Genomic DNA, 57,033 nt, shown 5'->3' on the forward strand with positions numbered 1-57,033 from the left:
CGAGACTCCTAGCTTGCGGGCTGGTGTTGGCCGGCATGCTGGTAATGAAGCTTTGACCCGAAGACTGAACAAGGAGTCCTGTCCATGACTGTTGCCCTGTGGTGCATCCTGATCGCGCTGCTCTTGCCGCCACTGTGCGCGTTGATCGCCAAGGCCGGTAGTGGCCGCTTCCGACTGCGCGACAACCACGACCCGCGTGCGTTCCTGGATACCCTGTCCGGGCTGCCGCGGCGCGCGCATGCTGCCCAGCAGAACAGTTACGAGGCCTTCCCGGCATTTGCCGCGGCGGTGCTGGTGGCGGATATCGTCGGCAATGCCGAGCAGGTGACCCAGGATGTGCTGGGGGTGATGTACATCACCAGCCGGCTGCTTTACATCATCTGTTACCTGGCCGACTGGGCCATGCTGCGATCGCTGGTGTGGTTTGCCGGGATGGCGATGATCGTGGCTTTCTTCGTGGTTTCAATCTGATACCGCGTCGCCTTCTTCGCGGGCAAGCCCGCGAAGAATCCACCGTCGATCAAGGTACTTTCGGCACCTCGGGCAGCGGCTTGCCCTTGGGCCACAGCATCCAGATCTGCCCCTGCTGCTTCATGTTCCCGGCCAGTTCTCCAGCTTCCGGCCCAGTGCCCCAGAACAGGTCCGCGCGCACCTCGCCAGTAATTGCCCCGCCGGTATCCTGGGCCCCCACCGGGCGTACCACCGGCGTACCGTCCGGGCGAGTGGTGGACAACCACAGCAAGCTGCCCAGCGGAATCACCTTGCGGTCGATGGCCACGCTGTAGCCAGCGGTCAGCGGTACGTTCAGCGAACCGCGTGGCCCTTCGTTGCTGTCCGGGCGGGTGCTGAAGAACACGTAGCTGGGGTTGCTGGCGAGCAGTTCCGGCACCCGTTGTGGGTTGGCCTGGGCCCAGGCATGAATGGCGCCCATGCTCACTTCTTCCTTCTTCAACTGGCCCTGTTCCACCAGCCAGCGCCCGATCGGCCGGTAGGGGTGGCCGTTCTGGTCGGCGTAACCCAGGCGCAGCTGGCGCCCGTCTTCCAGTTGTACCCGGCCGGAACCCTGAATCTGCAGAAACTGCAGGTCCATCGGGTCGGTCAGCCAGGCCAGCACCGGTGCCTTGACGCCGTCACGGTTGATCACCTCGGCGGTGTCGTATGGCTTGAGCACCCGGCCATCAAGGCGACCGCGCAGACGCTTGCCCTTGAGTTCGGGGTACACGCTGGCCAGGTCGACCACGATCATGTCGTCGGGGATGCCATAGACCGCCACGTGGTTGGTTGCCGACTGGCTCAGGCTGCCAGGGTAGACCGGTTCGTAGTAACCGGTGATCAGGCCGTTGGCGTTATTCTCGGCCGAGCGCAGGCCGTATACCTGCAGGTTCTGTTGCAGGAAGGCACGCACCTGCAAGGCATTGTCGGGCACGCTGGCGGCTGCTTCGCAGGTGCTGGCCCAGACGGTGTCGCGCTTTAGCTTTTCACAGCCGTTGCGCCAGGCCTGGAAGCCCGCCACCAGGTCGCTGTCGCTGACGGTGGGCAGGTCCTGCCAAGTGGCATTGGCGTAGGTGGCGATGGCATGGGGCTCGGGTTTGGTGCTTTCGCCACCGTTGCAGCCGGCCAGCAGGGCCAGCGCCGGAAGTGTCCAGGCCAGATGGCGCAGGGCAGATTTCATGAGTACGTTCCTGTCATGGGTGAACACGGATATTCGCCCCTGTTTTTTATGTGGCTATTGGTCTTTGGCCGCTGGGCGGCGATACTGGCCGCCCATTTGCGTAGGCCGAAGTGACCGTGATGTTGAAGCGATTGACCATTGTTCTGCTGGCAGCACTGGCTCTGGGTGGTTGTGACCGGGTTGACCCGAACTCCCCGCTGGGCAAGCGCAAGGTGATCTTCAAGGACATGCTCAAGACCAGCGAAGACCTGGGCGGCATGTTGCGTGGGCGGTTGCCGTTCGACGGGGTGAAGTTTGCCGACGGTGCGCTGAAGCTGGACAACCTTTCGCACCAGCCCTGGCAGCACTTCCCACAGGCTCGTGATGGTGGCGACAGTAGTGCGCGTGCCGAGGTATGGGAGCGGCAGACGCGCTTTCATGACCTGGCCCGCCAGCTGGAAGGCGTCACTGGCGAACTGGTCGATGTCACCCGCGGTCAGCCGCTGGACGCTGCGCAGTTGAAGGCACCGATGGACAAGGTCGAAGCGGCTTGCAAGGCCTGTCATACGGAATTCCGCAATCATTGATGGACTGCATTGCCCTGTGTAGGAGCGGCCTTGTGTCGCGATAGGGCTGCGCAGCGGCCCCAGGATTTCAGCTGATGCACAAATGGCCGGGGCCGCTTTGCGGCCCATCGCGACACAAGGCCGCTCCTACAATGATCGCGTTTGCCCGGTCGGAGCCTCAGCGATCCAGATCCTCCACCGCTTCCTGCAGTTCCTTGCGCGACTCGGCCAGCTTGTCCTTGCGCTTGTTGATCTTCTCCGAATCGCCTTTCTTCTCGGCTTTCTTCAAGTCCTTTTCCCGCTGCGCCACTTCGTGACGGGCGTCGAGCACCTTCTGCTCACGTTCCTTGCGCAGGCCGGCGTCGGTGCAGTTATCGACCCCTCGCAGTGCCTCTTCAAGCCCTGCGGCCTGTTCGTTGTTGCCGTGGTCACGGGCAATCTTCAACTGGTTCTCGATGGCGCTACGCTTGGCGGCGCAACCGGTCAGGCCGGCATCCGGCTGGGCGGCTTGTGCGGCACCAGCGGCCAGGCCCAGTGTCGCGATCAGGAAAAGGGTCGAAATACGTTTCATGAAAAGCCTCCTTGAGGGGGCGGGGCAGCAAAAGTTGGGGGAAATCCTGCCTTGGTTTTGCCCATTTAGAAACCCTTGTTGGGGTTTTCCGGCTTAATCTCGGGATTTTCCTACAGGTAAATTGGTAAATAATCATTGCTCGATGCTTTGCCTGTCGATCCGGAATCCATCGATCCCTGCCGTGGCCAGTTGCGTTGCAATGGCTTGAACCTCGGTGGTTGCAAAAAATCCAGCAAGCTGTTGCCCGCGCTTTTCGCCGATACCGGGCATGGCTTGCCATTCAAGATTCGTGCGGGCAGCCAGCTCCAGCCAGTCGCCTGTTACCTGCATGCCGGTGGGTGTAGGCGCGCCGAGTCCGCGCAGCCATTGCGCAAAGGGCCGTGAGCGGGCTTGGTCGAAACTGCCCAGCAACTGCGAAGCCGTTGTGTCACTGATACCCGCTACCTGGGCCAGGCGCTCGGCATCCAGATGCAGCCAGTCGGTCATCGAGGTCACCAGCCCGGCAGCCACCAGTCGGCGCCAGGTACCAGGGCCGGTGCGCGGCAGGGCCAGCCCCTGCTTGCCGCTGAGCCAGGTGAGACGAGCAATGAACTGCTCTTCGCAGCCTTCGCTGATCTGCCAGCAGCTGTGGGCATGATGCTGGCCGGGCGCTGGTGCGATCACCGGTTGGCGCTCGGCGGCGCGGTGCACCACTTGCTCCAGGCGTGGGATGGTCAGCCCGGCAAGGCTGACGGCCACCTGGTCACCGGGGCGGATGTCGAGCTTGAGCCAACGTGCCAGCGATCCCAGGCTCACCTGGGTGATTCGCCGGTCATCCAGGGTAACCGGCAGTACATGCAAGACTGGCGTAACCCTGCCGGTACGGCCGACGCGGAAGCGTACTTCGCGCACTTCGGCCAAGGCCTGCGTGTACGGGTGCTTCCACGCCGCGATCCAGTAGGGCGCCTTGGCCTGCCAGCGCTCGGACGGAGGCCGGACGCCTTGGCGCAACACCACGCCATCGGTGGCGAAAGGCAGGGGTGAGCGGTACCAGTACTCACGCCAGTGCGCTGCATCGTCCGCTGTTTCTATGGCGACGCTGTAATCCTGGCTGTGCGCAAAACCCAGATCCGCAAGCTGCGCGAGGCGCTCGGCCTGCTGGTCTGGGCCCTGCGGCCAGTCCCATACGAACAGGCCGATGCGCTCACCTTGCTCACGACCCAGCTGCTTGCGAGCCAGCAGCCCGGCTACTGTCCCTCGGGCGTTGGCGCTGCCTGCCCGGGCTTGCACATGCGCGTCCAGGCGCAGGTACAGTTCGCCCTGCAGTTGCAGGTCAATGGCCTGGGGCAGCTGCCGGTTGAGTTCGACGAGCAGGGGGATGTGGCGGCTCCAGTCGTGCCCCTGCACGCCGTCCCCCCGGCTGATCAACTGCACCAGCCGGCCCTGTCGGTAGATTAGGGAGACTGCTACGCCATCGACCTTTGGTTGCACCCAGACATCTGCCTTGCCGGCCAGCCAGCGTTCTACAGCCTGACGGTCGGCCAGCTTGTCGACGCCGGTGTGCGGCACCGGATGCGGAATTGGCCCGCCAGCGCTGGCCAGCGGGGACGGGGTAGTCGTGATGCCAAAGCATTGCTGCAGGTGCGCCAGGTGCTGGCGGCTCTGGTCGTACAGTTCATCGGCCACCAGTGCGATGCCCTTACGATGATAATGGTCGTCCCAGCGGGCAAGCGTGGCGCGCAGTCGGCTCACTTCAGCCTCGACTTGTTGCGGGTTCCAGGTGGGGCATGTGGCGGCACGGGCCAGGGGAGCATTCAACGTCAACAGTAGGGCGAAAAGCAGCATGAGCGGCATGGCCAGCATCCTTGCATGGCGGGTGTGAGCCCTCAGCCTAGGCAGGTAGCGTGCGGGTCGCCATGCAGCGTTTGTCAGCCCATATGTCACAAAAAAGCCCCTGCCGATTGCTCGGCAGGGGCTTTCGCCTGGCGTTGTAGGAAACTTACAGGCCGGCAGCGTCACGCAGCGACTGGGCGCGGTCGGTACGCTCCCAGGTGAAGGTGGTGAAGGTGTCGTCGCCGACCGTCTTCTGCTGCGGGGTACGGCCGAAGTGGCCGTAGGCAGCGGTTTCCTGGTACATCGGGTGCAGCAGGTCGAGCATGGTGGTGATGGCGTAAGGACGCAGGTCGAAGCACTCGCGCACCAGCTGGATGATCTTGTCGTCGGAGACCTTGCCGGTACCGAAGGTGTTGATCGAGATGGAGGTCGGCTGGGCCACGCCGATGGCGTACGACACCTGGATCTCGCAACGCTCGGCCAGGCCGGCGGCGACGATGTTCTTGGCCACGTAGCGGCCGGCGTAGGCGGCGGAACGGTCGACCTTGGATGGGTCCTTGCCGGAGAACGCGCCACCCCCATGGCGGGCCATGCCGCCGTAGGAGTCGACGATGATCTTGCGCCCGGTCAGGCCGCAGTCACCCACCGGGCCACCGATGATGAAGTTGCCGGTCGGGTTGATGTGGTACTGGGTGCCCTTGTGCAGCAGTTCGGCAGGCAGGGTGTGCTTGACGATCAGCTCCATCACGGCTTCCTGCAGGTCTTTCTGCGAAACCTCAGGGTTGTGCTGGGTCGACAGCACCACGGCGTCGATGCCGACCACCTTGCCATTTTCGTAACGGCAGGTGACCTGCGACTTGGCGTCCGGACGCAGCCATGGCAGCAGTTTCGATTTGCGCGCCTCGGCCTGGCGCTCGACCAGACGGTGCGAGAAGCAGATCGGTGCCGGCATCAGCACATCGGTTTCGTTGCTGGCGTAGCCGAACATCAGGCCCTGGTCACCGGCGCCCTGGTCTTCCGGGCGGGAACGGTCGACGCCCTGGGCGATGTCCACCGACTGTTTGCCGATGATGTTCATCACGGCGCAGGTGGCGCCGTCGAAACCGACGTCGGAGCTGTTGTAGCCGATGTCGATGATGACCTTGCGCACCAGCTCTTCCAGGTCGACCCAGGCGGAGGTGGTGACTTCGCCGGCGATGATGGCGACGCCGGTCTTGACCAGGGTTTCGCAGGCTACGCGGGCGTATTTGTCCTGGGCGATGATGGCATCAAGGACGGCGTCCGAAATCTGGTCGGCGATCTTGTCCGGATGCCCTTCGGACACGGACTCGGAGGTGAAAAGGGAGTATTCGCTCATCTCGAAGGTTCCTGAAATTTACCGATGGTGTATGTCGCCAGCCGTCCGCTGGAAATGGCGGACCTGGATCTGGAAACCGTTACGCAAGCCCACGTACAGGCTGTCCCCGGGGGCCAGCCCGGCGTCGTTGGCCCAACGGGCCAGGTCGTCCTGTTCGAAGCCAAGCCACAGGTCGCCGCAGGCTTCGCGCGCCCACCCCTGGTCATGGCTGCACAGTTCGGTTACCAGCAGGCTGCCGCCTGCCTTCACCCGTTTGGCCAGCTGGCGCAAGGCCAGGGCCGGGTCGCTGAAATGGTGCAGCACCATGTTCAGCACAACGCAGTCGGCGGCCACATCCGTTGCACCCAGTGCATCGGCCAACTGCAGGTTCACGTTGTCGAGCCCTTCGCGCTGGCACACCTGGCGCGCCAGTTCGAGCATGGTCGGGCTGTTGTCCAGGGCGGTGACCTGGGCGAAGCGCCGGGCCAGGTCGGGCAGGAAGCCACCGTCACCGGGGCCGACCTCCAGGGCGCTGGCGGCCGGGTCGAAATTCAGTTTGTCGAGCAGCGCCAGCAGGCTTTCGCGGTACTGCGGCAGGCCGGCGATCAGGTCTTGCTGGGCGCGGAACTTCTCTTCCACGCGCAGGAAGAAGTCCTGGCTGGTGGCTGCGCGGCGTTGCTGCACCTGGGCAATGCGCGCCTGCACGTCAGGCGGAAGAGTCAGGTCGTCCACCTCTTCGAGCAGCGCCGCGTGCAGCCGACCGCCCAGGCGCAAGCTGTCGGGCAGGGCGCGGCGGTAGAAGATGGCATTGCCCTCGCGGCGGGTCGCCACCAGCTCGGCCTGGGCCAGCACTTTAAGGTGATGGCTCATGCCCGACTGGCCCACGTCGAAGATCTGCGCCAGCTCCAGCACGCCGAACGAGTCGTTGGCCAGGGCGCGCAATACGTTCAGGCGCAGCTCGTCGCCACTGGCTTTGCACAGGGCAGCCAATGCTTCGCGTTGCTCGGGGATCGATTGCGCACGGAGGTTCATGGTGCGGCAGTCTAGACAGGCATCGTTGCCCTAGCAAGGGCAATATCAAAAAGTTTTGATATTGAGTGATGAGTGGGGTGGTTCTCCCGGTTTTACCCCGAATTGAATGCCAATCGCAGGAAAATCCCCCGACTGCGACCATACGTCATTGCCCCAAGCCCCCCCAGTGGGCGAAAATGGCCGCCTTTTTTCGTGACACCACCTATTCAAGCCCCCAGGAGATCAGCGATGCCCAGCCGTCGTGAACGTGCCAACGCCATTCGTGCCCTCAGCATGGATGCCGTGCAAAAGGCCAACAGCGGCCACCCAGGTGCCCCCATGGGCATGGCGGATATCGCCGAAGTGCTTTGGCGCGACTATCTGAAGCACAACCCGAGCAACCCGAGTTTCGCCGACCGTGACCGCTTCGTACTGTCCAACGGCCACGGTTCGATGCTGATCTACTCGCTGCTGCACCTGACCGGCTACGACGTCACCATCGATGACATCAAAGGCTTCCGCCAGCTGCACAGCCGCACCCCGGGCCACCCGGAATACGGCTACACCCCAGGCGTCGAGACCACCACCGGCCCGCTCGGCCAGGGTATCGCCAACGCCGTGGGCTTCGCCCTGGCCGAAAAAGTGCTCGCTGCCCAGTTCAACCGTGATGGCCATAACATCGTCGACCACCACACCTACGTGTTCCTCGGCGACGGCTGCATGATGGAGGGCATCTCCCATGAAGTCGCCTCGCTGGCCGGCACCCTGGGCCTGAACAAGCTGATCGCCTTCTACGACGACAACGGCATTTCCATCGACGGCGAAGTGCACGGCTGGTTCACCGACAACACCCCGGCGCGCTTCGAAGCGTACAACTGGCAGGTGATCCGCAACGTCGACGGCCATGACGCCGACGAGATCAAGACCGCCATCGAGACCGCTCGCAAGAGCGATCGCCCGACCCTGATCTGCTGCAAGACCATCATTGGTTTCGGCTCGCCGAACAAGCAGGGCAAGGAAGACTGCCACGGCGCACCGCTGGGCAACGACGAAATCGCCCTGGCTCGCAAGGAACTGAACTGGAACCACGGCCCGTTCGAAATCCCGGCCGACATCTATGCCGAGTGGGACGCCAAGGCTGCCGGTGCCAAGGTTGAAGCCGACTGGAACCAGCGCTTCGACGCCTACGCCAAGGCCTACCCGGAGCTGGCTGCCGAGTTCAAGCGCCGTGACAGCGGCGAGCTGCCGGCCGACTTCAGCGAGAAGGCCCAGGCCTACATCAACGAAGTGGCCGCCAAGGGCGAAACCATCGCCAGCCGCAAGGCCAGCCAGAACGCCCTGAACGCCTTCGGCCCGCTGCTGCCAGAGTTCCTCGGCGGTTCGGCCGACCTGGCCGGTTCCAACCTGACCCTGTGGAAGGGCTGCAAGGGTGTCGAAGCCAACGACGCCAGCGGCAACTACGTGTTCTACGGCGTGCGCGAGTTCGGCATGACCGCCATCATGAACGGCGTTGCCCTGCACGGTGGCCTGGTGCCTTACGGCGCGACCTTCCTGATGTTCATGGAATACGCCCGTAACGCCGTGCGCATGTCGGCACTGATGAAGCAGCGCGTGATCCACGTCTACACCCACGACTCCATTGGCCTGGGCGAAGACGGCCCGACTCACCAGCCGATCGAGCAGCTGACCAGCCTGCGCAGCACGCCGAACCTGGACACCTGGCGCCCAGCCGACGCGGTGGAATCTGCCGTGTCCTGGAAAAGCGCCCTGGAGCGCAAGGACGGCCCTTCGGCGCTGATCTTCTCGCGCCAGAACCTGCAGCACCAGGACCGCGATGCCCAGCAGATCGCCGACATCAGCCGCGGTGGCTACGTGCTCAAGGACTGCGCCGGCGAGCCTGAGCTGATCCTGATCGCCACCGGTTCCGAAGTGGGCCTGGCTGTTCAGGCGCACGCCAAGCTGACCGAGCAAGGCCGCAAGGTGCGCGTGGTTTCCATGCCGTGCACCAGCGTGTTCGATGCCCAGGACGCTGCCTACAAGCAGTCCGTGCTGCCGCTGGAAGTGGGTGCGCGTATCGCCATCGAGGCCGCTCACGCCGACTTCTGGTACAAGTACGTCGGCCTGGAAGGTCGTATCATCGGCATGACCACCTACGGTGAGTCGGCGCCGGCTTCGGCACTGTTCGAAGAGTTCGGCTTCACCCTGGAGAACATCCTCGGTACTGCCGAAGAGCTGCTGGAAGACTGATACAAGGAAGGCGAGGGCCTTTGGCCCTCGTTCGCGGCACAAGGCCGCTCCTACAGGGTATTGCGCACGCCGTCCCCTGTAGGAGCGGCCTTGTGCCGCGAATGGGCTGCGCAGCGGCCCCGTTCAACTGCCGGAGTTCAAGAGCTACCTATGCCCCACCTGCGTCCCTACAAAGTTGCACTCAACGGTTATGGCCGTATCGGCCGCTGTGTCCTGCGCGCGCTGTTCGAGCGGGGGGCAAAGGCCGGTTTCGAGATCGTCGCGCTGAACGACCTGGCCGACCAGGCCAGCCTTGAATACCTGACACGCTTCGACTCCACCCACGGGCGCTTCCCCGGTGAGGTGAAGGTCGATGGGGACTGTCTGCATATCAATGGCGACTGCGTGAAGGTGATGCGCAGTGCCACCCCCGAGGGCATCGACTGGGCCGCCCTGGACATCGACCTGGTACTGGAGTGCTCCGGCGCCTACCACACCCGCGCCGATGGCCAGCGCTTCCTCGACGCCGGCGCGCCTCGGGTGCTGTTCTCGCAGCCGATGGCCAGCGAGGCCGATGTCGATGCCACGGTGGTCTACGGCGTCAACCAGGCCTGCCTGACCGGCAGCGAGCGCCTGGTGTCCAACGCCTCTTGCACCACCAACTGCGGCGTGCCGCTGCTGCGTGTGCTGGACCAGGCATTCGGTATCGAGTACGTGCAGATCACCACCATCCACTCGGCGATGAACGACCAGCCGGTGATCGACGCCTACCACCACGAAGACCTGCGCCGCACGCGCTCGGCCTTCCAGTCGGTGATCCCGGTGTCCACTGGTCTGGCGCGAGGCATCGAACGCCTGCTTCCGGAACTTGCCGGGCGAATCCAGGCCAAAGCGGTACGCGTACCGACCGTCAACGTCTCGTGCCTGGATATCACCCTGCAGACCGCCCGCGATACCAGCGCGGCCGAAGTCAACCGGGTGCTGCGCGAGGCGGCGCTGGAAGGCCCGCTGAAAGGCTTGCTGGCCTACACCGAGTTGCCCCACGCCAGCTGTGATTTCAACCATGACCCGCATTCGGCGATCGTCGATGCCAGCCAGACCCGTGTTTCCGGCCCTCGCCTGGTGAACCTGCTGGCCTGGTTCGACAACGAATGGGGGTTCGCCAACCGTATGCTCGACGTTGCCGAACACTATCTGCACGTCGTCCACCCAACCCGCAACAAACAGCCCTGAAGGACTGCATTCATGACCGTGTTGAAGATGACCGACCTCGACCTGCAAGGTAAGCGCGTACTGATCCGCGAAGACCTCAACGTGCCTGTGAAGGACGGTGTGGTAGCCAGCGACGCGCGTATCCTGGCAGCGCTGCCGACCATCAAGCTGGCCCTGGAGAAGGGTGCGGCGGTAATGGTCTGCTCGCACCTGGGCCGCCCGACCGAGGGTGAATTCTCCGCCGAGAACAGCCTCAAGCCGGTCGCCGACTACCTGAGCAAGGCCTTGGGCCGCGACGTGCCGCTGGTTGCCGACTACCTGGACAGTGTCGAGGTCAAGGCTGGTGACCTGGTGCTGTTCGAGAACGTGCGCTTCAACAAGGGCGAGAAGAAGAACGCCGACGAGCTGGCGCAGAAATACGCCGCCCTGTGCGACGTGTTCGTCATGGACGCTTTCGGTACTGCCCACCGTGCCGAAGGTTCGACCCATGGTGTTGCCAAGTTTGCCAAGGTCGCTGCTGCTGGCCCTCTGCTGGCAGCCGAGCTGGATGCCCTGGGCAAAGCCTTGAAGGCCCCGGCCAAGCCGATGGCGGCCATCGTTGCCGGTTCCAAGGTCTCCACCAAGCTGGATGTGCTGAACAGCCTGAGCTCGGTGTGCGACCAGCTGATCGTCGGTGGCGGCATCGCCAACACCTTCCTGGCCGCAGCCGGCCACCCGGTAGGCAAGTCGCTGTACGAGCCTGACCTGGTCGATACCGCCAAGGCCATCGCTGCCAAGGTCAGCGTTCCTCTGCCGGTCGATGTCGTGGTTGCCAAGGAATTCGCCGAGAGCGCCGAAGCCACCGTCAAGGCCATTGCCGACGTTGCCGCTGACGACATGATCCTGGACATCGGCCCGCAAACCGCAGCCCACTTCGCCGAGCTGCTGAAGTCGTCGAAGACCATCCTGTGGAACGGCCCGGTCGGCGTGTTCGAATTCGACCAGTTCGGCAACGGCACCAAGGTGCTGGCCAAGGCCATCGCCGACAGCGCTGCGTTCTCCATCGCCGGTGGCGGTGACACCCTGGCTGCCATCGACAAATATGGCGTTGGCGCCGATATCTCCTACATTTCTACCGGTGGTGGCGCCTTCCTCGAGTTCGTCGAGGGCAAGGTACTGCCGGCCGTGGCGATCCTGGAAGAGCGGGCCAAGGCCTGATGACGTCGGCGCTTGGCAAAGGGAGCGGCCTGATGGTCAAGCAATTGCCTGTGATGATGCTGGCTGGCCTGCTGAGCGCATGCGCCGGCAGCCCGTCCTCGGATACCGACCCGGCGCAGCCGCCCAAGGGCGGTTGCTACCAGTCCGAGTGGCAGGCCGAGACCGTGCCGGTAATCAGCAAGCGCGTGGGCCCGGAAGGCCTGGAAAAGTACGACGAAGACCACCAGCGCAAGGCGCCTGGTTGCCCTTGAACCCGGCATTTCGTCGGGTCGGGCAACCAAGCGGCCGCTGCATGGTCATCTAGAGGATATGTAATGAAAGCGCTTTTGGCCGTGACGGCCCTGGCGACACTGGCAGGATGCTCGCTGCTGAAGCCGGCGCAACCCGCTCCGGCAGACGACTGGACCCGCTGGGTCTGCGACACTCAGGCTGAAGTGCTGTGGCGCTTCGCCGATGTGCAGCGCGATCAGGTCGATGTGCGCCTTGGTGGCGGCGACCAGGTCTACCGGCTCAAGGCCGAGCCGGGTGCCTCGGGTGCGCTGTACAGCGATGGCATGCTGGCCTTCCATACCAAGGGCGAAGAAGGCCTGGTGTACTGGGTGGCAACCAACGATCTGATTGGGCGGGGCTGCAAGGCACCGTGACTGGCCGGGCCGCGAGGGTGGCCCACACTACTTGAACAGCAACCGCCCCTGCGGCAGGCTTGCACGAAACAAACGACGCTTGTCGGGAGAGAGATACACAATGGCACTCATTAGCATGCGCCAGATGCTGGACCACGCCGCCGAGTTCGGTTACGGCGTACCAGCTTTCAACGTCAACAACCTCGAGCAGATGCGCGCCATCATGGAAGCGGCCGACAAGACCGACTCCCCGGTGATCGTCCAGGCTTCGGCCGGTGCCCGCAAATATGCCGGTGCCCCGTTCCTGCGTCACCTGATCCTGGCGGCCATCGAAGAATTCCCGCATATCCCGGTGTGCATGCACCAGGACCACGGCACCAGCCCTGACGTCTGCCAGCGCTCGATCCAGCTGGGCTTCAGCTCGGTGATGATGGACGGCTCGCTGGGTGAAGATGGCAAGACCCCGACCGACTACGAGTACAACGTTCGCGTTACCCAGCAGACTGTTGCCATGGCGCACGCCTGCGGTGTTTCGGTAGAAGGCGAGCTGGGCTGCCTGGGTTCGCTGGAAACCGGCATGGCTGGTGAAGAAGACGGCATCGGCGCCGAAGGCGTGCTGGACCACAGCCAGATGCTGACCGACCCGGAAGAGGCTGCCGACTTCGTCAAGAAGACCCAGGTCGACGCCCTGGCCATCGCCATCGGTACCAGCCACGGTGCCTACAAGTTCACCAAGCCACCAACCGGTGACGTGCTGGCCATCGACCGCATCAAGGAAATCCACAAGCGCATCCCCAACACCCACCTGGTGATGCACGGTTCGTCCTCGGTGCCGCAAGAGTGGCTGGCGATCATCAACCAGTACGGCGGCGACATCAAGGAAACCTACGGTGTACCGGTCGAGGAAATCGTCGAAGGTATCAAGTACGGCGTGCGCAAGGTCAACATCGACACCGACCTGCGTCTGGCTTCCACTGGTGCCATGCGCCGCCTGATGGCGCAGAACCCGAGCGAGTTCGACCCGCGCAAGTTCTTCGGTGAAACCATCAAGGCCATGCGTGACGTGTGTATCGCTCGTTACGAAGCCTTCGGCACCGCTGGCAATGCCTCGAAGATCAAGCCGATCTCCCTGGAAGGCATGTACCAGCGCTACCTGAAAGGTGAGCTGGCCGCCAAGGTCAACTGATCTTCTGGTATTAATGAAAAAGCCCGCAGCGATGCGGGTTTTTTCATTTTTGGGTGTTAGAACCTTGCGCGGGCATGCCCGCGAAAAGGCCGGCACATATTCCCGGCAAAGCGACCGTTAGTCGGCTACCGTATAGTTGAGGCACTGATAGCGTTCTGATTGCATTGCGTGTTATCCGCTCAGGTCTAGAGTACTAGTGGATCCAACCGTATCTTGAAGTCGGTCACATAATAGAGAAGCAGCATGGATGGCGCTCAACCTCACCCTCAGCCACTGGATGGCAACTCGGTTCTTCTGGTGGTAGACGATTACCCCGAAAACCTCATCAGCATGCGGGCATTGCTGGCCCGTCAGGATTGGCAGGTGTTGACGGCAAACTCGGGGATGGAAGCCCTGGGTGCTTTGCTTGAACACGATGTCGACCTGGTGCTGCTGGATGTACAGATGCCGGAGATGGACGGCTTCGAAGTCGCCCGACTGATGCGCGGCAGCCAGCGCACTCGGCTGACCCCGATCATTTTCCTCACCGCCAATGAACAGTCCGAAGCGGCCGTGCTCAAGGGTTACGCCAGTGGCGCCGTGGACTACATGTTCAAACCGTTCGACCCGCAAATTCTCAAGCCCAAGGTCCAGGCCCTGCTCGACCAGCAGCGCAATCGGCGCATGCTGCAGCGCCTGACCCGTGAGCTGGAAACGGCCAGGGCTTTCAACGCGTCGATCCTGGAGAACGCTGCCGAGGGCATTCTGGTGGTGGATGCCCAAGGCATCATCAGCTTTGCCAACCCGGCCATTTCCCGTTTGTTGTCAGCGCCAGTCCAGCAGTTGCAGGGCGCCCATCTGCTCGATTTGGTGCAACTGGCCAGTGCCTGCTTGTGGAACGAGTCGGAGTTCTACCAGGCTTACTTAGGGGGGCGCATCTTCCGTGTTCACGATGCCCAGCTGCGCACCCTTGGCGGGGAGCTGGTGCCGGTGGCGTTGTCCTGTGCTCCACTGCCGGCCGAGCAAAAGGCCATGGTGGTCACCGTGCTGGACATGTCAGTGGTGCGCAACCTGCACCAGCAGCTGGAGTACCAGGCCGTCACCGACCCGCTTACCGGCCTGCTCAACCGCCGCGGGTTCTACCAGGCCGCCGAAGGTGCGCTGCTGCGCAACGAGCGCTCGGACAAGGCACAGGCGCTGATGTACATGGACCTGGATGGCTTCAAACGCATAAACGACTCGCTCGGCCACGACGCGGGCGACCGGGTGCTGCACTGGGTGGCCGAACAGCTCAAGGATTGCCTGGGCAGTGAAGCGCTGCTGGCGCGCATGGGCGGGGACGAGTTCACTGCACTGTTCGACAGCCTGCCTTACCCGGAGCAGGCTGGGCGCTATGCCGAGCGGTTGCTGGAACGCATTTCCATCAGCCACCAGGTGGAAGGGCTGGATGTGAGCCTTGGGGTGAGCATTGGCATCGCCACTTATCCGGATTGCGGGGCCAATGTCGAAGGCCTGCTGCGCGCGGCCGATGCGGCGATGTACGCAGCGAAGCAGGCCGGGCGCCAGCAATATCGCTTCTACGATCAGGAACTCAATGGCAGGGCACGTTCGCGGCTGATGCTCGAGGACAGCGTACGCACGGCCGTGGAGCAGCAAGACTTCACTCTGGTTTATCAACCGCAGGTCGGCTTCATCGATGGCCGCCTGCGTGGCTTCGAGGCCTTGTTGCGCTGGCAGCATCCCAGTGTCGGCGACGTACCGCCGGGGCTGTTCATCCCGTTGCTGGAAGAGGCGCGCTTGATCAACCGCCTGGCCAGCTGGATCTACCGCCAGGGCGCGGCCCAGCGCCAGGCCTGGTGCCAGCGTTTCTCGGCGGACCTGGTGCTGGGTATCAGCCTGAGCCGCGCGCAGTTCGCCATGCCCAGCCTGGTAGACGAACTGCACCGGGTCATCCAGCTTTACCAGTTGGACCCGGCGCAGCTGGAGGTGGAAGTGGCGGAAACCTCGCTGATGTACAACATCGATGCGGCGGTGAAACAGATACACCGCTTGCGTGAGCTGGGTGTGCGGGTGGCGCTGGATGACTTTGGTGCCGGCGACTGTTCGTTGCGCATGTTGCGCGACCTGCCGATCGATACCCTCAAGCTCGACCGCCACCTGGTGGCGCGCTTGCCCGACTCGGTGGTGGATGCCGCGCTGGTGCGCAGCGTCATCGGCCTGTGCCTCGACTACAGCATCACGGTGATCGCCGAGGGGGTGGAAACCCCGGCTCAGGCAGCCTGGCTCAAAGCCAATGGCTGTGAGTACGTGCAGGGGTTCCTGGTGGCTTACCCGATGACCGCCACGGATGCCAGCAGCTTCCCGGCGATTTTCTCCTGGCCGGGGCCATGATTGGCTAGAATCGGCATTCGTTACACCGAATGCAGCGCCATGACCGTATTACGATATTTGCAAGCTTATCCGCCGCACCTGCAGCAGCAAGTGCGGCAGATGATCGACAGCGACCGCCTGGGCGAGTACCTGCAGCGCCGCTACCCCGACCGCCATGACGTGCAGAACGACAAGGCGTTGTACGGCTATGCCCAGGATTTGCGCCAGCAATACCTGCGCAGCGCGCCGAACCTGGACAAGGTGCTGTTCGACAATCGTCTCGACCTGACCCATCGGGCCCTGGGCCTGAATACGGCGATATCAAGGGTGCAGGGCGGCAAGCTCAAGGCGAAGAAGGAAATCCGCATTGCCTCGCTGTTCAAGGAGGCCGCGCCGCAGTTCTTGCGCATGATCGTGGTGCACGAACTGGCACACCTGCGCGAGCGCGACCACAACAAGGCGTTCTACCAGCTCTGCCAGCACATGGAGCCGGACTACCACCAACTGGAATTCGACCTGCGCGTCTACCTGACCTATCGGGAGCTGCCGGGCAACTGTTAAGGACCACGCAGCATGGAAGTGAGCAAGACCAAGAGCAGCTTCTACCGGCGCCTGTACGTAGCCTGGCTGATCGACAGCCAGACCGCGACCAGCGTTCCGGCCCTGATGGAAGCGACCGGCATGCCCCGGCGCACCGCCCAGGACACCATTGCGGCACTAGCCGACCTGGATATCGTCTGCGAGTTCGAACAGCAGGAAGGCGCGCGCAACCACGCCGGGCATTACCGCATTCATGACTGGGGGGCGATCGACAAGCAGTGGATCATCCAGCATCTGCGGCAGGTTCGCGAAGTGCTGGGGTATCCCTGATCCACTGCGGGCTGCTTTGCAGCCCGGCGATCTCATCCCTTGCGCATCCCGATATGCGGAATGTCGTCCTCAAGATATTCCTCGCCCACCACAGCGAACCCATGCCGGGCATAGAACGCCTGCAAATGCGCCTGCGCCGACAGATAAACCGGCACCCCCGGCCAGCAATGCTCCGCTGCCTTCAACCCCTTGAGCAGCAAGGTATGCCCCAGCTTCAGCTTGCGCGCCGCGGGTGCAGTCACCACCCGCCCGATCACCACATCCCCACCCTGGGATTGCGGGTCGAGCAGGCGCAGGTAGGCCACCAGCTTGTCATCCTGCCAGCCCATCAGGTGCAGGGTATCGCCGGTCAGGTCTTGGCCATCGACTTCCTGGTAGGCGCAGCGTTGCTCGACCACGAACACTTCCGTGCGTAACTGCAGAATGGCGTAGAGCTGGTCCTTGCTGAGATCGGTGTGGTGCTTGCAAAGCCAGTCGATGGACATTGGTGCGAACTCCTTGAGTGGACCGTCGATCATCGCATGATGCACGTGCCACGGCCAAAATAGAGGCTAAATGACACTATTGGCCGCTGCCCTCGGCGACGCCTTTGTGTAATCTCATTGGCAGTGTGTGCCCTCCATTGCGAAAGGACGTGAGCATGCGGCCACTGCTTTGTGTTCTGGGATTGTTGGCAATGATGCTTGCAACACCCGCCCTGGGTCACGAAAAGCTGCGGCTGGTGGCCGACAATTGGCCGCCGTTCACCGATGCCAGCATGCCGGGCGGTGGCCTGGCGACCAGCATCGTCACCACGGCGCTGGCCCGGGCCGGCTACACCAGTGGGGTCGAAGAGGCTCCTTGGGCGCGGGCTCTGCTGGGGGTGAGCGAGGGGCGTTACGACGTACTGATCAACGCCTGGTACAACGACTCGCGCGCCAGCATCGGGCAGTTTTCCGAAGCCTACCTGGTCAACCGCATTCGCCTGTTGCAACGCAAGGGCGAGGCGTTTCGTTACAAGCGCCAGTCAGATTTGTACCCCTACAGCATCGCTGTGGTGCGTGATTACGCCTATTCTCCCGCGTTCGACCGCGACACTCGCCTGCACAAGGTGGCGGTGCGCAACTTTCCCTCTGCGGTACGCATGCTGGCGGCAGGGCGGGTGGACCTGGCGGTGGAAGACGAGTACGTGGCCCGTTACAACTTGCAGCGCGAGCTGCCGGAGGTACGCGATGGGGTGATGCTGGTGGAGCCGCCGTTGGGAGAGAACACCCTGCATATCCTGGTCAGCCTGAAAAACCCGGAGCATGCGCGGATCGTCGAGCGGTTCGAGCAGGCGATTGCGGCGATGAAGGCGGATGGCAGCTATGCGCGGCTCATGCGCCAGCATGGCTTTTGATCTATATCGCCTGTGCCGGCCTCTTCGCGGGTAAACCCGCTCCCACAGGTATTACACAGGACTTGAAACTTGTGGGGTTCCTGTGGGAGCGGGTTCACCCGCGAAGAGGCCGGCACAGACGATATTACAACTCAGGCCGGTGCACCTTCCTTGATCAAATGCGCTGCCAAGGTCCGCAGCGGCCCCAACTGCCGGCAGATCAACGCCAACTGCGTCTGTACCAGCCGCTGGTGCTCGTCCAGCTCTTCCGGCATCTGCTCCAGGGCATTGGCCAGCGCCTCTTCGGCATCACTGTGAATCGCCACTGGTAGCCGCGCGGCCAGGCCGTTGGCAATCTCGTCCAGGCTGCTGGCCAGGCTTTGCCCGGCACCTTCGATCAATTGCTCCTGCACCTCCGCCGGCAAGGCGGTGTCGCGGTGCGCGCCCAGCCCCGAGAGGTAGCTGAGCAAGGTATGCGACAGCACCAGGAAGCGGAAGCCGACGTCGGCCTCCTTCCGGAAATGCCCCGGCTCCATCAGCATGTTGGCCAAGGTGGTGGACAGCGCCGCGTCGGCGTTGTGGGCGTTGCGCCGGGCCAGGCGGTAGGCCAAATCATCGCGCTTGCCGTGGGCATACTGCTGCATGATCTGCCGCAGGTACACGCTGGCGCAGGCCAGCGTATTGGCCAGCGCCTTGTTCAGCCGTCGCCCCTGCCAGTCGGGAAGGAACAGGAACACCGCAAGGATGGCGATCAGGCTACCGACCAGGGTATCGAACAGACGCGGCAGGAACAGGCCATAGCCATCGCCGATCTGGTTGAAGCAGAACAGCACCATCAGGGTGATCGCGGCTGTTGCCAAGGTGTAACGGGTGGTGCGGTTGACGAAGAACACCACCCCGGCGACCACGGCGAACAACGACTGGATGACCGGGTTGGGGAACAGGTCGAACAATGCCCAGCCTACTGTCAGGCCGACGGCGGTGCCGGCTATCCGCTGCACCAGCTTGCGTCGGGTCGCACCGTAGTTGGGCTGGCACACGAACAGCGTGGTTAGGATGATCCAGTAGCCCTGAGTGGGGTGGATCAGGTGCACCATGCCATAGCCGATCGACAACGCCAGGGGTAGGCGCAGGGCATGGCGGAACAGCAGCGAGGTCGGCGTCAGTTGGGTGCGCAGTCGGGTCCACACATCCTTCAGCGAGCGTGGCGAGCGGTCGAGCAGGCTGCTATCGCTGGTGTCGGCCAGGCTGTCCGGGTTGCTGGCGGCGCTGAGCAGGCGGTCGAGCGTCGCCAGGTTGGCCGCCAGTGCCCGCAGCGAGCGAAGCAGGCCACGCCAGGCCGGGTTGTTCTGCGTGCGCAGGTGTTCCAGCGAGGCGTTGAGGTCTTCGAGGGCTTCGGGATAACCGCTGGCCAGCACGAACGGCTGGCGCAGGCGGATCGATCGGGCCAGCTCCTGGCAGGACGAGCCCTGTTTGCGTAGCAGGCGCTGGCAGCGGAACATCACGTCGCTGTGGAAAAAAGCCTCGGTCAGGGCGTTGTAGGGATAGTGCGAAGCACTGACCCGTTCATGGATGTCCTGGGCCAGGAAGTACAGCTTGAGGTAGCGGCTGACCTTGGAGTTCGGCTGGCTGTTGCCCACCCGGTGCAGGATGATTTCCTTGGCCGCGTTGAGCGCCGCCACCACCTTGCCGTTCTGCTGGGCCAGCTCCAGGCGCCGGGCTTCGACGTCTAGGGTGCGGACGGGTTCGAACAGGCTGGCCTTGAGCTTGAGGTAGCTGCCCAGCTCGAAAAACAGCTTGGCCAGGCTCTGCTGCACCGGCTGGTTGGAAAACAGCGCCTGCCACAGCACCGACAGCAGCCCATACCAGGCTGCGCCCGCCACCAGCAGTAGCGGTTCGTGCCAGAAATCGGTGACTTGGCCGCCGCGCTGGTCCACGCCGATCATGGTGTACACCGCAGTGATCAGGGTCGCTGAAGCGATGGCACCATAGCGTTCGCCCAAGGCACCGAGCATCGTCAGGCCAAAGGCCGCCAAGGCCAGGGCAATGACGAATACCCACGGGTAGGGGAACAGCAGTTCGACCGCCAGTGCGGCGATGGCAAAACACACCAGGGTGACGGCCAGGGCGCTGAGGCGGCCCTGCCAGCTGTCATCGGTTTCGGCCAGGGCGCTGGCGATGATGCCGAGGAACAGCGGAATCAGCAGGGCCATTTCGTTCTGGTACCAGCACAGGGCCAGGCTGCCGGTGAGGGCGATGGTGACCCGGATGCTGTAGCTGAACTTGTCTTGACCCCACAGGCGACGCAGTGACTGACGGAACGAGCTCGATGACATGATGGCCTGCTAGGCAGTGATCAGAGAAATACCGTTCGAGGCCGTGTCATTGGGGCCGCTGTGCGGCCCATTCGCGGCACAAGGCCGCTCCTACAGTCGATCGCGTCCCCTGTAGGAGCGGCCTTGTGCCGCGAATGGGCTGCATGGCAGCCCCATGCGAATTTCGGCACTCCCAGCACGGGCCAGCAAGAAGCATTCCGTGCTGCTGAATGGATTCTACTCTACACGAACTGCGCCGCGGCGTTGGCGGAGGCCCAGGCCCACTGGAAATTGAAACCGCCCAAATGGCCAGTCACATCCAGCACTTCACCAATGAAATACAACCCAGGGCTTTTCAGCGATTCCATGGTCTTGGACGACACCTCTCGGGTATCCACGCCGCCCAGGGTCACTTCGGCAGTGCGATAGCCCTCGGTGCCGGCCGGTACCACCTGCCAGTTCGCCAGCTTCTCGGCGATCTGTGCCAGTTCCGCCGGTGTGTACTGCTTCATGGGCCGGGACTCGAACCACTGCTCGGCCAGCAGGTTGGCCAGCTTGCGGGTAAATACCTCGCCCAGCACGGTTTTCAGCTCGGTGTTGGCGCGTTCGGCCTGCATCTGTTGCAGCCAGGTCAGTGCATCACGGTCGGGCAGCAGGTTGATCTCGACTGTGTCGCCTGCTTCCCAGAACGAGGAAATCTGCAAAATCGCCGGGCCGCTGAGGCCGCGGTGGGTAAACAGCAGGTTCTCGCGGAAGCTGGTGCCGTTGCAGCTGGCGGTGCAATCCAGCGATGTGCCGGACAACTCGGTGCACAGTGCCTTCAGTTGGGGCTCGGTGATGGTGAACGGCACCAGCCCGGCGCGGGTCGGCAGCAGGGTGTGGCCGAACTGGCGGGCCACCTGGTAGCCGAAGCCGGTGGCACCCAGGGTCGGGATCGACAGGCCGCCGGTGGCGATCACCAGCGACTGGCAGGCGAACTGGCCGCCGCTGGTCTGCAGCAGGTAGCCCCCTTCGGTCTTCTCGATCTGCTCGATGCTGGTGTGCATGCGGATCTCGGCGCCGGCCTCATCGCATTCGGCCAGCAGCATGTCGAGGATGTCACTGGCCTTGTTGTCGCAAAACAGCTGGCCGAGTTTCTTCTCGTGGTAGGCCACGCCGTGCTTGCACACCAGCTCGATGAAGTCCCACTGGGTGTAGCGAGCCAGGGCCGACTTGCAGAAATGCGCATTCTGCGAGAGGAAGTTGCCCGGCTCGGTATACATGTTGGTGAAGTTGCAGCGGCCGCCGCCGGACATGAGGATTTTCTTGCCCGGTTTGTTGGCGTGGTCGAGCACCAGTACCCGGCGGCCACGGCGGGCGCTGAGCTGTGCGCACATCAGGCCGGCGGCGCCGGCGCCGAGGATGATCACGTCGGTGGAGTGCACGGTGTTACCTCTTCAGGATTGCTGGGGGCTGCTTTGCAGCCCTCTCGCGACACAAGGCCGCTCCTACAGGAGTTTGCGATCCCCTGTAGGAGCGGCCTTGTGTCGCGAAAGGGCCGCAAAGCGGCCCCAAAATTAGGTCAGACGATGCGGACTTTCAGGGAGCGCCCCTTGATCTTGCCGCTGTTCAAGCGCTGCATGGCCTGCTTGGCCAGCGGTCGCTCCACGGCCACGAACGCCTGGAAATCGAAGATCGCAATCTTGCCCACCTGCTTGCCGGGGATACCGGCATCACCGGTCAACGCCCCGAGGATGTCACCCGGGCGCAGCTTGTCCTTGCGCCCGGCAGCGATGCACAGGGTGCTCATAAGCGGCAGCAGCGGTTCGCCACCCTTGTGCTTCAGGCTGTCCAGCTGGTCCCAGCGCAGCGGGCTCTTCTGCAGGTCTTCGATGGCCTGGGCGCGGTGGCCTTCGGCCGGTGCCACCAGGCTGACCGCAATGCCTTTCTCGCCAGCACGGCCGGTGCGGCCGACACGGTGCACATGGATTTCCGCATCACGCGCCAGTTCGACGTTGATGACCATGTCCAGGCCATCGATGTCCAGGCCGCGGGCGGCCACATCGGTAGCCACCAGCACCGAGCTGCTGCGGTTGGCGAACATGGTCAGCACCTGGTCGCGGTCGCGCTGCTCCAGGTCGCCATGCAGGGCCTGGGCAACGATGCCCTTGGCGGTCAGGTGGGCGACCACATCCTCGCACTGCTGCTTGGTGAAGCAGAACGCCACGCAGGACTGCGGGCGGTAGTGGCCGAGCACGCGGGTGACCGCCTCGAGGCGCTGTTGCGGGTCGATCTCGATGAAGCGCTGCTCGATCTGATTGTCGGCATGCAGGCTCTCGACCTTGACCTGTTGCGGGTTGCGCATGAAGTCGGCGGCCAGTTGCTTGATGCCGGCCGGGTAGGTGGCCGAGAACAGCAGGGTCTGGCGGCGCGACGGGGTCTTGCCGATGATGCTGGCGATGGCATCGAAGAAGCCCATGTCGAGCATGCGGTCGGCCTCGTCCAGCACCAGGGTGTTCAGCCCGTCGAGCACCAGGGTGCCTTTGTCCAGGTGCTGCTGGATGCGCCCTGGGGTGCCGACGATGATGTGTGCGCCGTGCTCCAGCGAAGCGATCTGCGGGCCCAGCGAAACGCCGCCGCACAGGGTCAGGATCTTGATGTTGTCCTCGGCGCGGGCCAGGCGGCGCAGCTCCTTGGCCACTTGGTCGGCGAGTTCGCGGGTAGGGCACAGCACCAGCGCCTGGCAACCGAAGTAGCGCGGGTTGATCGGGTTGAGCAGGCCGATGCCGAAGGCGGCGGTCTTGCCGCTGCCGGTCTTGGCCTGGGCGATCAGGTCCTGCCCCTTGAGGATGACCGGCAGGCTCTGGGCCTGGATCGGTGTCATCGAGGCATAGCCGAGGGCGTCCAGGTTGGCCAGCATGGCAGTGGACAGCGGCAAGGTGGCAAAGGCGGTGGATTCGGTGGTCACGAGGCGGGCCTGCGGTGCGAAGCGAAAAATGCCGCATAGTCTACCAGCCTCATGGCCATTCACCCTACGACTCCATGTGTTGTTCCGGACGACGGGCACGCCTTCCGTCCGTCGGCGACAGCTGCAGGAATATTGCCGCCGCCAGCATGGCCATCACGCCGATGGTAACGAAGGTCAGCTGGAATGCACCCAAGGTGGTTTCCACACCGTCGGCGTTTCCGGCTGCGGTAAAGCCGCCGAGCAATGCCCCTGCACATGCCACGCCCAGGCTCAGGGCCAGCTGCGCGACCACCGACAACAGGCTGTTGCCGCTGCTGGCGCTGGCGTCGTCGAGGTCGATCAGGGTTACCGTGTTCATCGCGGTGAACTGCATCGAGTTGACCGCGCCGAGCAGGCCCAGCTGAATCAGCAGCACGGCATAGGGCGTCTGTTCGTCGACCAGCCCGAGGCTGGCCAGCAGCAGGCCCAGCAGCAGGGTGTTGCCGGTGAGGATGATGCGGTAGCCAAAGCGTTCGATCAGTGGCCGGGCGATGGACTTGGCCAGCATCGCCGCAGCCGCCAGCGGGATCATGCTCATGCCGGCCTGGGCCGGCGAGTAGCCCAGCGCCACTTGCAGCAGCAACGGCACCAGGAACGGCAGGGCGCCGCTGCCCAGGCGGGCGAACAGGTTACCGAGAATACCGATGGCAAAGGTGCGCACGCGGAACAGGCTGGGTGAGAACAACGGCTCCGGGTCGCGCCCGGCGCGCAGCCAGTAGGCCGCCAGGCAGGCCATGCCGGCGAACAGCAGCAACATCACCCGCAGGTGCGGCAGGTGCAGTTCGCCCAGGCCTTCCATGGCGATGGTGATCAATACCATCGCTGCGCCAAACAGCAGGAACCCAGGGCCGTCGAACGTGGTGCGCTCGGCGCCGCGCAGGTCGGGGATGAACTTCCACACGGCATAGCAGCCGATCAGGCCGACCGGCAGGTTGAGCAGGAAGATCCAGTGCCAGCTCAGTATTTCCACCAACCAGCCGCCAACCGTCGGGCCCAGTAGCGGCCCGAGCAGGCCGGGGATGGTGATGAAGCTCATGATGCGCACCAGCTCGGTGCGCGGGTAGGCACGTAGGACTACCAAGCGCCCGACCGGCAGCATCAGCGCACCGCCCAGCCCTTGCACGACACGGGCAAAGATCAGGAAACCGAGGCTGTTGGCGGCGGCGCACAGCAGCGAGCCGAAGCTGAACAGCAGGATGGCGCTGAAGAAGATGCGCTTGGTGCCGAAGCGGTCGGCGATCCAGCCTGAGGCGGGGATCAGCAGGGCCACGGTGAGCATGTAGGCGATGATCACGCCCTGCATGCGCAGCGGGTCTTCGGCCAGCGACCGGGCCATGGCTGGCAGTGCGGTGTTGAGGATGGTGCCGTCCAGGGACTGCATGAAAAAGGCGATGGCCACCACCCAAGGGATCCAGCGGGCGGTGACAGGGTCCAGCGGGGTGCGTTCGGGCATGACTTCCTCGTTTGTCAGTGCCGGCCCTTTCGCGGGCACGCCCGCTCCCACAGGTATCGCACCGCATCCGATGATGGTGCAATACCTGTGGGAGCGGGCATGCCCGCGAAGAGGCCGGTAATGCCTATCACAGTGTCAGGGTCAGGCCTTTGACCAGTGCCCCCGGCAAATGACTCGACCCGGTACTGCGCTGTCCATAGGTACTGGTCGACAGGATCATCTCGCGCTCGCTTGTCAGGTCCTCCAGCTGGCTGCCGAGCAAGCTGTACAGGCTGTCATCGAAGCGCATGGTGCTCACCGGGCCCTGGATCTGCCCGTTCTCCACCCAGAAGGTGGCGAAGCGGGTCAGCCCGGTCATGCGTGCCGCCGGCAGGTCGGAATAGTTCAGGTACCACAGGTTGCTGATGTACAGCCCGGTACCGAGCCGCTCCAGAATCTGCTCGCTCGGCAGGCTACCTGTTGCCAGGCTCAGCGCACACGGTGACTCGTAACTATCGGCGCCATTGGCCAACAGCTCGAACTCGGCCGCACTGCGCGCACTGATCAATCGCTGCCGGGCCTCGCCTTGCTGGATCAACGGCACATCCAGGCGCGGCGAGCCTTCATCGGAAAACGCAGGGCTCAGCGAACCGCTGACCTGCTCGGTGAAACTCACCAGTGGGCTCAGCCGCGCATCGCCGTTGTACAGGCGCTGCAGGGCACTGTTGCCAGTGGCCAGGGCCTGTGCGGAAAAACCGTCCCAGCACAGCATGCCGGCTATTTCGTCCATGGCCGCCGGGGCCAGGTAGGCGCGGTAGCTGCCAGGCTTCAGCGTGACGGCAGGGCGGCCAAGGAAACCCAGCTGTTCCCGCGCCTGGCGCAGGCGTGCGGTGAAGTCGTCGGCGCTCCACACTTGCCCGGCATAATTGGCCTTCACCGCCTCGCCGTTTTCGTGGAACAGGCTCCAGTCGAAGTTGAAGCTGTTGGCCTGGTGCCAGCCGAAGGCCCCGAACGAGCTGGCGAAGCCCCGGCAGATGGGGCCGGCGGCGTAGATGCCGACAAGGTCAAGGTCGCCGGCTTCGCGCTCGAGCAAGGTCAGCACATCGCTCAGTTCGGGCAGCGGCTGCTCCTGCTGGCTGTGGCTGTGCCAGGCGCTTTCGTCCAGGCGCAGGTACGGATCGACCGCCAGCAGTGGCAAGGTCTGGCGCAGTTGCTCCAGGGCCGTGAACAGACGCTGGCTATCCAGTTGCGTGTCACCACTCAAGGTCACCTGTTGCTCTGCCTGGCGGCCATCGCGGATCAGCCGCAGTTGCGCGCCGGCCTGGTTCACGGTGCCGGCCTGGCGCACCTTGGCATGGTTGAAACGCACGAATTGCGATTGTTCGGCGCTGTAGCCGAGGGTGAACTGTTCGTCCGTCTGCAGGGCTTTGCGCACATCCCCGACCAGGGTTTCGAAAGCGTGTTTCATCAGGCGTCTCCTCCGAATACGTCGATCTGGCGGAACACGCAGGCCGGCGAGGCATGCCCCACCCGTACCACCTGGTTGGGTTCGCCCTTGCCGCAGTTGGGCGTGCCCAGCACCTGGAAGGTACTGCTGTCGCCGACCGCCGCCAGGTTGCGCCAGAACTGCGCAGAGATGCCACGGTAATTGGGGTTCTTGACGATGCCCTTGAGCTCGCCGTTTTCGATCAGTTGGCCCCATTCACAGCCGAACTGGAACTTGTTTCGAGCATCATCAATGGACCAGGAACGGTTGGTGCGCATCAGGATGCCGTGCTCGATGCCTTTCACCAGCTGATCCAGGCTCTGGTCGCCCGGCTCGATGTTGAGGTTGGCCATGCGGTCGATCGGCGCACGGTTCCAGCCGCAGGCGCGGCTGTTAGCCACGCCGTCGAGGCCGGAGCGGAACTGCGACAGCGCACCACCCAGCGGGCGCAGCAGCAGGCCATCGCGGATCAGGAACTGCTTGCTGGCCTGGGTGCCGTCATCATCGAAGCTGTAGCTGGCCAGCTCTTCGCCGATGGTCGGGTCGAAGGTCACGTTGAGCAGCGCGGAGCCGTACTGCAGGTGGCCGAAGTCATCGGCTTTGACGAAGCTGGTACCTGCGTAGTTGCGTTCGTCGCCGAGAATGCGGTCCATCTCCAGCGGGTGGCCGATGGATTCGTGGATCTGCAGCATCATCTGGTCCGGCATCAACAGCAGGTCGCGCGGGCCGCTGGGGGTGTTCGGCGCCAGCAGCAGTTGCAGCGCCTCGTCGGCCACCCGGCGGGCAGCACCGACCAGGCCGCAGCGCTCGATGACCTCGAAGCCGCCCTGCTGGCCGAAGTTGTCGCGGCCCAGGCTGCGGCTCTGGCTGTCCTGGCCGTCGCTGGCGGTCACCCCCAGGCCCGGGAACAGGAAGCGCTGGGCGTGGCGTAGCTCGGCGCCGGCCGAGTTCAGGTAGGTCTGCTCGACCAGGCTCAGGCCCAGGCTGGCCTGCCAGTCCACCAGGCGGCTGTCCTTGGGCACGCTGGCCGATTCGGCAGCGAGCAGGCCAAGGCAGTCGGCAAGGTTGGGCACGGGTTGGTCGAAGTTGGGCGAAATGTGGTCGTGGCGTGCGCTGGTCACCGGTTGCTCGCGCAGGTCCAGCAGGTTGTATCGGGCGATCTGCCTAGCCAGCGCCTCGGCCTGCTCCAGGGCGCGCTGCAGGCCGGCCTGGGACAGGTCAGCGGTGGCGGCATAGGCTTCCACGCCATTCACCCGCACGGTGAGCATGGCGCCCTCGTCCTGGCTGAAGAAGGGTGGTTCCGCGACGTTGCGGCGAACCGACAGCGCCTGGTGCGACTGTTTCACATGGCGCAGGGAAAACAGCTCGGCCGTACTGCGCAGCGTGGCAAAGCGCTGGCGCAGCAGGGCGCTGGTATCGAACATGTGGAAGCCTCCGTGTACACGGTGGCTCCCCCTTAGAACCACTCGTCCTGCATGGCGAGGCAAGTGTCGTCGCGCGCCTCGAGCAATGCCAGCTCATTATGGCAGCCAGGTACCTCCCAGGTCAGGAAATAACGCGCTGCCTGCAGCTTGCCGAGGTAGAAGTCGCGGTCGGTGGGTTTGCCCTTGAGCAGGCCGAGTTCGGCATGGATCGCCTGTTCCAGCCAGCGCCAGCCAATCACGCAGTGGCCGAAGGCCTTGAGGTAGAGAGCCGAGTTGGCCAGGGCGCCGGCGACTTTGCCCTCGGCCAGGTCACCCAGCAACGCCAGCGTCACACCTTGCAGGCGGTTGACCAGTTGCTCCAGCGGCTGGCGCAGTGGGTCGAGGTTCGCATGGTGGCTGGCGCGCTCACCGGTGGCAGCGATCGACCGGATCAACTGCTTGAGGCCGGCGCCATTGTTCTGCGCCAGCTTGCGGCCCAGCAGGTCGAGCGACTGGATGCCCTCGGTGCCTTCATGGATCGGATTCAGGCGGTTGTCGCGGTAGTACTGTTCAACCGGGTACTCGCGGGTGTAGCCGTGGCCCCCGAGGATCTGGATCGCCAGTTCATTGGCCTTGAGGCAGAACGTCGAGGGCCAGGATTTGACGATCGGGGTCAGCAGGTCGAGCAGCTCCTGCGCCTGCTTGCGGGCGCTGTCGTCGCTGGCAGTCTGGGTGTCGTCGAACAGGCGCGCGGCATACAGACCCAGGTCGAAGGCGCCCTCCACGTAGGCCTTCTGTGCCAGCAGCATGCGTTTCACATCGCTGTGTTCGATGATCGGCACTGCGGGGCTGTGCGGGTCTTTGTTGTCCGGCAACCGACCCTGCGGGCGCTGACGGGCGTATTCCAGCGAATACAGGTAGCCGGCGTAACCGAGCATCACTGCGCCCATGCCGACACCGATGCGTGCCTCGTTCATCATCTGGAACATGCAGGCCAGGCCCTGGTGCGGCTGGCCGACCAGGTAGCCGACGCAGTGGCCGTTGTCGCCGAAGTTCAGCGCGGTGGAGGTAGTACCGCGCCAGCCCATCTTGTGGAACAGCCCTGCCAGCAGCACATCGTTGCGCGGGCCACGGCTGCCATCTTCGTTGACCAGGTACTTGGGTACGATGAACAGCGAGATGCCCTTCACGCCGGGCGGAGCATCCGGAAGCTTGGCCAGAACCATATGCACGATGTTCTCCGACAGCTCGTGATCTCCGCCGGAAATGAAAATCTTGTTGCCCTTGAGCCGGTAGCTGCCGTCACCGGCAGGCTCGGCGCGGGTACGAATATCGGCCAGTGAAGAGCCCGCATGGGGTTCGGTCAGGGCCATGGTGCCGAAGTAGCGGCCTTCGATCATCGGCTGCAGGAACAGGCGCTTCTGTTCATCGCTACCGAAGCTCTCGATCAGGTTGGCCGCGCCCATGGTCAGGAACGGGTAGGCCGTGGTGCCGGCGTTGGCCGCCTGGAAGTGGGCGAAGCAGGCCTGCGAAACCAGGCTCGGCAGCTGCATGCCGCCGGCTTCGAAGTCACGGTTGGCGTTGAGGAAGCCGGCTTTGAGAAAGGCGTCGACGGCGGGTTTCACTTCGGGGATCAGTTCGGCGCGGCCATCCACGTAGCGCGGCTCGTTTTCGTCGGCCTTGCGGTTGTGCGGGGCGAAAAATTTCTCTGCGATGGTGCGGGCAGTTGAAAGCGCCGCATCGAAGGTTTCGCGGCTGTGCTCGGCGAAGCGCGGGCGTTGGGTCAGGGCCTCGGCGTCGAGGACTTCGTAGAGTTCGAAGGCGAGGTTGCGGGGGTTGAGCAGGGTCTCGGGCATGGTCGCGGTCCTGAGGCGGGATGCTGCGAGTGTAGGAGGGTGGTGGGGTGGGGGACAGGTTAATAGGTTTGGGTGATATGGGTTGAGAACTCCGGGATGCCTGGTGGTTGGTCGAACAGATCACGCGGGGTGGGGGCAGTTGTTGTTTTGCCTGTTCGGGCCCTTTCGCGGGTAAACCCGCTCCCACAAGTACTGCGCAGCCCCAGCCATCAACGCTGCACCTGTAGGAGCGGGTTTACCCGCGAAAGGGCCGGAGCAGGCGCAGGAAAATGTAGAGACGTTTCCCACAAGTCAGAGTGGAACTGGACTACTGCGGATCGAATGCCATTTGGCCTTGAATGTGTGCTTTGGTGTTCGCAATGAGGCTTTTCTGATGAGTGATGTCCACAAGAACGACTTGACTGATTTCGAGGGCAAGCAACTTCCCTTCTTCGTAGTCTCGCCCCTGAAGTTTGGCGTAATGACCTTCTTCACCCTTGGTTTTTACTGGCTGTATTGCTTTTATCAGAGCTGGAAGCTGTATGGAGTGAGGACAGGAGAAAAGGTCAGCCCATTCTGGCGAAGCGCTTTTGCAGTGTTCTTCATCTACCCGTTATTGAGAAGGGTGAATGATCATATTCGCGAGTCAGGCAGAACCTACCCTTGGTCCATTCTGGGGCTCACGCTGGGCTACTACGGTATGTGTGCTGTCTGGGTGGCTGCCACTGTGATTCTGGATGATCAGTTGTGGGCGGCGTATTTTGCGGGTGTAGTCATTCAAGCAGCTTGGTTGGTCATTCTGGTGCCCATGCAGAAAGGCGCCAATTTCAGCGCGGGGGATGAGGCAGGAGTGGCCAACAGCCGTTTCACGCTGGCCAATTGGTTGTGGATGCTGCTGGCTGCCGTAATTACAGCAGCGCAGCTGTTTGCTTTGATCACACTTTCGTCCATGGCTTGAGCAGCGTCGCAGCAGAATTTGCCGGGGCCGCTTTGCGGCCCTTTCGCGGCGAAAGGCCGCCCCTGCGAAGCTCGGTATTCCGGCGCGGTTCGAAGAGGGAGCATATTGAAGAACTCGAACTTGAGCTGGCATGCGATCGCTTTCCTGTTTTGGGGAGGCATGGACGCGTTCTACATCTGCCTTTATGTTTTCCGCAGTACGGAGCGAGGTGCCATACCTTTCTGGACGGATTTCAAGGACGCATTGAGCAACATGCAGATCTGGGGAGGAGGGCTAGAGCTAATCGTCTGGCTAGGCCTGATTCTGCAGCTTTCGTTGATAGCGACCTGCGGGTTGTTTCTTATGCGTTGCCGGTTGGCTGTCTACTTGGCGATGGTGCAGATCCCCTTTCGCATCTTTTTTATCGTTCCGTCGATATCCATAATCCTGTTGTTGCCGATGCTGGCTTCCAGTATCAGTAACTCGGTGTGGATTGGGCTGATGCTGATTTCGGAGGCTGGGAAAGGCTGGTGCCTATTGTGGCTCTGGCGAAAGCGCGGGTAACGGTGTGCGCCGGGTTTTTTGGATTTTTCTACCGGTCAGTCAACCCATGCACAGCTGCCACCCTCTTGTTTGACAGCAGGTGGTGATAGTTCCTGATCCACCCCTGAACGCAGATTCACTCGAAGATCCTAATCTAGGTCGCGAACTTCGCACTGAGGCTTAATGATGTGTCGCCTGAGCCGGCCCTTTCGCGGGCATGCCCGCTCCCACAGGTACGGTGCAAGTCATGAAGCTTGTGGTGATCCTGTGGGAGCGGGCGCGCCCGCGAATAGGCCCGGCCAGGCACTCGAGAATTATCAGGGGGTTGAACAATGACAACAGAAGACACCCAAGCCGCATCGAGCCTGGCATCCCGTGCAGGGACGCCCGTGAGCAGTCGTCGGAGTTGATGGGTAATGTCCGCGAATTGACCATTACCGGGCTGATGGATGAGAAGCCGATGATGATCTGGGCTGCCCATTACCTGAGTGCGATGGCCAAGGCACTGATGGATGATGCTGAGTTGGGGATGAAGCAGTGAGGGTTTGGCTTCCGATTGAATGAACACCTGTCAGCCCAACCCCAGCCCCCATAAAAAAAAGGAGAGCCGAAGCTCTCCTTTTTTCGTTAACAACCCTCAACCTCAGCCAATGGTCATCAGGCTGGCATTACCACCGGCAGCAGCAGTGTTCACACTCACTGCCCGCTCGATCACCAGGCGCTCCAGCGCAATCTGGTGGTCGCCGCTGGACAGCCCGTGCACACCCACGATCGCCCCGGCACGCTTGGCCACCTGCTGGCACACGCCGCGCAGCTGGTCCGAGTCGCCATGGTGGATCACGGCGTCGAACGCCACTTCATCCTTGTTCCAGTCCGCCACCAGCTTGACCTTGGCCTGCAGCTCTCGCGGCAGGCGGGCACGCAGGGCTTTGCCCGGCTCGCCGTCCGCCCATACCGCCGAGCTGCCAACGGCCAGCACTGCGGCGAACTGCGCCAGCAGGTCGGCTTCGTTGTCGGCCAGGCACAGCACGTGCTCACGCGGCAGGATGGTGTAGCTGTTGCGCTCGCCGGTCGGGCCTGGCAACAGGCGGGCGATGCCGCTCTGCGACTGGCTGGCGAACTGGCTGCACAGCGTGGCGAGGTCGGTCAGCTGGTTGCTCTCGGCCCATGCCTTCAGGCCGTGCAGCGGCTTGATCAGCTGTTCGTGCAGGGCGCGGTCAGGCTTGCCTTCGCCGTCCTGTTGCTGGAAGTGGCGGCCAATCGCGTCGGCCGGGCGGGTCGACAGCAGGCGGTACAGGTACAGCGGGCCGCCGGCTTTCGGGCCGGTGCCGGACAGGCCTTCACCACCGAACGGCTGCACGCCCACCACTGCACCGACGATGTTGCGGTTGACGTACATGTTGCCGGCGTTGGCGGTTTCCACCACCTTGGCGATGGTCTCGTCGATGCGGGTGTGCACGCCGAGGGTCAGGCCGTAGCCGGAGTTGTTGATCTGCTCGATCAACTGGTCCAGGTTGCGACGGTTGTAGCGCACCACGTGCAGCACCGGGCCGAAGATTTCACGCTTGAGCTCGTCGAAGCTCTCCAGCTCGATCAGGGTAGGCATGACGAAGGTGCCGCGCTTGAGCTCGGCAGCATCGGCAATGGCCACCTGGTAGACCGAGCGACCTTTCTCGCGCATGCCCTGGATGTGCTTCTCGATGCCGGCTTTGGCTTCGGCGTCGATCACCGGGCCAATGTCCACGGCCAGGCGGTCCGGGCAGCCCAGGCGACTTTCGGCCATGGCACCCTTGAGCATTTCGATCACGCGGTCGGCGGAGTCTTCCTGCAGGCACAGCACGCGCAGTGCCGAGCAACGCTGGCCGGCGCTGTCGAAGGCCGAGGACACCACATCGATCACCACCTGTTCGGTCAGTGCCGAGGAGTCGACGATCATCGCGTTCTGGCCGCCGGTTTCGGCGATCAGCGGGATCGGGCGGCCCTGGTTGTCCAGGCGGCCGGCGACGTTGCGCTGCAGCAGGCGGGCCACTTCAGTGGAACCGGTGAACATCACGCCCTTGACGCGCTCGTCACCCACCAGGCCGGCACCGACGGTTTCACCGCGGCCAGGCAGCAGCTGCAGCACGCCTTCAGGAATGCCGGCTTCCAGCAGGAGGCGCACGGCCTGGGCAGCGATCAGCGGGGTTTGCTCGGCCGGCTTGGCCAGTACGGGGTTGCCGGCGGCGAGCGCTGCGGCTACCTGGCCGGTGAAGATCGCCAGCGGGAAGTTCCACGGGCTGATGCACACCACTGGGCCCAGCGGGCGGTGGGCGTCGTTGCTGAAGTCGTTGCGTGCCTGCACCGCGTAGTAGCGCAGGAAGTCCACGGCTTCACGCACTTCGGCGATGGCGTTGGCGAAGGTCTTGCCGGCTTCGCGGATGAGCAGGCCCATCAGCGGCTGGATTTCGGCCTCCATCAGGTCGGCGGTGCGTTCCAGAATGGCGGCGCGCTCGGCAGGCGGGGTGGCCTGCCAGATCGGAGCGGCATTCAGTGCGCACTGGATGGCGTTGTCGACGTCGGCGACCGTGGCTTCCTGAACATGGCCGACCACGTCGCGGTGGTCCGCCGGGTTCAGGACCGGTGCAGCGGCGCCTTCGCTGGCAGCGCAGGCCAGCAGTGGCGTGGCTTTCCAGTCGTTGTGGGCGGTGGCCAACATAGCGCAGGACAGCGACGCCAGGCGGTGTTCGTTGGCCATGTCGATGCCGGCCGAGTTGGCCCGCTCGCTGCCATACAGCTCACGCGGCAGCGGGATGCGTGGGTGCGGCAGGCCGATGCTGCCTTCCTGGGTGCCCATGCGCTCGATGCTGGCGACCGGGTCGGCGACCAGTTCCTGGATGGAGATCGAGTGGTCGGCGATGCGGTTGACGAACGAGGTGTTGGCGCCGTTTTCCAGCAGGCGACGCACCAGGTAGGCCAGCAGCGTTTCGTGGGTGCCGACCGGTGCATAGACGCGGCACGGACGGTTCAGCTTGCCTTCGGAAATCTTGCCGACCACCTGCTCGTACAGTGGCTCGCCCATGCCGTGCAGGCACTGGAACTCGTACTGGCCCGGGTAGTAGTTCTGACCGGCAATGTGGTAGATGGCCGACAGGGTGTGGGCGTTGTGGGTGGCGAACTGCGGGTAGATGGCTTCTGGCACGGCCAGCAGCTTGCGGGCGCAGGCAACGTAGGACACGTCGGTGTACACCTTGCGGGTGTAGACCGGGTAGCCTTCCAGGCCTTCGACCTGGGCGCGCTTGATTTCGCTGTCCCAGTAGGCGCCTTTCACCAGGCGGATCATCAGGCGGTGGCGGCTGCGCTTGGCCAGGTCGATGACATAGTCGATCACATACGGGCAGCGCTTCTGGTAGGCCTGGATGACGAAGCCGATACCATTCCAGCCGGCCAGAGAAGGCTCGAAGCACAGGCGCTCGAGCAGGTCGAGCGACAGCTCCAGGCGGTCGGCTTCTTCGGCGTCGATGTTCAGGCCGATGTCGTATTGCTTGGCCAGCAGGGTCAGCGACAGCAGGCGCGGGTACAGCTCTTCCATCACGCGCTCGTACTGGGCGCGGCTGTAGCGCGGGTGCAGCGCCGACAGCTTGATCGAGATGCCCGGGCCTTCATAGATGCCACGGCCATGGGAGGCCTTGCCGATCGAGTGGATGGCCTGCTCGTAGGACGCCAGGTACTTCTGTGCGTCGTGCTCGGTCAGTGCGGCTTCGCCGAGCATGTCGTAGGAATAGCGGAAGCCCTTGGACTCGAAGCGGCTGGCATTGGCCAGGGCTTCGGCGATGGTTTCGCCGGTGACGAACTGCTCGCCCATCAGGCGCATGGCCATGTCGACGCCCTTGCGGATCATCGGCTCGCCGCTCTTGCCGATGATGCGGGTGAGCGAGGAGGTGAGGCCGGATTCGTTGTGGGTAGACACCAGCTTGCCGGTCAGCAGCAGGCCCCAGGTGGCGGCGTTGACGAACAGCGACGGGCTGTTGCCCAGGTGCGGCTGCCAGTTGCCGGTGCTGATCTTGTCGCGGATCAGCGCGTCACGGGTGCCCTTGTCGGGGATGCGCAGCAGGGCTTCGGCCAGGCACATCAGTGCCACGCCTTCCTGGGACGACAGCGAGAATTCCTGCAGCAGGCCCTGAACGATGCCGGCACGACCGCCAGCGCTCTTCTGGTTACGCAGTTTTTCGGCGATGCCGGCGGCCATCTTGTTGGTCGCTTCGGCCAGCGGGGCGCTCAGGCGCGCCTGCTCCAGCAGCATCGGTACCACTTCCTGTTCGGGGCGGCGGTAGGCGGCGGTGATCGCCGAGCGCAGCACCGACTGCGGCAGGATGCTCTCGGCGAACTCGAGGAAGCACTGGTGGCTGTGGTCGGGCTGGACCTCTCCGGCATCGTCGGCCAGGTTGCTGGCATGGCCGTTGAGTTCGGTCAGGGTGGCACCACCCTCGAGCTTCTCCAGGTAGTTGAAGATCGCTTGCTTGATCAACCAGTGCGGGGTGCGGTCAATCGACTGCGCAGCTGCCTTGAGTCGCTCACGGGTCGGGTCATCGAGTTTGACCCCAAGGGTGGTCGTCGCCATTTCTTATCCTCGTTATTGCCACGGTTGTGGCCTAAGCTGGCGCCAAGAGTAGCTGTAGGACAATTCGGGTGCAACCAGGTGCAACCCGAATTTTTCATGGAAAAGGTGCAACTCGTCCGACCGTCATTTCCATGCCCGGAAAAGGGTCGTTTTCGGTGCGTTTTATTCTGAAAAGCGAGGTTGTTGCTCCCAAAAGGAGCAAAAAATCAGATTTTTCTGAAAATGCACGAGAAGGTGCAACTTGCAAATGAAAAATGGTTGCACCCGCTTTGCGTTGTTGCATAGGATTCGCCGCCTGGGTGCAACCGCCATGGCTGCGGTTGTGCATGACATAAAAACAAACGCCAGGGCACACGCATGGGCAATCTACTAACGATCACTTTCGTGGTCTATATCGCGGCAATGGTGCTGATCGGCTTCGCCGCCTATCGCTCCACCAATAACCTTTCCGACTACATCCTCGGCGGCCGCAGCCTGGGTAGCGTGGTCACCGCGCTTTCCGCCGGCGCTTCCGACATGAGCGGCTGGCTGCTGATGGGCCTGCCGGGCGCCATCTACTTCTCAGGCTTGTCCGAAGCCTGGATTGCCATCGGCCTGACCGTCGGCGCCTACCTGAACTGGTTGTTCGTCGCTGGTCGTCTGCGCGTGCAGACCGAGCACAACGGCGATGCACTGACGCTGCCGGACTACTTCTCCAGCCGCTTCGAAGACAACAGCGGCGTGCTGCGGATCATCTCGGCCATCGTGATCCTGGTGTTCTTCACCATCTACTGCGCCTCCGGCATCGTTGCCGGTGCCCGTCTGTTCGAGAGCACCTTCGGCATGCCGTACGAAACCGCCCTGTGGGCCGGTGCCGCTGCAACCATCGCCTACACCTTCGTCGGTGGTTTCCTGGCGGTGAGCTGGACCGATACCGTGCAGGCTTCGCTGATGATCTTTGCGCTGATCCTCACCCCGGTGATCGTGCTGATCTCCACTGGCGGCTTCGATACCACCTTCGCTGCCATAGATGCGGTCAACCCGGCCAACTTCGACATGCTCAAGGGCGCCACCTTCATCGGCATCATCTCGCTGATGGGCTGGGGGCTGGGCTACTTCGGCCAGCCGCATATCCTGGCGCGTTTCATGGCCGCCGACTCGGTGAAGTCGATCGCCAACGCCCGCCGTATCTCCATGACCTGGATGATCCTGTGCCTGGCCGGTACCTGCGCCGTGGGCTTCTTCGGCATCGCCTACTTCTCGGCGCACCCTGATCTGGCGGGCCCGGTCACCGAGAACCACGAGCGTGTGTTCATCGAGCTGGCCAAGATCCTGTTCAACCCATGGATCGCCGGTGTACTGCTGTCGGCCATCCTGGCGGCGGTGATGAGTACCCTGAGCTGCCAGCTGCTGGTGTGCTCCAGCGCCCTGACCGAAGACTTCTACAAGTCCTTCCTGCGCAAGAACGCTTCGCAGGTCGAACTGGTGTGGGTCGGCCGCCTGATGGTGCTGGCCGTCGCCCTGATCGCCATCGCCATGGCCTCCAACCCGGAAAACCGCGTGCTGGGCCTGGTGGCTTACGCCTGGGCCGGCTTCGGTGCTGCCTTTGGTCCGGTGGTGCTGATTTCGGTGCTGTGGAAAGGCATGACCCGTAACGGCGCACTGGCCGGTATCGTGGTGGGTGCACTGACCGTGATCCTGTGGAAGAACTTCGACACCCTCGGGCTGTACGAAATCATCCCGGGCTTCCTGTTCGCCAGCATCGCCATCTTCGTGGTGAGCAAGCTGGGCAGCCCGTCGCAGGCAATGGTCAAGCGTTTCGAGACTGCTGATGCGGCGTATCACGCTGACAAGTAATACCCGTTGAGTCGGCGGCGCCTGTTTCGCGGGTGAACCCGCTCCCACAGGGATTGCACAGAACTCAAATTCTGTGAGGTGCCTGTGGAAGCGGGTTTACCCGCGAAACAGGCGCCGCCGATCAGCAGCCAGGCCCTGACTCCGCCTGCAAGGCAAGGTAAACTTGCCACCCCCGCAGGAGTTGCCATGAACTATCGTCACGCCTTCCACGCCGGCAACCACGCCGACGTCCTCAAACACATCGTGCTGACTCGCCTCATCGCCCTGATGTCGCGCAAGGAGCAGCCATTCGCCTACATCGATACCCACGCAGGGCTCGGTCTGTACGATCTGCAGGGCGACCAGGCAACCCGCACCGGCGAGTACCTGGAAGGTGTCGCCCGCCTATGGAATCGCGATGACCTGCCGGCCATGGCCGACGACTATCTGCGTATCATCAAGCGCCTGAATGCCGATGGCGAGCTGCGCTACTACCCCGGTTCGCCCGAGCTGGCTCGCCGCCTGATGCGCCAGCAGGACCGCGCCCTGCTCAACGAGAAGCATCCCGAAGACGGGCCGCTGCTCAAAGAGAACATGAAGAAAGACCCGCGCGTGTTCGTGCACCTGGGCGAAGGTTGGCATGTGCCGCGGGCCTTGCTGCCGGTGCAGGAAAAGCGCGCGATCATGTTGATCGACCCGCCGTTCGAACAGGCTGACGAGCTAAAGCGCTGCACTACCGCCATGAAAGAGGCGATCGGCCGCATGCGCCAGACTGTCGCGGCCATCTGGTACCCGATCAAGGACCAGCGCTCGCTGACCCGCTTCTACCAGGACCTGACCAGCACCGGCGCACCGAAACTGCTGCGGGTCGAGTTGTATGTGCACCACCAGGACAGCCCGCAGGGGCTCAATGGCTCAGGACTGGCGATCGCCAACCCACCGTGGGGGTTGGAAGAAGAGCTCAAGGAGCTGCTGCCATGGCTGGCCAAAGAGCTGGCGCAAACCGCCGGCAGCTTCCGCATGGACTGGCTGATCGCTGAATAATATTGCTTGCCTGTACCGGCCCCATCGCCGGCAAGCCAGCTCCCACAGGTACAGCGCGGGCCTCAAGGTCGGTGGTGTACCTGTGGGAGCTGGCTTGCCGGCGATGAGGCCAGTACAGGTTGCCGCGTTGCGCACATGTTTGCGTTATAATCCCGCCCTTTAGCCGCCACCCGCCCAAGAGGCCGCTGGCGCATTTCTACCGAATGAAGAGGCTAATCCCTTGGCATTGACGATTCTTGGCCTGTCCGGCGCCCTTAGCCATGACCCTTCCGCGGCCTTGTACATTGACGGCAAACTGATTGCCGCCGCCGAAGAAGAGCGCTTCGTGCGTGACAAGCATGCGAAGAACCGCATGCCCTACGAGTCGGCGAAGTTCTGCCTGGAACAGGCTGGCATCAAGCCATCCGACGTCGACGTGGTAGCCATCCCGTTCGCCCCGATCAGCCTGTTCGGCAAGGCGCGCTGGCATTATGCCAAGCGCTACTGGTACGCCCCGGATCGCGCCCTCGACGCTATTCTGATGGGCAACCGTCGCTACAAGCGCTACCGCAAGAAGATCGTCTGGTGCCTGGAGCAACTGGGCTTCGACCCGAAAAAGGTGAAGATCGAGCCCGTCGAGCACCACCTGGCCCATGCCTCCAGTGCCTACCACTGCTCGGGGTTCAAGGAAAAAACCGCAATCCTCGGCATCGACGGTAAGGGCGAATACGCCACCACCTTCTTTGGCTACGGCGAAAACGGCAAGATCCACAAGATCAAGGAATTCTTCGACCCGGACTCGCTTGGCGGCCTGTACGGCGCAATCACCGAGTTCCTCGGCTTCGAGATGCTCGATGGCGAGTTCAAGGTCATGGGCATGGCGCCGTATGGTGACGCCAGCAAGTACGACTTCTCGCGTCTGGCCAGCTTCGAAAACGGCGAACTGGTGATCAACACCGAATACGCCAACGTCATTGGCCTGCGCCGCTATAAAGAGAAGGGCAAGGGCTTCTACTTTTCGCCGAAACTGATCGAGTGGCTGGGCCCCAAGCGCGAAGGGGACATCGCCGACGAGCCGTACATCCATTACGCGGCCAGCATGCAGGCACTGTTCGAAAAGATCGCCCTGCAGATGATCGACCACTACCTGGGCGACATCCTGCGTGAAACCGGCAAGCTGGCCTTTGCCGGCGGTTGCGCGCTGAACGTCAAGCTCAACCAGAAGATCATTGCCCGCCCAGACCTGAAAGAGCTGTTCGTTCAGCCGGCTTCCGGTGACGCCGGTACCGCCGTGGGTGCTGCCGCCTACGTTTCCCACGCTCGTGGCGTACCGGTCGAGAAGATGGAACACGTCTACCTCGGCCCTTCGTACTCCAACGAAGACGTGATCGCTGCCTGTGCCCGTCACCCGAACGCACCGAAGTGGCGCAAGCTCGACGACATGCCGCAGCGCATCGCCAAAATCATGGTCGATGGCAACCCGGTGGCCTGGTTCCAGGGCCGCATGGAATTCGGCCCCCGTGCCCTGGGCGGCCGTTCGATCATTGGTTGCCCGAGCGTGCCGGGCGTAGCCGACCGCATCAACGAGCAGATCAAGTTCCGCGAACGCTGGAGACCTTTCTGCCCGTCGATGCTCGACACCGTCGCCCCGCAGATGATCAAGGTCGACCACCCGGCGCCGTTCATGACCTTCACCTTCGAAGTGGCTGAAGAGTGGAAGACCCGCGTGCCGGAAGTGGTCCACGAGGACGGCACTTCGCGTGCCCAGGTGCTCAAGCGCGAGTACAACCCGCGCTACTACGACATGATGAAGGCACTGGAAGACCTGACGGGCAACGGAGTGTCGCTAAACACCTCGCTGAACCGCCGTGGTGAACCGATGATCTGCTCGCCGACCGACGCCCTGAACATGTTCTTCGGCTCGGACCTGCAGTACCTGATCATGGAAGACATCCTGGTTGTGAAGGACGGCGCGGCCCCGTATGACCAGCCGCTCTGAACCGCGCATCCTGCAGTTCTGCCATGGCTATGACGGGCCGTTCCTGGACTGCGCCCGTCAATACGCCAGCCTGTTCCAGGGGCGTGGCTACCAGGTCACCACGGTGTTCCTCACCGGCGCCGCCGACCCGCAGGTAGCGGCTGGCTGTGCGTCGGACGAGGTGCTGTTCCTGGAGTTCAGCTCCAAGGCTGTGCGCGGCCTGAAACTCGGCGCCATCCGTGCATTGCGGCGGATCGCCGCCGAGCGCAATTTCGCCTTCTGCATCGCCCATCGCTTCAAGCCGATCTACGTGGCGTTGCTGGGCACCGGCTTGCCGGTGATCGGCGTGCACCATGCTTTCGGTGACTACGAGCGCAAGGGGCGACGCATCTTCGCCAACCTGTTCAGCAAACGCCTGAGCTTGCTGGGCGTGTCGGACGCAGTGCGTGACGACATGCGCCGCTGTCTGCCGCAGTGGCCGGCAGAGCGTATCCAGACCTTGTACAACCGCATCGACATCGACGCCCTGCAAGCGGCCCTGGTGCCACGCGCCGAGGCCCGTCAGGCCTTGGGGCTGGACGCACAGGCGTGGATTGTCGGTAACGTCGGGCGCCTGCACCCGGACAAGGACCAGGCCACCCTGCTGCGTGGCTTTGCCGAAGCGCTACCGGGGCTGCCGGCTGGCGCCCGCCTGGCAATCCTTGGCAAGGGGCGCCTGGAAGCCAGGCTCAAGGCCCTGGCCGCCGAGCTGGGCATTGCCGGGCAAGTGGACTTCCTTGGCCAGGTGCCGGATGCGCGCCGTTACTTCCAGGCATTCGACGTATTCGCCCTGAGCTCCGACCATGAGCCGTTCGGCATGGTCCTGCTCGAAGCCATGGTCGCCGGTGTGCCGGTACTGGCCACGGCCTGTGGTGGTGCCCGCGAAGTGGTGGAGGGTGTTGGCGTGCTGTTCCCTCTGGGCGATGCGGGGCAATTGGCCCAGGGCCTGAAACACATGGCTGTGCTCGATGGGCAGCAACGCCAGGCCTGTGCCGAGCACATGCTGCAGCGCCTGCGTGAACGCTTTTCCGACCAGGCGGTGCGCGAAGCATTCTGGCAACTGCCGCAAGTCCGCGCGTTGGTGGGGCAGGCCTGATGCTCAACCGTATCCAGGCCTTCCGCGAACGCGGTTGGCAAGTTATCGACGCCAAGGCCTATGCCGAGGCATGGGCCCGGTTTGGTGGCAGTGTCGCCACCCATCCCCAGGTGGTCGAGCAGCTGGCGGACCTGGCGCAGATCCCTGTGCGTTATCTGGGCTGGCACCAGGCCGGCGAGCTGAAAGCCGCCATTCCTACCTGGGGGCGCCACCTTGCGCTGTCCAAGGACGTGCTCAAGCGTGCCGGCAAAAAGGCCCTGTTCGACCTGGGCAACGCCGAGATCATCCTGCCGGCGGCGGCCGATGCCGCTGCACCGTTGCGCCATGCCGCGCGCTACCTGTCCGAACTGAACCAGGGCCGCTTCAGCGGCCTCAAGGTGCAGAAGGAACAGCTGGCCATGGCCCGCGCCCACGAAGACCTGTCGAAGAAGTTCCGCTACAACCAGCGCCGCGAACTGCGCCTGCTGGAAGAGGCGGGCGGTGTGGTGCGCCCGATCGGCGACTTCAGCGCGCAGGAAATCGCCAGCATGTACTGCGACCTGTTCCAGCGCCGCTGGGGCTTCCCTGCCACCGGTGCCGAGCGCATGGCCGAGGTGCTGGAACGCCTGCGCGAGCTGCTGATCGGCTCGGTGCTGCTGTTGGACGGCAAGCCGATTGCCATCCAGCTGGTTTACCGTGTCGAAGCGCCGGAATGGATCAGCGTCGAGTACATCAATGGTGGTGTCGACCCTGAAACCAAGGCCTTCAGCCCCGGCAGCGTGCTGAGCTTCCTCAATACCCAGGCCGCCTGGGAAGACGCCCGTGCGCGCAACAAGCCGCTGCGGTTCTCGTTCGGCCGTGCCGACCGCGAGTACAAGGACCGCTGGTGCAACCCCGTGCAGGTGTATCAGGCGTGAGTCGCAAGCAGCAGTTGCTCAAGCGCCACCGGCGCAACAAGCGCCTGGGCCTGTTGGCGGGCCTGGTCGCGCTGGTGGCCATAGGTGCGTTCAGCTGGTGGTGGTTGCCACTGCTGCTGTTGCCGCTGTTGTGGGCGGCCCACGAGGCCTGGTTTGCCGACCACCTGTTCTACGCGCCAGGTGAGGACTACGCCTACGACTTCGGCGAGTTGACCCGGGAGGCTCCTGCCAGCCTGAGCGGCGGCTTGCTCAAGGCTGAGTGCGTGCTGCAGGGCAACGAAACCCTGGTCCTCGAGCTGCGGGTAAAAAGCAGCTGGATGGGGCGCTTCCTGGACCCGCAGGTCGAGCTGGTGGCTGGCGAGCAGGCCGACCGGCAAACCTTCGAGCGTGGCGTCGATGGCGTGCGCTTCCTCAACCTCACCGGCCTCGCCGCACCTCTGCAGGCTGGCGCGTTGCGCCTGCGTGGCCGGCATTGCCGGCTGGCGGGCCAGCCGCGCTTGTGGATAACCCCGGCGGTCGAGCTGCAACGGCGCCGGGTGATGGTGATCGCGCCGCATGCCGATGATGCCGAGCTGGCCGCTTACGGCCTTTACAGCCAGGCCGACGAAACCTGGGTAGTGACCCTGACCGCTGGTGAAATCGAGGCCGAGCACTATCAGCAGATGGGCTTGGCAAAGGCCGAGGCCGCGCGCCTGAAGGGCCGCCTGAGGGCCTGGGATAGTGTCGCCGTGCCACGCTGGGCCGGTGTGGCGGAATCGCGTTGCGTGCAGCTGGGCTACTTCTGTCTGCAACTGCCTGCCATGCAGGCTGCGCCAGACCAGCCGGCCGCTTCTCGCGAGGCCGACCTCGCCGACATTCGCGTATTCCGCCGATTCAACCCGTTCCCGCTGCCGGCCGATGTCGATGGCGCGCCGACCTGGCGCAACCTGCTCGCCGACCTGCGGGCCTTGCTGGAAATGGCCAGGCCAGAGGTGCTGGTGATGCCGCACCCGCAGCTCGACCCGCACCCCGACCACATCTGTGCCCAGGCAGCGGTGCTGGAAGCCTTGCAAGGCCTGGCCTGGCAGCCGCAAACCCTGCTGTGCTACGCCAACCACCTGCATGACAACGACCGCTGGCCGATGGGCGACAGTGGTGATGGCGTGGCCCTGCCGCCACAGCTGGAAGCTGTCCAGGCCTGGGCTCCTTGCAGCCTGGTACTGGACCTTGCGACCCAGCGCGACAAGGCCATGGCCCTGGGCATGATGCACGACCTACAGCCGCCAGCACCGTTCAAACGCCGCCTGCGCCGCTTGTTGCAGCGCTGGTTGGCCGGGCGGCGGTCGTCGCCTTACGGCGAGAACGAATTCTTCCGCAAGGCCGTGCGCCGACATGAACTGTTCTGGCGGCGTGAGCTGTAGGCGCGCCCCATGGTTGACCGCGATGGCGCAGAGCGCCCAAGGAACCCAATGAAAGTCCTATTTCTGGTGCAGAAGGAACAGCGGGCGATTCTCGACCGCCTGTACGATGGCGTCGCGGCCAACTGCGAGTGCGACCTGCGCTGGTTGACCAGCGAAGACCAGCGCAACCTGCGCCGCTATTTCAAGCGTGAAGTGCAGGTCGAGCGTTATGACCGCATTGTTTTCTTCCTGCGTTTCAAACAGGAAATCCGTCAGGCGGCATTCATCCGTACGGTGCCGAACCTGGTCATCCTCGAGCACGATGCCTACCAGAACTACATCCCGTGCAAGTACACGGGCAAGTTCAGCGCCCATTACCGCAAATTGCCCTGGGCGCGGGTGATCAGCTCAGGCTACATGGTCAGCGAGCGCCTGCGTCAGGAAGGTTTCGACGCCGTGTTCGTGCCCAAGGGCTACGACGAGCAACTGCTGGCCGACCAGGGGCGTGAGCGCGACATCGAACTGGCCTTCGTCGGCAGCACCAACAGCGTGGCCTACAGCGGCCGCAAGGCACTGCTGGACGAGCTGGGCCGGGTCGAGAACCTGGTGGTGACCCGTACCAAATCGGGTGAAGACTACTGCAACACACTCAACCGGATCCGCTTCTTCGTCAGTGCCGACGTCGGCATGGGCGAATACATGATCAAGAACTTCGAAGCCATGGCCTGTGGCTGTGTGTTGCTGGCGTATGACCAGGGCGAGGAAGAGAACCGCGCACTGGGCCTGCAGGACATGCACAACGTGGTGTTCTATGACAGCATCCCGACCCTTCAGGAAAAGCTCCGCCGTTTGCGCGCGGACCCTGAACTGGCCCGGCAGATTGCAGAAAATGGTCGCCACCTGGCGGTTTCCCGTTTCAGTTTCGGGGCTGTTGGACGTAGCATCGTCGACCACATGCGCCCGGCGCTCAGGCCCCATCCGCCGTTGTCTGCATGGCAGCGGCTGCGCCTGAAGCTGGGCATCTAACATAAGAACTTTCGCGCCTGTGGAACGGGCGTTGGAAGTCGAAGTCGCAATGCGGAGGGAGTCCGGTGCGCTTTTCAAATGAGAGTGATGTCACGCTCGTCGTGACCAGTTGTGGGCGGTTCGATCTGCTCAAAGATACCCTTGAGAGTTTCGATCGCTACAATACCGCGCCCATTCGCGAAGTGTTCATCACCGAAGATTCCGGTGACGATGCCGTGCATGCCGCTGTGCCTGAGCACTGGAAACCGCACTGCAAGGTGTTCGTAAACCGGCCCAAGTTGGGCCAGTTGCCGTCTATCGACCTGGCCTACAGCCACGTCAAGACGCCCTACATCTTTCACTGCGAGGACGACTGGCACTTCTATCGCCAGGGCTTCGTCGAAGACTCCCGGGCCATTCTGGAGGTCAGCCCTGATCTGCTGCAGGTGTGGCTGCGCAGCCATGCCCATGACCTGGCCATCCACAGCCCTTACATTCACCTGGGTGATCGCCGGGTGATCGCCGGGGTGCCTTGCTACCCACTGCTGTCCGATAAGGCCGAGTGGCAGGCGTTTTCGCTCAACCCCGGGTTGCGCCGTTTGAGCGATTACCAGCGTTGCGCGCCATTTGCCGCCTATGCTGGAGAGAAGGCACTTTCCCGGCGTTATTCTGAGTTAAACCTGACAGCGGTCACCTTGGAGGGTGATGCAGTATTGCACACTGGATTTGGTAATCACGTGACCTTGCCCATCGAAGTGGAACGCAAGGCCAAACGTCGTAAACGTGATCGGATAAAGTTGGCATTGACGCTGGTGGCGGGTGCCGTGATTGGCATGGGAATCACCATTTTTGTTCAGTGAAGTCGCTGTCCCACCTGACATGAGCGGGAGAGGGCCCATGAACATCGTCAATGTGATGTGGGCGGGTGGAACGCCGTACATGTCCATCCACAAGGTGCATCGGCAGGTGCTGTCGCACGCGGGTGCCGATGCCCGGATCAGTAACTGGCTGCTGCTGGGTAGCGGGCTTTGCTGTGGGCTTGGCTCGACCCGGGAGTGGCATATGCCGTCACGGGCGCTGAAAGGGCGGCACTTCTGGCGCCTGTTGCGCCCATGGTTGCGCATGCGCTTGCGCAAGGCGCTGAACGAGGCCCAGGCTGAAGTCGTGCTGCTCGACGGTGTCGGTGTGGCGCGGTTGGTGTTGCCATTGTTGCAGCAGGTTCCGCAGGTACGTGCCAAGGTGCTGTTCCACGGCAAGACGCGCCTGAATCCCAGTGATGTGCGCCTGCTGCGCATGTTTCCGGCCGAGCGTCTGAGCATCGCCGCCGTTTCACAGACACTTGCCACGTCACTCGAACACGACCTGGGCAGGCCGGTGCAGACCTTGCGCATGGCCCTTGACCCGCTGGCTTTCGCCGAACCGTTGTTGAGCCGGGAGGCGGCCAGGCAAGCCCTGCAGCTGCCCCAGGTAACCGGGGTGATGCTGGGCGCGGTCGGGCGACTGGTGGAAAGCAAAGGTTTCGAGATGCTGATCGAGGCGTTCGCCAAGGCCTGTATGCGGCAGTCGGACCTGCAGTTGGCAATCATCGGCGAAGGCCCTCTGCGTGAGGTGCTGCAAGCCCGTATCGACGCGCTGGGCCTGGCCGGGCGCGTTCACCTGAGCGGTCACCGCGACGACCTGCAGCAGCTGTACCGGGCCTTCGACTGGCTATTGGTGCCTTCGCGCTCCGAAGGCCTGGGGCTGGTGGTACAGGAGGCGGTCATGGCCGACGTGCCGGTGGTATGCAGCGACCTGCAGGTGTTCCGCGAGCAGTTGCAGGACACCGGTGGCTACCTGCCCGTTGCCAATGAAAATGCCTGGGCCGAGGCGATCGAGCGTTGCTCGGTGCTCGGTGCCCCGGCGGTAGCTGCCCGGCAGCGCCAGGCGCTGGCCCCGGAGCAGGCCTGGCAAGCATTCTGCAATGGCTCGCAAAGCCTGCTGCGCAGTTGACGCTCAGCGTGCCAGCAGGGCTGCCTCGAAGGCGGCAAGGGGGAACCGGTCACCCAGGTTCTCCCGCTCGATATAACGCACCATATGCTGCACATTGCGCCGAATCATGCGCGCCGACAGCGGCGGACGCAGGAAGCGCATGTCGGCAACGTCGATCAGGCCCAGTTGCTGGTCGGGGGTGACCACCACATTACCCAGGTGCAACGAGCGGAAGTACACGCCGCTGCGATGCAGCTGGCGGATCAGTTCGATCAGGCGCGGCAGGTAGGTGTCCCAGCTGAAACCCTCATCGCGCGACATCTGCAGCAAGGTGCGCCCTGGCAGCGGGCGGTACAGCACGGCGGTACGCCCTGGCAGGTCGAGCTTGTGCTGGCTGATCACCTCCAGGGTGGGGATGCCCAGTTGTGCAAGGCGTGCGGCGTTGTCGACGAAGCGCTGCGAGTACGGGCGCAGCAGTGCAGATGAAATCAGCCGCTTCCTACGAAAAACCTTGAGGAAATTACCATCCGCGAGCAGGTAGACTTTGGCGCCATGGCTATCTGCCTCAAGCACCTGTGCGCCTTGTGTCAGCTGATCGAAGTCGACCTGGGGGAGCCGGGAGCATTGCATGAATAGAGCCTTGTCGTCGGGCGAACAGAATGACCGGCAATAATGCCGAAAATAATGTTGTAGCACCATTGGATGGTGTCTTTGATTCATCGGGGGAAAGGATGTTGTATCAAAAAAACTGGGCGCAAGCCTGGTTGGGGTTTGGTCTGGTCTGGTTCCTGGCAGCGATTGCCCTGGCACCGAGCAACAAGGTTTATCAGCAAGGGCTGGTGTTGTTCCTGTGGTTGCCGACGCTGGTAATGGCGTGGTCCGCAAGGCACGTAATAGTGCAGGCCTGGCGGCGTCAGCCGGCCTTGTGGGGGAGTGTGTTGCTGCTGCTGGTGTGGAGCGGGCTCAGCCTGGTCTGGTCGGCCGCGGAAAACCCGGGGCGCGAGGCCAAGCGCCTGCTCTACATCCTGGTATTCCTGCTGGCGTTCCCGCTGCTGGGCCAGCTTGGCCAGGCCCGCATTCGTCAGCTGTTGCTGGCCGGCAGCGCCTTGCTGGCCGTTGCCGCATTGATCTCGGTAATCCATTTCTACGGCGTGCTGGGCATGCCTCTGCTGGCCCGGCTGGAGGGCATCGGCGAGATATCGCACCCCATTCTGGGTGCCTATGTCATCGGTTCGGCCGTGCTCTTCCTGCTTTACGAGCCGCCGCGGCAACGTGGCCTGCAGTTGTTGTGGCTGGTGGCGCTGGTGTGCCTGGGGTTGTTTGCCATGCTCAGCCAGAGCCGTGGGGCAATCCTGGCCCTGGTGCTCACCGTGATCCTGGCCCCGTTGTGGTTCCGTGACCGCCACAGCCGGATGTTTGCCGTGCTGGCGGCCATCGCCACCGGCCTGGCCTTCTATCTCGTGTACGACCTGATCGCCCAGCGCGGTTCGTCCTACCGGCCGGAAATCTTCCACGCCGTGGTCGACATGATCGCCGCACATCCCTGGACCGGCCTTGGCCTGGGCGCTGCCTACGACGTGAGTGCAGTGGGCAAGCACTTCGACCACACCCACAACATGTTCACCCACATCGCAGTGGAGTTGGGCCTGCCTGGCATGCTGCTGTGGGTCATGGTGTGGCTGTACACCTTGGGCGAAATCGTCCGCGCACGTGGCACGTTGTTCGGCAAGATCCTGCTCGGTTTCTGGGTCTACTCCACCCTGGCCATGCAGTTCGATGCCGCCAGCCTCACTGGTACGCCACGTGCCGAATGGTTCATCAGCTGGCTGCCCGTTGGCCTGGCCATGTTGTTGCCATGGGGGAGTGCCGAAAATGATGCCTGTGGTAAAATTTCCGGTTCAACCTGAACAGCGAGCTTGATAATGGCCGAAACACCGCGACCGGCGGAACACACCTCCAGCCTGAAGATCTACTTCCGGCTGCTGAGCTATGTGAAACCCTATGTCGGCATTTTCCTGCTGAGCATCATCGGTTTCGTGATCTTTGCCTCGACCCAGCCGATGCTGGCCGGGATCCTGAAGTATTTCGTAGATGGGCTGAGCAACCCCGAAGCGGTGTTGTTCCCAAACGTCCCCTACCTGCGCGACCTGCAACTGCTGCAGGCGGTGCCGCTGCTGATTATCCTGATCGCCGCGTGGCAGGGTCTGGGCTCGTTCCTCGGCAACTACTTCCTGGCCAAGGTTTCCCTGTGCCTGGTGCACGACCTGCGTGTGGAACTGTTCAACAAGCTGCTGGTGCTGCCTAACCGCTACTTCGACAACCACAACTCCGGGCACCTGATCTCGCGCATCACCTTCAACGTGACCATGGTCACTGGTGCTGCGACCGATGCGATCAAGGTGGTGATCCGCGAAGGCCTGACCGTGGTGTTCCTGTTCGGCTACCTGCTGTGGATGAACTGGCACCTGACCCTGGTGATGGTTGCCATCCTGCCGGTAATCGCGGTGATGGTGAGCGTCGCCAGCAAGAAATTCCGCAAGCAGAGCAAGAAAATCCAGGTGGCCATGGGCGACGTCACCCACGTTGCCTCGGAAACCATCCAGGGCTACCGCGTGGTGCGCAGCTTCGGCGGCGAGGCCTACGAGGAGCAGCGTTTCGGCAAGGCCAGCCAGAGCAATACCGACAAGCAGTTGCACATGACCAAGACCGGCTCGCTGTACACGCCGATGCTGCAGCTGGTGATCTACACCGCCATGGCCGCGCTGATGTTCCTGGTGCTGTTCCTGCGCGGTGATTCCACTGCCGGTGATCTGGTGGCTTACATCACCGCCGCCGGCCTGTTGCCCAAGCCGATACGTCAGCTTTCGGAAGTCAGCTCGACCATCCAGAAGGGCCTGGCCGGCGCCGAAAGCATCTTCGAGCAACTGGACGAAGAGCCTGAAGTGGATACCGGTACCGTCGAGAAGGAGCGGGTGGAAGGGCGCCTGGAGGTGCGCAACCTCAGCTTCACCTACCCGGGTACCGAGCGTGAGGTGCTGAGCGATATCAGCTTCGTAGCCGAGCCAGGGCAGATGATTGCACTGGTCGGCCGCTCCGGCAGTGGCAAGTCTACCCTGGCAGCGCTGATACCGCGCTTCTATCACCACGACCAGGGGCAGATCCTGCTCGATGGCGTGGAGATCGAGAACTATCGCCTGCGCAACCTGCGTCGCCACGTTTCGCAGGTGACCCAGCATGTCACCCTGTTCAACGATACCGTGGCCAACAACATTGCCTATGGCGACCTGGCCGGCGCCCCGCGCGCCGACATCGAAGCCGCTGCGGCCGATGCCTATGCCAAGGAGTTCGTCGACCGGCTGCCGAAAGGCTTCGATACCGAAGTGGGTGAGAACGGCGTACTGCTCTCCGGCGGCCAGCGCCAGCGCCTGGCGATTGCCCGGGCACTGTTGAAGAATGCGCCGCTGCTGATCCTCGACGAAGCCACCTCGGCGCTGGATACCGAGTCCGAGCGGCATATCCAGGCTGCCCTGGACCATGTGATGCAGGGCCGTACCACGCTGGTGATCGCCCACCGTCTGTCGACCATCGAGAAAGCTGACCAGATCCTGGTCATGGACCAGGGGCGCCTGGTCGAGCGCGGCACCCATGCCGAGCTGCTTGCTGCCAATGGCCATTATGCCCGCCTGCATGCCATGGGCCTGGATGAGCCGGCCAAGGCCGATATCACCTGAACCCTCGTTGATCGGGGCCATCGCGGCCCCGATTGTCACGGGAATTTTCCTGGGGTGATCTGGCCATAAAGCCGTCGTCTACCCTGTGCTAATATCCTGCCCCTGTTCATTATTTCCATATGGGTTGCCCATGAAGTTGTCCATGCCGCGTTTCGATCAAGCCCCGGTACTGGTGGTCGGCGATGTCATGCTCGACCGCTACTGGCATGGCGGTACTTCACGTATCTCGCCTGAAGCGCCAGTCCCGGTGGTCAAGGTCGATCAGATCGAGGATCGCCCCGGCGGCGCGGCCAACGTTGCCTTGAACATCGCCGCCCTGGGTGCACCGGCTTCGCTGATTGGCGTCACCGGCCAGGATGAGGCCGCCGACAGCCTGGCCAACAGCCTGCAAGCTGCAGGCGTGCGCTCGGTGTTCCAGCGCATCGCGCACCAGCCGACCATCGTCAAGCTGCGGGTAATGAGCCGTCACCAGCAGTTGCTGCGCATCGATTTCGAAGAGCCATTCGCCACCGACCCGCTGTCGCTGGGTGCGGAGGTCGAGAGCCTGCTCGAGGGCGTCAAGGTGCTGGTCCTGTCCGACTACGGCAAGGGCGCACTGAAAAACCACCAGAGCCTGATCCAGGTGGCGCGGGCCAAAGGTATTCCGGTGCTGGCCGACCCCAAGGGCAAGGATTTTTCCATCTACCGTGGCGCCAGCCTGATCACACCCAACCTCAGCGAGTTCGAGACCATCGTCGGCCGTTGCGCCGATGAGGCCGAGCTGGTAGCCAAGGGCTTGCAGCTGCTGCAGGACCTGGACCTGGGCGCCTTGTTGGTGACCCGTGGCGAGCACGGCATGACCCTGCTGCGCACCGGGCAGCCGGCGCTGCACCTGCCGGCGCGGGCGCGTGAAGTGTTCGATGTGACCGGTGCCGGTGATACCGTCATCTCCACCCTCGCCGCGGCCATCGCTGCCGGCGAGGACCTGCCCCACGCGGTGGCCCTGGCCAATCTGGCAGCGGGCATCGTGGTCGGCAAGCTGGGTACGGCTGCGATCAGCGCCCCCGAGCTGCGCCGGGCGATCCAGCGTGAGGAAGGCTCCGAGCGCGGCGTGCTCGGCCTGGAGCAACTGCTGCTGGCCATTGATGACGCGCGGGCGCACAAAGAGAAGATCGTCTTCACCAACGGCTGCTTCGACATCCTGCATGCCGGGCATGTCACCTACCTGGAGCAGGCGCGGGCCCAGGGTGATCGCCTGATCGTCGCGGTCAACGACGATGCCTCGGTCAGCCGCCTGAAAGGGCCGGGCCGGCCGATCAACAGCGTCGACCGGCGCATGGCCGTGCTGGCCGGGCTGGGGGCGGTGGACTGGGTCATCAGCTTCCCCGAGGGTACACCGGAGAACCTGCTGAGCCAGGTCAAGCCGGACGTGCTGGTCAAGGGTGGCGACTATGGTATCGACCAGGTGGTAGGGGCCGATATCGTCAAGGCCTATGGCGGTACCGTGAAGGTGCTGGGGCTGGTCGAAAACAGCTCGACTACAGCAATCGTCGAGAAGATTCGCAAGAACTGATCGAGCCGCTGAGGCTGCCTCATTACCTGTTGGAGCAGCCTTGTGCTGCGAAGAGGCCGGTAGGGCAAAGCATTTCTTTAGCTCTACCGGCCTCTTCGCAGCACAAGGCTGCTCCTACAGGGGCGGCACAGGCCTCGGAATCTTACTTGTGCAGCGAAGTACGCGCCCGCTCCAGCAGTTCTCGAGCCTTGTCGCCAAACCGCTGCAGGTGTGAAGCCCGCACCGGCTTGTTCTCCACCAATCCCTGCTGCTTCACCCAATCCTTCCAGCGCACCCGCTCGTCCGTGACCACCCAGCCATCCTGCCGGGCAAAACTTTCGGCCAGGTACAGCCCGCGCGTGCTTGCCGGCACCAGTTCGTCCTTCTTCACGGTATACAGCTCGGCCAGTGGCTGGCCGTCCTTCAATGGCATCAGGTACAGGTCTGGTCGTTTGCGATTTAGCCGCGCCACCAGTTGGTCGCCCTCCAGCCGCTCATCAACGTGGAACAGGCTGAGCTTCTTGGCGTCCCGTGGTACCTGCAGGCGCATATCGTAGATCAGTTGCAGCGAGGCGGTGGGCAAGTGCACATACGCCCGCGGCCGTTCCAGCAGCATCAGCTTGCCGCAGTGCACCGGGCGCGCGGCACCCGACTCCGGGGCCAGCACGAAGTGCGGCGTTTCGCGGTAGTGCAGGGCGGCAGCGTAGGGCACCGGCAACCAGGTGTCGTTGAAGCGCCCGCCCAGCCAGCCTTCCGGGGTTTCCAGCAAGCATTCCTCGGCCACTTCCTGCACAGCCGTGTGCAATGGCAGGTTCAGTTCTTGCGCCGGCACATAGCCGGAAATCAGTTTCAGGACCACATCGCCACGGTCTTGCCGGCGCTGACGTACCAGCACCCAGTAATCGCGGTTCTGCCAATGCAGGGTCAGCCGTACCGACACGCCCAGGTTGGCCAGTTCGACCACGAAGCGCTGCACGTCGGGCAACTGGATAGCCTTGCGCCGCTGTTGGATCTGGGCAAAATTCAGCGGCATCCCGATGCTCTGGTAGATCAGACCTTCGGGCGTGGCCTCGACATGTAGCGGTAGTGTCTTGAAGTTGCTCGGGTTCTTGCGGATCAGCGTTCGCGCCACGAGGCTCCTCCTTGCGTCGGGTCAGTCCAGGCCCATGGGCCCGGGGCAACTCAATGCTGGCCCAGAATACGGGCGACGGTGGCCACGTTGTGGGCCAGGTGCAACGGATTGATGGTGCCGACGATAGCACTGCTCACGCCCGGGTGGGCGAACAGCAGCTCGAAACTGGCTTGTACCGGGTCAACGCCCAGGGCAAGGCAGATATGCCCACTGGCCAGTGCCTTCTTCACCAGGATGGCCTTGCCGTGTTCGGCAGCGTAGTCCAGCACCGGGCGTTCTGCCTGTTCGTTGAGGTTGTAGGTGACCATGGCGCAGTCGCCTTGCTCCAGTGCCTTCAGGCCGCCGGCGACGGTCTTGCCAGACAGGCCGAAGCCGAGGATCTTGCCCTCCTGCTTGAGCTCGGCAAGGGTCTGGTAAACCTCCTGCTGTTCGAGGATCGCCAGGTCGTTGCCGTCCGAATGCACCAGCACCAATTCGATGCGGTCGGTTTCCAGGCGCCGCAGGCTTCGCTCCACCGAGCGGCGGGTATGGGCGGCGCTGAAATCGAAGTGCGATTGGCCGTTGTCGAATTCTTCGCCAACCTTGCTGACGATCACCCATTCATCGCGCTGGCCGCGCAGCAGCGGGCCCAGGCGTTCTTCGCTGCGGCCGTAGGCTGGGGCGGTGTCGATCAGGTTGATACCCAGCTCGCGGGCCTGGGCCAGCAGCAGGCGGGCTTCGTCGTCGCCGGGGATGGTGAAACCGGTAGGGTACTTGACGCCCTGGTCGCGGCCCAGCTTGACCGTGCCCAGGCCCAGCGGCGAAACCTTTAAACCGGTGCTGCCCAAGGGGCGATGGAAGTCGTGCAGGGTCGGCAGGCTCATGGCAGCAGTTGCTCCCAGGCCGGTACGCCCAGCGGTGGGCGTGGCAGGTCAGCCAGGTCGGCCTGCGCCTGTGGGCGGATACCGTCGCGCTCCAGGTGGCTGATGACCCGGTCGCTGAAGTCTGGTGCCAGGGCCAGCTTGGTCGGCCAGCCCACCAGCAGGCGTTGCTGGTCGGCGAGGAAGGCGTTGTCCGGGCGTACCAGGCCCGATTGCGCCGGTTCCGCTCGGTCGACCCGCAGGGTGGCCCAGCGCACTTGGCTCTGGTCGACCCATGGCAGCAGGCTGGCGATTTCTTTCTGTGCCGCGGCGATTTGCGCAGCCGGCTCGCGGGCAACGCCGTCGGCTTCGGCCAGGTCGCCACCCAGGTACCAGACCCACTGGCCATCGGCGGCCGGGTGGGTGGTCACCGTCACCCGTGGCTTCGGCCCGCCGCCCAGGCAATGGGCGTAAAGCGGTTTAAGGTTGGCACCCTTGGCCATCACCATATGCAGCGGGCGTGTCTGCATGGCTGGCTGGTTCAGGCCCAGGGCATGCAGCAGCTGCTCGGTGCCGGCGCCGGCGCTGAGCACGATACGCTGGGCGCGGATGTCGCGCTCGTCGACGCGCAGGCCAACCAGGTCTTCGCCCTCGCGCAGCGGCTCGATGTGCTCACCGGCCAGCAGGCTGTCGCCTGCCAGCTCGGCCAGGTTGGCCAGCAGGCTGGGCACGTCGATGACCAGCTCGGCCAGGCGATAGACCTTGCCCTTGAAGGCGCGGTCCTGCAGCGCGGGCGGAAGTTGCTCGCCCTTCACCTGGTCGACCCTGCCACGCACGGCCTTGCTGGCGAAGAAACTGGTGAGATTGCCGGCCAGGGTGCCAGGCGACCACAGGTAATGGGCGTCGGACAGCAGGCGAGTGCGGGTCAGGTCCAGCTCGCCGCTGCCGCTCAGCGCTTCGCGCCAGCGTCGCGGCATGTCGGCGATGGCTTCCGAAGCGCCGGTGAGGGCGCCATGCAGGGCGTACTTGGTGCCGCCATGGATGATGCCCTGAGACTTGATGGTCTGCGCGCCGCCAAGGCTGGCGCGTTCCACCAGTACTGTCGAGTAGCCCAGCCGGCGCAGGCGGGCATTGAGCCAGAGGCCTGCGACCCCGGCGCCGACGATCAGCACGTCAGTGGAAATGGCAGATGGCATGGCGGTACCTCGAAGACTGGGACAGCTGGCAAGTATACAGGGTCGGGCCGATGTGGGCTTTGCGTTCCTGGGGCTGCTGCGCAGCCCTATCGCGATACAAGGCCGCTCCTACAGGCCCCGCGCATGCCTCGGTCTCTGTAGGAGCGGCCTTGTGTCGCGATAGGGCCGCGAAGCGGCCCCAAAATCCATCAGGCAAACATCAATGCCCAGCAGTCTTCGAAAACAGCTGAATCACCACCACCCCGCCCACAATCATCGTCATGCCCAGCATCGCTGGCACATCCAGCTTCTGCCCATAGATCACCAGCGCTGCCACACTGATCAGCACAATCCCCAGCCCCGACCAGATGGCATAGGCGATCCCCACCGGAATGCTGCGCACCACCAGGGTCAGCATCCAGAAAGCAATGCCGTAACCAACCACCATCAGCAGCAACGGCAAGGGCGTACTCAAGCCTTTCACCGCTTTCATGGAAGCGGTGGCGATGACTTCGGCGCAGATGGCGATGGCGAGGTAGGTGTAGGCATTCATGGCGAGATCCTCCGTTAGCTGACCGCAGATTCTAGTCCCACCCCGAATGGGGTAAAGTCATTACCTATCACTATGCGAGATAGGTTGATGGCCGAGCACTGGAACCTTGAACAGTTGCGTACTTTCCTGCGCGTTGCAGAACTGCGCTCGTTCTCTGCCGTGGCCCGCGAGCAGCGCAAGGCCCAGTCGGCAATCAGCAGCGCGATCGCCCTGCTCGAAACCGACCTGGGGGTAACCTTGTTCGAGCGCAGCAGTGGCCGGCAACCCAAGCTGACCGAGAACGGCAGCGCCCTGTTGGAAGATGCCCGCGAACTGTTGCGCCAGTGCGAGCGTCTGGATGGCCGTGCGTTGGCGCTGATGCGCGGGCAGGAGGCCTTGTTGCGGGTCGCCCAGGACGAAGCCATGCCCTATCAGCCGGTCATTGACAGCCTCGACGAACTGGCCAGCCGCTACCCGTTCCTGGAGGTGCAGCTGGCCAGCGGTGCCCAGGGCGATGTGGCGCGCAAGCTGGTGGAGCGGCGCGCCGATCTTGGACTGTTCTTCCACCACGAGAGCATCCCGGCCTCGCTGGAGCGGCGCGCCTTGGGTAGCGTCGAAATGGTCACGGTATGCGCGGTCGGTCACCCGCTCGCCGGCGAAGGCCGGGTTACCCGGCAGCAACTGGCGCGCCACCGACAATTGTTGATTGCCCCGCAGCAAAGCGGCTACCCCGGCGGCGAAGCGATCAGCCCGCAGGTGTGGCGCGCCGACAGCTTCTACGCCATGGCCGAACTGCTGATGCGCGGCCTGGGCTGGGCCTGGCTGCCGCGGCACGTGGTGCAGTACCCGACCTACCAGGCGCACATGGTCGAACTGGACAGCGAGTGGCGGCCACCGGCCTTGGTGGTGGAGCTGGCCTGGCGTCGCGACGAGCCGCTGGGGCCTGCTGCGCAGTGGCTGGCCGAGCGCTTTGCGGTGCACCTGCGCGCGATCGGGTAAACTCCGCGGCCATGAACAGAACTCTCTTTACTTTGTTGTTTCACCTGGGCCTGCCGCTGGTTGCGCTGCGCCTTTATCTGCGCGCGCGCAAGGCGCCGGCCTATGGTCAACGCATTGGCGAGCGCTTTGCTTTCAGGCTGCCGCCCATGCGCCGGGGCGGCATCTGGGTGCACGCGGTATCGGTGGGCGAGAGCATTGCGGCGGCACCGATGGTGCGCGCCTTGCTCAAGGCCTACCCGGAATTGCCGATCACGCTTACCTGCATGACCCCCACCGGTTCAGAGCGTATTCGCGCCATGTTCGCCGACGAACCACGCGTGCAGCATTGCTACCTGCCCTACGACCTGCCTTGGGCGGCAGGGCGCTTTCTCGACCATGTGCAGCCGAAGCTGGG

Annotated in this window: 50 protein-coding genes (2 of these 50 cut by a window edge); 30 read left to right on the forward strand and 20 right to left on the reverse strand. The window is 63.5% G+C overall.

Annotated features, from left to right (window positions below):
- Positions 1-56 carry the end of an EamA family transporter gene (locus IMX18_RS26480; protein ID WP_015272066.1) on the forward strand. Its footprint begins 778 nt before the window's first position, so only the last 56 of its 834 coding nucleotides appear in the window; the start codon falls outside the window, past its left edge; the stop codon is at positions 54-56.
- Positions 57-84: 28 nt separating this feature from the next.
- Positions 85-471 carry an MAPEG family protein gene (locus IMX18_RS26485; protein ID WP_015272065.1) on the forward strand — a complete coding sequence of 129 codons (387 nt, stop codon included), beginning with the start codon at positions 85-87 and terminating at the stop codon, positions 469-471.
- 49 nt (positions 472-520) lie between these two features.
- Here the strand turns inward: IMX18_RS26485 and mltA are convergent, their stop codons facing one another.
- Entirely contained in the window at positions 521-1,672 is a 1,152-nt protein-coding gene (gene mltA, locus IMX18_RS26490) for a murein transglycosylase A (protein ID WP_015272064.1), read from the reverse strand.
- 119 nt (positions 1,673-1,791) lie between these two features.
- On the opposite strand from mltA, the gene IMX18_RS26495 reads away from it, so the two are divergent.
- The gene (locus IMX18_RS26495; protein WP_015272063.1) at positions 1,792-2,238 is read left to right on the forward strand and encodes a c-type cytochrome; all 447 of its coding nucleotides are present in this window, start codon (positions 1,792-1,794) and stop codon (positions 2,236-2,238) included.
- A 157-nt stretch (positions 2,239-2,395) separates the two neighbouring features.
- Here the strand turns inward: IMX18_RS26495 and IMX18_RS26500 are convergent, their stop codons facing one another.
- The 4 genes from IMX18_RS26500 to IMX18_RS26515 all read right to left on the reverse strand — a co-directional run bounded on the left by IMX18_RS26500 (position 2,396) and on the right by IMX18_RS26515 (position 6,968).
- Positions 2,396-2,788 (reverse strand): DUF1090 domain-containing protein, encoded by a 393-nt coding sequence (locus IMX18_RS26500; RefSeq protein ID WP_015272062.1) that lies wholly within the window; start codon positions 2,786-2,788, stop codon positions 2,396-2,398.
- Positions 2,789-2,920: 132 nt separating this feature from the next.
- Complete coding sequence (gene ligB / locus IMX18_RS26505) at positions 2,921-4,621, reverse strand: NAD-dependent DNA ligase LigB (protein ID WP_217189981.1); 1,701 nt, start codon at positions 4,619-4,621, stop codon at positions 2,921-2,923.
- Positions 4,622-4,766: 145 nt separating this feature from the next.
- Positions 4,767-5,957: a methionine adenosyltransferase gene (gene metK / locus IMX18_RS26510; RefSeq protein ID WP_015272060.1), complete on the reverse strand. Its 1,191-nt coding sequence runs from the start codon at positions 5,955-5,957 to the stop codon at positions 4,767-4,769.
- Positions 5,958-5,975: 18 nt separating this feature from the next.
- Positions 5,976-6,968, reverse strand: a complete 993-nt coding sequence (locus IMX18_RS26515; protein WP_015272059.1) for an ArsR/SmtB family transcription factor — start codon at positions 6,966-6,968, stop codon at positions 5,976-5,978.
- A 228-nt stretch (positions 6,969-7,196) separates the two neighbouring features.
- On the opposite strand from IMX18_RS26515, the gene tkt reads away from it, so the two are divergent.
- From tkt to IMX18_RS26560, 9 genes are all read left to right on the forward strand, one after another.
- A complete protein-coding gene (gene tkt, locus IMX18_RS26520; protein WP_015272058.1) occupies positions 7,197-9,194 on the forward strand; it encodes a transketolase in 1,998 nt (665 codons plus the stop codon).
- Positions 9,195-9,344: 150 nt separating this feature from the next.
- Complete coding sequence (gene epd / locus IMX18_RS26525; RefSeq protein ID WP_015272057.1) at positions 9,345-10,406, forward strand: erythrose-4-phosphate dehydrogenase; 1,062 nt, start codon at positions 9,345-9,347, stop codon at positions 10,404-10,406.
- Between the two features lie 12 nt (positions 10,407-10,418).
- Positions 10,419-11,582 carry a phosphoglycerate kinase gene (locus IMX18_RS26530; protein WP_217189980.1) on the forward strand — a complete coding sequence of 388 codons (1,164 nt, stop codon included), beginning with the start codon at positions 10,419-10,421 and terminating at the stop codon, positions 11,580-11,582.
- Positions 11,582-11,833, forward strand: a complete 252-nt coding sequence (locus tag IMX18_RS26535; protein ID WP_015272056.1) for a hypothetical protein — start codon at positions 11,582-11,584, stop codon at positions 11,831-11,833. Before IMX18_RS26530 ends, IMX18_RS26535 begins: the two co-directional genes overlap by 1 nt.
- Before the next feature lie 63 nt (positions 11,834-11,896).
- The gene (locus IMX18_RS26540; RefSeq protein WP_015272055.1) at positions 11,897-12,226 is read left to right on the forward strand and encodes an MliC family protein; all 330 of its coding nucleotides are present in this window, start codon (positions 11,897-11,899) and stop codon (positions 12,224-12,226) included.
- 100 nt (positions 12,227-12,326) lie between these two features.
- Positions 12,327-13,391 (forward strand): class II fructose-bisphosphate aldolase, encoded by a 1,065-nt coding sequence (gene fba, locus IMX18_RS26545; RefSeq protein ID WP_015272054.1) that lies wholly within the window; start codon positions 12,327-12,329, stop codon positions 13,389-13,391.
- Positions 13,392-13,634: 243 nt separating this feature from the next.
- A complete protein-coding gene (locus IMX18_RS26550; protein ID WP_054572173.1) occupies positions 13,635-15,761 on the forward strand; it encodes a putative bifunctional diguanylate cyclase/phosphodiesterase in 2,127 nt (708 codons plus the stop codon).
- A gap of 39 nt (positions 15,762-15,800) precedes the next feature.
- On the forward strand, positions 15,801-16,301 hold the full coding sequence (locus IMX18_RS26555) for a M48 metallopeptidase family protein (RefSeq protein ID WP_003259625.1): 501 nt from the start codon (positions 15,801-15,803) through the stop codon (positions 16,299-16,301).
- Between the two features lie 12 nt (positions 16,302-16,313).
- The gene (locus IMX18_RS26560) at positions 16,314-16,610 is read left to right on the forward strand and encodes a winged helix-turn-helix domain-containing protein (protein ID WP_013974495.1); all 297 of its coding nucleotides are present in this window, start codon (positions 16,314-16,316) and stop codon (positions 16,608-16,610) included.
- 32 nt (positions 16,611-16,642) lie between these two features.
- On the opposite strand, the gene IMX18_RS26565 is transcribed toward IMX18_RS26560, so the two are convergent.
- Complete coding sequence (locus tag IMX18_RS26565) at positions 16,643-17,095, reverse strand: GNAT family N-acetyltransferase (RefSeq protein ID WP_054572172.1); 453 nt, start codon at positions 17,093-17,095, stop codon at positions 16,643-16,645.
- A 155-nt stretch (positions 17,096-17,250) separates the two neighbouring features.
- Between IMX18_RS26565 and IMX18_RS26570 the strand changes: the two genes are divergently transcribed.
- Positions 17,251-17,988 (forward strand): substrate-binding periplasmic protein, encoded by a 738-nt coding sequence (locus IMX18_RS26570; protein WP_043935950.1) that lies wholly within the window; start codon positions 17,251-17,253, stop codon positions 17,986-17,988.
- A 131-nt stretch (positions 17,989-18,119) separates the two neighbouring features.
- Here the strand turns inward: IMX18_RS26570 and yccS are convergent, their stop codons facing one another.
- The 7 genes from yccS to IMX18_RS26605 all read right to left on the reverse strand — a co-directional run bounded on the left by yccS (position 18,120) and on the right by IMX18_RS26605 (position 29,445).
- Complete coding sequence (gene yccS, locus IMX18_RS26575) at positions 18,120-20,303, reverse strand: YccS family putative transporter (protein ID WP_054572171.1); 2,184 nt, start codon at positions 20,301-20,303, stop codon at positions 18,120-18,122.
- Between the two features lie 221 nt (positions 20,304-20,524).
- Complete coding sequence (locus IMX18_RS26580) at positions 20,525-21,706, reverse strand: BaiN/RdsA family NAD(P)/FAD-dependent oxidoreductase (RefSeq protein ID WP_015272049.1); 1,182 nt, start codon at positions 21,704-21,706, stop codon at positions 20,525-20,527.
- 137 nt (positions 21,707-21,843) lie between these two features.
- Entirely contained in the window at positions 21,844-23,181 is a 1,338-nt protein-coding gene (gene dbpA / locus IMX18_RS26585) for an ATP-dependent RNA helicase DbpA (protein ID WP_230396947.1), read from the reverse strand.
- A gap of 112 nt (positions 23,182-23,293) precedes the next feature.
- On the reverse strand, positions 23,294-24,721 hold the full coding sequence (mdtD, locus tag IMX18_RS26590; protein WP_015272048.1) for a multidrug transporter subunit MdtD: 1,428 nt from the start codon (positions 24,719-24,721) through the stop codon (positions 23,294-23,296).
- Positions 24,722-24,848: 127 nt separating this feature from the next.
- Entirely contained in the window at positions 24,849-26,168 is a 1,320-nt protein-coding gene (locus IMX18_RS26595; protein ID WP_100413004.1) for a TldD/PmbA family protein, read from the reverse strand.
- On the reverse strand, positions 26,168-27,610 hold the full coding sequence (locus IMX18_RS26600) for a TldD/PmbA family protein (protein ID WP_054572169.1): 1,443 nt from the start codon (positions 27,608-27,610) through the stop codon (positions 26,168-26,170). Before IMX18_RS26600 ends, IMX18_RS26595 begins: the two co-directional genes overlap by 1 nt.
- A 32-nt stretch (positions 27,611-27,642) precedes the next feature.
- Positions 27,643-29,445 (reverse strand): acyl-CoA dehydrogenase, encoded by a 1,803-nt coding sequence (locus IMX18_RS26605; RefSeq protein WP_100413005.1) that lies wholly within the window; start codon positions 29,443-29,445, stop codon positions 27,643-27,645.
- A 373-nt stretch (positions 29,446-29,818) separates the two neighbouring features.
- Here IMX18_RS26605 and IMX18_RS26610 point away from each other — a divergent pair, with 373 nt between their 5' ends.
- From IMX18_RS26610 to IMX18_RS26620, 3 genes are all read left to right on the forward strand, one after another.
- Positions 29,819-30,382, forward strand: a complete 564-nt coding sequence (locus tag IMX18_RS26610) for a hypothetical protein (RefSeq protein WP_081013925.1) — start codon at positions 29,819-29,821, stop codon at positions 30,380-30,382.
- A 105-nt stretch (positions 30,383-30,487) separates the two neighbouring features.
- Positions 30,488-30,925 (forward strand): hypothetical protein, encoded by a 438-nt coding sequence (locus IMX18_RS26615; RefSeq protein WP_054572167.1) that lies wholly within the window; start codon positions 30,488-30,490, stop codon positions 30,923-30,925.
- Between the two features lie 268 nt (positions 30,926-31,193).
- Positions 31,194-31,445 carry a DUF3077 domain-containing protein gene (locus IMX18_RS26620; RefSeq protein WP_043936290.1) on the forward strand — a complete coding sequence of 84 codons (252 nt, stop codon included), beginning with the start codon at positions 31,194-31,196 and terminating at the stop codon, positions 31,443-31,445.
- A 102-nt stretch (positions 31,446-31,547) separates the two neighbouring features.
- Here the strand turns inward: IMX18_RS26620 and putA are convergent, their stop codons facing one another.
- Both putA and IMX18_RS26630 read right to left on the reverse strand, forming a co-directional pair.
- Entirely contained in the window at positions 31,548-35,501 is a 3,954-nt protein-coding gene (putA, locus tag IMX18_RS26625) for a trifunctional transcriptional regulator/proline dehydrogenase/L-glutamate gamma-semialdehyde dehydrogenase (protein ID WP_191472077.1), read from the reverse strand.
- 94 nt (positions 35,502-35,595) lie between these two features.
- Positions 35,596-35,784, reverse strand: a complete 189-nt coding sequence (locus IMX18_RS26630) for a hypothetical protein (protein WP_217189979.1) — start codon at positions 35,782-35,784, stop codon at positions 35,596-35,598.
- A 74-nt stretch (positions 35,785-35,858) separates the two neighbouring features.
- On the opposite strand from IMX18_RS26630, the gene putP reads away from it, so the two are divergent.
- The 9 genes from putP to IMX18_RS26675 all read left to right on the forward strand — a co-directional run bounded on the left by putP (position 35,859) and on the right by IMX18_RS26675 (position 46,721).
- Positions 35,859-37,337 (forward strand): sodium/proline symporter PutP, encoded by a 1,479-nt coding sequence (putP, locus tag IMX18_RS26635; protein WP_217189978.1) that lies wholly within the window; start codon positions 35,859-35,861, stop codon positions 37,335-37,337.
- Positions 37,338-37,523: 186 nt separating this feature from the next.
- Positions 37,524-38,360, forward strand: coding sequence for a 23S rRNA (adenine(2030)-N(6))-methyltransferase RlmJ (locus IMX18_RS26640; RefSeq protein ID WP_013974483.1), 837 nt, complete (start codon positions 37,524-37,526; stop codon positions 38,358-38,360).
- 220 nt (positions 38,361-38,580) lie between these two features.
- Positions 38,581-40,338, forward strand: a complete 1,758-nt coding sequence (locus IMX18_RS26645; protein WP_015272039.1) for a carbamoyltransferase family protein — start codon at positions 38,581-38,583, stop codon at positions 40,336-40,338.
- On the forward strand, positions 40,322-41,452 hold the full coding sequence (locus tag IMX18_RS26650; protein WP_015272038.1) for a glycosyltransferase: 1,131 nt from the start codon (positions 40,322-40,324) through the stop codon (positions 41,450-41,452). Before IMX18_RS26645 ends, IMX18_RS26650 begins: the two co-directional genes overlap by 17 nt.
- Complete coding sequence (locus IMX18_RS26655; protein WP_217189977.1) at positions 41,452-42,348, forward strand: antimicrobial resistance protein Mig-14; 897 nt, start codon at positions 41,452-41,454, stop codon at positions 42,346-42,348. The genes IMX18_RS26650 and IMX18_RS26655 overlap by 1 nt, the downstream gene beginning before the upstream one ends.
- A complete protein-coding gene (locus IMX18_RS26660) occupies positions 42,345-43,748 on the forward strand; it encodes a PIG-L deacetylase family protein (RefSeq protein ID WP_015272036.1) in 1,404 nt (467 codons plus the stop codon). Before IMX18_RS26655 ends, IMX18_RS26660 begins: the two co-directional genes overlap by 4 nt.
- Positions 43,749-43,796: 48 nt before the next feature.
- Entirely contained in the window at positions 43,797-44,753 is a 957-nt protein-coding gene (locus IMX18_RS26665; RefSeq protein ID WP_015272035.1) for a glycosyltransferase family protein, read from the forward strand.
- Between the two features lie 65 nt (positions 44,754-44,818).
- Positions 44,819-45,592, forward strand: a complete 774-nt coding sequence (locus IMX18_RS26670; RefSeq protein WP_039612457.1) for a glycosyltransferase family 2 protein — start codon at positions 44,819-44,821, stop codon at positions 45,590-45,592.
- 37 nt (positions 45,593-45,629) lie between these two features.
- The gene (locus tag IMX18_RS26675; RefSeq protein ID WP_189121406.1) at positions 45,630-46,721 is read left to right on the forward strand and encodes a glycosyltransferase; all 1,092 of its coding nucleotides are present in this window, start codon (positions 45,630-45,632) and stop codon (positions 46,719-46,721) included.
- Positions 46,722-46,724: 3 nt separating this feature from the next.
- Here the strand turns inward: IMX18_RS26675 and IMX18_RS26680 are convergent, their stop codons facing one another.
- Positions 46,725-47,330, reverse strand: coding sequence for a serine/threonine-protein kinase (locus tag IMX18_RS26680; RefSeq protein ID WP_015272032.1), 606 nt, complete (start codon positions 47,328-47,330; stop codon positions 46,725-46,727).
- 101 nt (positions 47,331-47,431) lie between these two features.
- Here IMX18_RS26680 and IMX18_RS26685 point away from each other — a divergent pair, with 101 nt between their 5' ends.
- From IMX18_RS26685 to hldE, 3 genes are all read left to right on the forward strand, one after another.
- Positions 47,432-48,607 carry an O-antigen ligase family protein gene (locus IMX18_RS26685; RefSeq protein ID WP_054572166.1) on the forward strand — a complete coding sequence of 392 codons (1,176 nt, stop codon included), beginning with the start codon at positions 47,432-47,434 and terminating at the stop codon, positions 48,605-48,607.
- Between the two features lie 15 nt (positions 48,608-48,622).
- The gene (gene msbA / locus IMX18_RS26690; RefSeq protein ID WP_013974473.1) at positions 48,623-50,431 is read left to right on the forward strand and encodes a lipid A export permease/ATP-binding protein MsbA; all 1,809 of its coding nucleotides are present in this window, start codon (positions 48,623-48,625) and stop codon (positions 50,429-50,431) included.
- A 130-nt stretch (positions 50,432-50,561) separates the two neighbouring features.
- Positions 50,562-51,983 carry a bifunctional D-glycero-beta-D-manno-heptose-7-phosphate kinase/D-glycero-beta-D-manno-heptose 1-phosphate adenylyltransferase HldE gene (gene hldE / locus IMX18_RS26695; protein WP_015272030.1) on the forward strand — a complete coding sequence of 474 codons (1,422 nt, stop codon included), beginning with the start codon at positions 50,562-50,564 and terminating at the stop codon, positions 51,981-51,983.
- Between the two features lie 142 nt (positions 51,984-52,125).
- Here the strand turns inward: hldE and IMX18_RS26700 are convergent, their stop codons facing one another.
- The 4 genes from IMX18_RS26700 to IMX18_RS26715 all read right to left on the reverse strand — a co-directional run bounded on the left by IMX18_RS26700 (position 52,126) and on the right by IMX18_RS26715 (position 55,661).
- A complete protein-coding gene (locus IMX18_RS26700) occupies positions 52,126-53,094 on the reverse strand; it encodes a hypothetical protein (protein WP_003257020.1) in 969 nt (322 codons plus the stop codon).
- A gap of 50 nt (positions 53,095-53,144) precedes the next feature.
- Positions 53,145-53,957 (reverse strand): aldo/keto reductase, encoded by an 813-nt coding sequence (locus tag IMX18_RS26705; protein ID WP_100413009.1) that lies wholly within the window; start codon positions 53,955-53,957, stop codon positions 53,145-53,147.
- Entirely contained in the window at positions 53,954-55,129 is a 1,176-nt protein-coding gene (locus IMX18_RS26710; RefSeq protein ID WP_015272027.1) for an NAD(P)/FAD-dependent oxidoreductase, read from the reverse strand. Before IMX18_RS26710 ends, IMX18_RS26705 begins: the two co-directional genes overlap by 4 nt.
- A 199-nt stretch (positions 55,130-55,328) precedes the next feature.
- Positions 55,329-55,661: a DMT family transporter gene (locus tag IMX18_RS26715; RefSeq protein ID WP_100413010.1), complete on the reverse strand. Its 333-nt coding sequence runs from the start codon at positions 55,659-55,661 to the stop codon at positions 55,329-55,331.
- An 87-nt stretch (positions 55,662-55,748) separates the two neighbouring features.
- On the opposite strand from IMX18_RS26715, the gene IMX18_RS26720 reads away from it, so the two are divergent.
- Entirely contained in the window at positions 55,749-56,639 is an 891-nt protein-coding gene (locus tag IMX18_RS26720) for a LysR family transcriptional regulator (RefSeq protein ID WP_013974467.1), read from the forward strand.
- An 11-nt stretch (positions 56,640-56,650) separates the two neighbouring features.
- Positions 56,651-57,033, forward strand: partial view of a lipid IV(A) 3-deoxy-D-manno-octulosonic acid transferase gene (gene waaA / locus IMX18_RS26725; protein WP_100413011.1) — the beginning only. 889 nt of this gene lie beyond the right edge of the window; 383 of the gene's 1,272 nt are visible here — the first part of the coding sequence; the start codon lies at positions 56,651-56,653; the stop codon falls past the right edge of the window.

The organism is Pseudomonas shirazica (assembly GCF_015168335.1).
Taxonomy (GTDB): domain Bacteria; phylum Pseudomonadota; class Gammaproteobacteria; order Pseudomonadales; family Pseudomonadaceae; genus Aquipseudomonas; species Aquipseudomonas asiatica.

What these genes read in the sequence shown, in the direction of transcription:
- IMX18_RS26485 (WP_015272065.1), top strand. Translation starts at nt 85, where the DNA reads ATGACTGTTGCCCTGTGGTGCATCCTGATCGCGCTGCTCTTGCCGCCA.
- mltA (WP_015272064.1), bottom strand. Translation starts at nt 1,672, where the DNA reads ATGAAATCTGCCCTGCGCCATCTGGCCTGGACACTTCCGGCGCTGGCC.
- IMX18_RS26495 (WP_015272063.1), top strand. Translation starts at nt 1,792, where the DNA reads ATGTTGAAGCGATTGACCATTGTTCTGCTGGCAGCACTGGCTCTGGGT.
- IMX18_RS26500 (WP_015272062.1), bottom strand. Translation starts at nt 2,788, where the DNA reads ATGAAACGTATTTCGACCCTTTTCCTGATCGCGACACTGGGCCTGGCC.
- ligB (WP_217189981.1), bottom strand. Translation starts at nt 4,621, where the DNA reads ATGCCGCTCATGCTGCTTTTCGCCCTACTGTTGACGTTGAATGCTCCC.
- metK (WP_015272060.1), bottom strand. Translation starts at nt 5,957, where the DNA reads ATGAGCGAATACTCCCTTTTCACCTCCGAGTCCGTGTCCGAAGGGCAT.
- IMX18_RS26515 (WP_015272059.1), bottom strand. Translation starts at nt 6,968, where the DNA reads ATGAACCTCCGTGCGCAATCGATCCCCGAGCAACGCGAAGCATTGGCT.
- tkt (WP_015272058.1), top strand. Translation starts at nt 7,197, where the DNA reads ATGCCCAGCCGTCGTGAACGTGCCAACGCCATTCGTGCCCTCAGCATG.
- epd (WP_015272057.1), top strand. Translation starts at nt 9,345, where the DNA reads ATGCCCCACCTGCGTCCCTACAAAGTTGCACTCAACGGTTATGGCCGT.
- IMX18_RS26530 (WP_217189980.1), top strand. Translation starts at nt 10,419, where the DNA reads ATGACCGTGTTGAAGATGACCGACCTCGACCTGCAAGGTAAGCGCGTA.
- IMX18_RS26535 (WP_015272056.1), top strand. Translation starts at nt 11,582, where the DNA reads ATGACGTCGGCGCTTGGCAAAGGGAGCGGCCTGATGGTCAAGCAATTG.
- IMX18_RS26540 (WP_015272055.1), top strand. Translation starts at nt 11,897, where the DNA reads ATGAAAGCGCTTTTGGCCGTGACGGCCCTGGCGACACTGGCAGGATGC.
- fba (WP_015272054.1), top strand. Translation starts at nt 12,327, where the DNA reads ATGGCACTCATTAGCATGCGCCAGATGCTGGACCACGCCGCCGAGTTC.
- IMX18_RS26550 (WP_054572173.1), top strand. Translation starts at nt 13,635, where the DNA reads ATGGATGGCGCTCAACCTCACCCTCAGCCACTGGATGGCAACTCGGTT.
- IMX18_RS26555 (WP_003259625.1), top strand. Translation starts at nt 15,801, where the DNA reads ATGACCGTATTACGATATTTGCAAGCTTATCCGCCGCACCTGCAGCAG.
- IMX18_RS26560 (WP_013974495.1), top strand. Translation starts at nt 16,314, where the DNA reads ATGGAAGTGAGCAAGACCAAGAGCAGCTTCTACCGGCGCCTGTACGTA.
- IMX18_RS26565 (WP_054572172.1), bottom strand. Translation starts at nt 17,095, where the DNA reads ATGTCCATCGACTGGCTTTGCAAGCACCACACCGATCTCAGCAAGGAC.
- IMX18_RS26570 (WP_043935950.1), top strand. Translation starts at nt 17,251, where the DNA reads ATGCGGCCACTGCTTTGTGTTCTGGGATTGTTGGCAATGATGCTTGCA.
- yccS (WP_054572171.1), bottom strand. Translation starts at nt 20,303, where the DNA reads ATGTCATCGAGCTCGTTCCGTCAGTCACTGCGTCGCCTGTGGGGTCAA.
- dbpA (WP_230396947.1), bottom strand. Translation starts at nt 23,181, where the DNA reads ATGCTGGCCAACCTGGACGCCCTCGGCTATGCCTCGATGACACCGATC.
- mdtD (WP_015272048.1), bottom strand. Translation starts at nt 24,721, where the DNA reads ATGCCCGAACGCACCCCGCTGGACCCTGTCACCGCCCGCTGGATCCCT.
- IMX18_RS26595 (WP_100413004.1), bottom strand. Translation starts at nt 26,168, where the DNA reads ATGAAACACGCTTTCGAAACCCTGGTCGGGGATGTGCGCAAAGCCCTG.
- IMX18_RS26600 (WP_054572169.1), bottom strand. Translation starts at nt 27,610, where the DNA reads ATGTTCGATACCAGCGCCCTGCTGCGCCAGCGCTTTGCCACGCTGCGC.
- IMX18_RS26605 (WP_100413005.1), bottom strand. Translation starts at nt 29,445, where the DNA reads ATGCCCGAGACCCTGCTCAACCCCCGCAACCTCGCCTTCGAACTCTAC.
- IMX18_RS26610 (WP_081013925.1), top strand. Translation starts at nt 29,819, where the DNA reads ATGAGTGATGTCCACAAGAACGACTTGACTGATTTCGAGGGCAAGCAA.
- putA (WP_191472077.1), bottom strand. Translation starts at nt 35,501, where the DNA reads ATGGCGACGACCACCCTTGGGGTCAAACTCGATGACCCGACCCGTGAG.
- IMX18_RS26630 (WP_217189979.1), bottom strand. Translation starts at nt 35,784, where the DNA reads ATGCAACAACGCAAAGCGGGTGCAACCATTTTTCATTTGCAAGTTGCA.
- putP (WP_217189978.1), top strand. Translation starts at nt 35,859, where the DNA reads ATGGGCAATCTACTAACGATCACTTTCGTGGTCTATATCGCGGCAATG.
- IMX18_RS26640 (WP_013974483.1), top strand. Translation starts at nt 37,524, where the DNA reads ATGAACTATCGTCACGCCTTCCACGCCGGCAACCACGCCGACGTCCTC.
- IMX18_RS26650 (WP_015272038.1), top strand. Translation starts at nt 40,322, where the DNA reads ATGACCAGCCGCTCTGAACCGCGCATCCTGCAGTTCTGCCATGGCTAT.
- IMX18_RS26655 (WP_217189977.1), top strand. Translation starts at nt 41,452, where the DNA reads ATGCTCAACCGTATCCAGGCCTTCCGCGAACGCGGTTGGCAAGTTATC.
- IMX18_RS26665 (WP_015272035.1), top strand. Translation starts at nt 43,797, where the DNA reads ATGAAAGTCCTATTTCTGGTGCAGAAGGAACAGCGGGCGATTCTCGAC.
- IMX18_RS26675 (WP_189121406.1), top strand. Translation starts at nt 45,630, where the DNA reads ATGAACATCGTCAATGTGATGTGGGCGGGTGGAACGCCGTACATGTCC.
- IMX18_RS26680 (WP_015272032.1), bottom strand. Translation starts at nt 47,330, where the DNA reads ATGCAATGCTCCCGGCTCCCCCAGGTCGACTTCGATCAGCTGACACAA.
- IMX18_RS26685 (WP_054572166.1), top strand. Translation starts at nt 47,432, where the DNA reads ATGTTGTATCAAAAAAACTGGGCGCAAGCCTGGTTGGGGTTTGGTCTG.
- msbA (WP_013974473.1), top strand. Translation starts at nt 48,623, where the DNA reads ATGGCCGAAACACCGCGACCGGCGGAACACACCTCCAGCCTGAAGATC.
- hldE (WP_015272030.1), top strand. Translation starts at nt 50,562, where the DNA reads ATGAAGTTGTCCATGCCGCGTTTCGATCAAGCCCCGGTACTGGTGGTC.
- IMX18_RS26705 (WP_100413009.1), bottom strand. Translation starts at nt 53,957, where the DNA reads ATGAGCCTGCCGACCCTGCACGACTTCCATCGCCCCTTGGGCAGCACC.
- IMX18_RS26710 (WP_015272027.1), bottom strand. Translation starts at nt 55,129, where the DNA reads ATGCCATCTGCCATTTCCACTGACGTGCTGATCGTCGGCGCCGGGGTC.
- IMX18_RS26715 (WP_100413010.1), bottom strand. Translation starts at nt 55,661, where the DNA reads ATGAATGCCTACACCTACCTCGCCATCGCCATCTGCGCCGAAGTCATC.
- IMX18_RS26720 (WP_013974467.1), top strand. Translation starts at nt 55,749, where the DNA reads ATGGCCGAGCACTGGAACCTTGAACAGTTGCGTACTTTCCTGCGCGTT.